Below are 54,451 nucleotides of genomic sequence, written 5' to 3'. Positions count from 1 at the left end.
TCGCGATTGCCGCACTTTCATCCGATCCGTTTCCGAGACTTGACTAAAGGGGCTCCCATGAACCGCCGACTGGATAACGACCGCACCATTCGCGCCCCCCGCGGCAGCGAGATCAGCGCCAAGAGCTGGCTGACGGAAGCGCCGCTGCGCATGCTGATGAACAATCTCGACCCTGATGTTGCGGAACGTCCGAGCGAGCTCGTGGTCTATGGCGGCATCGGCCGTGCCGCGCGCGACTGGGAGAGTTTTGACCGGATCGTCGCGGCCCTGCGCAAGCTCGAAGGCGACGAGACGCTGCTGGTCCAATCCGGCAAGCCGGTCGGCGTCTTCCGCACCCACGCCGATGCGCCGCGCGTGCTGATCGCGAACTCCAACATCGTGCCGCATTGGGCGACGCTCGATCATTTCAACGAGCTCGATCGCAAGGGCCTGATGATGTACGGCCAGATGACGGCCGGATCCTGGATCTATATCGGCAGCCAGGGCATCGTGCAGGGCACTTACGAGACCTTCGTCGAGGTCGGCCGGCGCCATTATGGCGGCAGCCTTGCCGGCAGGTGGATCCTCACTGCCGGTCTTGGCGGCATGGGCGGCGCGCAGCCGCTCGCGGCGACCATGGCCGGCGCCTCGATGCTCGCGGTCGAATGCCAACCGAGCCGCATCGAGATGCGGCTGCGCACCGGCTATCTCGATCGCCAGGCCGCGACGCTCGACGAAGCGCTGGCGATCATGGCGGATGCCGCGAAGACCAAAAAGGCCGTCTCGGTCGGCCTGCTCGGCAATGCCGCGGAGATTTTCCCGGAGCTGGTGCGCCGCGGTGTCAAGCCGGACATCGTCACCGACCAGACCAGCGCGCATGATCCGATCAACGGATACTTGCCGAAGGGCTGGACGCTTGCCGAATGGGAAGCCAAGCGCAGCTCTGATCCGAAAGCAGTCGAGCGCGCCTCCAAGACGTCGATGGTCGAGCACGTCCAGGCGATGCTCGATTTCCATGGCCAGGGCATTCCGACGCTCGACTACGGCAACAATATCCGCCAGATGGCGCAGGACATGGGCCTGAAGAACGCGTTCGATTTCCCCGGCTTCGTGCCCGCCTATATCCGCCCCTTGTTCTGCCGCGGCGTCGGCCCTTTCCGCTGGGCAGCGCTCTCGGGCGATCCCGAGGACATCTTCAATACCGACGCCAAGGTCAAGGAGCTGATGCCCGACGACAAGCATCTGCACAACTGGCTCGATATGGCCAAGGAGCGGATCAAGTTCCAGGGCCTGCCGGCGCGGATCTGCTGGGTCGGCCTCGGCGACCGCCATCGCCTCGGGCTCGCCTTCAACGAGATGGTGGCGCGCGGCGAGCTGAAGGCGCCGATCGTGATCGGGCGCGATCATCTCGACAGCGGCTCAGTGGCGAGCCCCAACCGCGAGACCGAAGCGATGAAGGACGGGTCGGACGCGGTGTCCGACTGGCCCTTGCTGAACGCGCTGCTGAACTGCGCCAGCGGCGCGACCTGGGTGTCGCTGCATCATGGCGGCGGCGTCGGCATCGGTTATTCGCAGCACGCCGGCATGGTGATCGTGGCCGACGGCACGCCGGAGGCGGCCAAGCGCATCGAGCGCGTGCTCTGGAACGATCCGGCCTCTGGCGTCATGCGCCATGCGGATGCGGGCTACGACATCGCGATCGACTGCGCCCACGACAAGGGGCTCGACCTGCCGAGCCTTGCAAAGTAGCTAGCCGCTCGCCAACAGCTTCGGCATCGTCGTCTTGGCGCCGTCCATGAAGGTCTGGACGGCGTCGCGGACGATCGCGTCGAGATCGGATGGGATCGGCGTCTCATAGATGAACTTGCGGATGGCGAGATAGAAGATACGGCCGTGCAGGCCCCAGAACAGCTCGGTCTCGCGCTCGCTCAAGGAATGAGCCTTCGCGTCGGGCAGCTTCAGCTCAAAGCGCAGCTCGGCCGCCGCTGGCTCGATGATCTCGCGGCGGACGATGTCGAGATAGCGGCTGGTGATGCCGAACGACTTCATGCCCGAGAAGACGAAGATCCGCACCCAATTGTACTCGAACACGCGTTCGACATAGTCGAGATAGAAGCGCGTGAGCCGCGCTTCGAGTGAAAGTGAGCGGTCGCGGATCATCGCCCCCCAATCGGGCGACCAGCGGCTGAGATAGACCTCCTGGTAGACCCGCTCGATCAACGCCTCCTTGCTCGGGAAGTGGCGGTAGATCGCCGAATGGGTGATGCCCATGCGCTTGGCGAGCTCGCGGGTCTGGCCCTCGAAGCCGCGCTCGGCGAAGAAGCGGATGGCTTCCTCCACGATCGCGCGCTCGCGGTCAGCCGCGCGCATGTTGCGACGCTTTGGCGCGGACCTGCTGCCTGTTTCGGTCCGCTTCCGGACCGGTCGCTTCGCCGTTTTCTGCGTCTTTCGGGCCATTTCGTCGCTGAATCGCACGTCTCAAAGCCTTCATAGCCCAAGGCGCATTTGTGACCAAATGGTCATTTCCTGTTGACCGCCTCCCGACGCCGTGTCAGGATTTTGAGACCAGATGGTTACAAATCTGGCATCCCGGCTGATGAGCCGATGGATCTCTGAGGAAACGGCAGTGAAGGCGAGGGCTTTCAGCTATTTTCGTGCGGCGACGATCGACCAGGCGCTGGACGCTCACGCGCGCGCCGGCGATGACGCGCGCTTCATTGCCGGCGGCCAGAGCCTGGTGCCGGCGTTGTCGCTGCGGCTGCAGGCGCCGCGGCTCCTCATCGACATCACCCACATCGACGAGCTGCGCGGCGTCAGGCGCGAGGGCAGCCATTTGCGCATCGGCGCGCTGACGCGCCATTGCGAAATGCTGAGCGAGCCGCTGATTGCCGAATTCGCCCCGCTGCTGCATGCGGCGGCGCCGTTCGTCGCCCATCCCGCGATCCGCAACCGCGGCACCTTTGGCGGCAGCGTCGCGCTCGCCGATCCCGCCTCCGAATTCCCGGCGATGACGCTGGCGCTGGATGCCGAAATCGAGATCGCCGCCCCTTCAGGCCGCCGGCGGATCAAGGCCGACGATTTCTTCATCGATCTGTTCGAGACGGCGTTGCAGCCCGGCGAGCTGATCACCGCAATCCACGTTCCGCTGTTCAAGGCCGATCAGCGCTTCGCGTTCGACGAGCTGGCGCGGCGGCGTGGGGATTATGCGCTGGTCGGCTGCGGGATGGTTGCAACCTTCACCGGCGAGCGCATCGACGACATCCGCATCTCGTTCTTCTCGGTCGGCAATACGCCGACGCGGGTGAAGGGGGCCGAAGCGACCTTGATCGGATCGAGTCTCGATACCGAACGCATTGCCGCAGCACAAGGAGCGCTCGAAGGCGATCTCGCTCCGCCTGACAGTGACGAGGTGCCGCCGGCGATGCGGCTGCATCTTGCCCGCGTGCTGCTTGGCCGCCTGCTCGGACGTCTCGGAGAAGGCGCATGAGCGGATTTGACCAAACCCTGCTGGACGAGGCCGACGAGACGGTGCGCGTTCGCCTCATCGTCAACGGCCGCAAGGTGACCTGCGAGGTCGCGCCGCGCGACACGCTGGTCGATTGCCTGCGCGACAAGCTCGAGCTGACGGGCACGCATGCCGGCTGCGAGATGGGCGCCTGCGGTGCCTGCCTGGTGCAGATCGACGGCCGCGCCGTGCATTCCTGCCTGGTCTTTGCGGTGCAGGCCGACGGCGCGACCGTCGACACCATCGAAGGGCTGTCGGAGCGCGGTGTGATCGCGGACCTCCAGGCTGAATTCCATCGCCGCAACGCGCTGCAGTGCGGCTTCTGCACGCCGGGCATGCTGGTCAATGCGGAGGAGCTGCTGTCGCGGGTGGCGCAGCCGAGCCGCGAGGAGATCCGCGACGCGCTGTCGGGGAATTACTGCCGCTGTACCGGCTATGAGGCGATCGTGGACGCCATCGATGCGGTGGCGAAGGCGCGCAGCAAAGGCGGAGGTGCGGCATGAGCGCACCGCTGACCTCGCTCGATCGCCCGAATTCCTATATCGGCCGCTCCGTGCCGCGCCCGAACGCAAAGCGGCTGCTGGCCGGTCGCGGGCGCTATGTCAGCGACCTCAAGCTGCCGCGGATGCTCTATGCCGCTTTCCTGCGCAGCCCGCATCCGCATGCGAAGATCGTCGCGATCAACTCCGAGCGGGTACGCGCGGTCGAAGGCGTGCATCTCGTCGCCACGGGAGCGGATCTTGCAAAAATCTGCACACCGTGGACAGGGACGCTCGACCATTTCAAGGGCATGACCTCCGCGCCGCAATGGCCGTTGCCGCTGGATCGCGTGGTCTGGGCGGGGCAGGCAGTGGTTGCCGTCGTCGCCGAGAGCCGGGCGATCGCCGAGGATGCACTGGAGCTGATCGAGGTCGACTACGAGGACCTTCCCGTCGTCGTCGACATCGACGGCGCGCGCGAGCCCGGCGGGCCGCTGATCAATCCGGGCAGCGCCAGTAACGTTTGCTTTCGCAGCCAGCTCGACAGCGGCGCGGTTGACGACGCCTTCACCCATGCGGCCCATGTGGTGGAGGAGGAATTCTCGTTCGGCCGCCATACCGCGGTGACGCTCGAGCCACGCGCGCTCGTCGCGGACTTCGATCCGTCGGCGGGAATGCTCACCGTGCATCACGGTACGCAGACGCCCTATCAGTTCCAGGATCTCTATTCGCGGCACTACGGCATCCCGGAAGCGCGTGTCCGCGTCATCGCGACCGATATCGGCGGCTCCTTCGGGATGAAGCTGCATGTCTATCACGAGGACATGGCGGTGGTCGGCCTCTCGATCCTGCTCGGTCGCCCCGTGAAATACGTTGCCGACCGCATGGAGTCCTTCGTCTCGGACATCCACGCCCGCGACCACCGCGTCCGTGCCCGCATGGCGCTGGACGCCAAGGGCGGGATTCTGGCGATGGATGTTGAGGACCTAACTGCGATCGGCGCCTTCTCGACCTATCCGCGCACCAGCGTGGTCGAGGGCAACCAGGTGATCCGCCTGATCGGCGCGCCCTATCGCTTCAAGAACTATCGCGCCACGCTCGAGGTGATCTTCCAGAACAAGGTCCAGACCAGCCAGTACCGCGCCGTCGGGCATCCCATCGCCTGCGCCGTCACCGAGCGTCTGGTCGACATGGCCGCAGCGAAGCTGGGTCTCGATCCCTTCGCGATCCGTGCGCAGAACGTGATCGCCGATGACGCCTATCCGCAGACCTCGCCGACCGGCTACCGTTTCGAGGCGCTATCGCACCAGGCCTGCCTGAAGCGCCTGCACGAGATGATGGATTATCCCGCGCTGCGCGCCGAGCAGGCGGATCTGCGCAAGCGCGGCATCCATCGCGGCATCGGCATTGCGACCTTCGTCGAGATCACCAATCCCAGTCCGGCTTTCTACGGCGTCGGGGGCGCGCGCATCTCCTCGCAGGACGGTGCGATACTGAGCCTGACTCCGTCGGGCGAGGTCCGCTGCATGATCTCGGTGACCGAGCAGGGACAGGGCACCGAAGCGATCATCAGCCAGATCGTGGCCGATCGGCTCGGTATCGCGCAGGAGCACGTCAAGGTCGTCACTGGAGATACCGAGGTGACACCGCATGGCGGTGCGACCTGGGCCTGCCGCGGTGCCGGCATCGGTGGCGAGACCGCGCTGCAGGCCACGCGCGCGCTCAAGCGCAACATCCTGGAGATCGCCGCACTCATTCTGCAGGAGCAGCCAGCGGCGCTCGACATCGTCGACGGCGAGGTCGTGGACGCTGCGACGCGCAAGCCCCGTTTGCCGATCGCCGAGATCGCGCGCATCGCCTATTTCCGCTCTGACACCTTGCCGCCCGGCACACAGGCGCAGCTGACCGTGAGCCATCATTTCGCGCCGCAGGGCTATCCCTTTGCCTTCACCAACGGCATCCAGGGCTGCGCGCTGGAGGTCGATGTCGAGACCGGGCTCATCAAGCTCCTGAAGCATTTCATCGTCGAGGATTGCGGCCGCGTCATCAATCCGATGCTGGTCGACGAACAGCTCCGCGGCGGCATCGTGCAAGGGCTGGGCGCGGCGCTGTTCGAGGAGTGCCGCTACAGCGAGACCGGCCAGCTCGTGAACGGCTCGCTCGCCGACTACCTGGTGCCGATGCCGATGGAGATGCCCGACATCGCGATCGCCCATGTCGAGACGCCGACTGCTGACACCGTTCTTGGTGCCAAGGGCGTTGGCGAAGCGGGCACCGCGGCGGCCTCGGCCTGCGTGCTCAATGCCGTCAACGATGCGCTCGCGCCGTTCGGTGCGACGATCAATTCGATCCCGATCACGCCCGCCAAAGTCCTGAAAGCCCTGAAGCGTTTCTAGAAAAAGACAATTGGAGGAAATCATGTCCAAATCCGGCTCAACGTCGAAGATAACCCGCCGCACCGCGCTCGCCGGCCTCTCGGCCGGCGCGGCGCTGCTCGCCATGCCTCGCCTGGGCCGCGCCGCAGACGAGACGATCCGGATCGGCTTCCCGACGCCGCTCACCGGCCCGTTCGCCGCGGAGGCACGCGATCAGGTCAAATGCGCCGAGCTCGCCGTCAAGCTCGTCAACGACAGGGGCGGCATCGGCGGCCGCAAGGTCGAGCTGCTCGTGCGCGACGACAAGCTCAATGCCGGCGAGGCCGCGACCCGTACGCTCGAGCTGATCGAGAAGGACAAGGTTCATGCCGTGGTCGGCGCGCTCTCCAGCGCCGTGCAGCTCGCGGTCAACGAGGTCACCCGCGCCCGCGGCGTGATCTACGTATCCATCAGCCAGTCCGACACCATCAACGAAGCCAAGGACTTCAGCAAATATACCTTCCACGAAGCCCTGAACCCGCACATGACGACGGCGGCGGTGGCGCGGCAGACCCTGAAGAAGGGCATGAAGGTCGCCCATCTCGTCGCCGACTATGCCTATGGCCATGAGATGCTGCGCGGCTTCAAGCGCGCGCAGGCTGCGATCGGCGCGGACAATGTCGGCGAGATCCTGCATCCGTTTGGCGCGGCGGATTACTCCACCTTCATGCCGCGCCTGATGTCGATGCGGCCGGATGTGCTGTGCATCTCCAATTTCGGCCGCGACCAGGCCAATGCGATCAAGCAGGCGGTGGATTTCGGCGTCAAGCAGCAGATGAAGATCGTCGTGCCGGTCATTCTGCACAATCAGCGGCTGGCGGTCGGTCCCGACGTGTTCGAGGGCGTGGTCGGCGGCGCCAATTATTATTGGGGCCTGGAGGCGCAGAGCAAGTCGGCAGGCGCGTTCAACGCGGCGTTCAAGGCCGCCAATGGCGGCGCGATCCCGACCGATTACGGTGCCTACGGCTACTCCGGCGTCGGCTCCCTGCTGGCCGCGATGCAGGCCGCCGGCGGCACCGACACCGACAAGGTCGTCGATGCGCTGGAGAAGCTGCAATATGATCTGACCAAGGGCCCGCAGCACTACCGCAAATGCGACCATCAGTCGGTGCAGTCGGTGCTGGTGCTGGAATCCAAGAAGAAGTCCGCCATGGCCAACGACAACGACCTGTTTGCCATTCTCGCCAACGACACCGGCTCGGACGACATGCTGCGCAGTTGCAGCGAGCTCGGCCACGCCACCTGAAGCCTGGCCGATGGACCTGTCGCTGATCATCATGCAGCTTCTCTCCGGGATCGCCCTTGGGGCGGTTCTCGTGATCACTGCGCTCGGACTGACGATCGTGTTCGGCATGCTCGGGGTGGTGAATTTCGCCCATGGCGCGCTGTTCATGATCGGCGCCTATGCGGGGCTGTATCTGGCATCGCTCACCGGCAGCTTCTGGTGGGGATTGCTGCTGGCGCCGATCCTGATCGGTGCCTTCGGCATGCTGATCGAGTTCGTCCTGATCCGCAGGCTCTATGGACGCTCGATCGACGATCCGTTGCTGCTCACCTTCGGCCTCAGCTACATCCTGGTCGAGGGCGTGCGCATCGTGTTCGGCAGCGACGGCATTCCGTTTCCGACCCCGCCGCAGCTGATCGGCGTGCTCGATCTTGGTATCGGCTTCTTCCCGCGCTACCGCCTGTTCGTCATCGCGCTGGTGGCCGTGGTGTTGCTGGTGCTCTGGCTGACCCTGGAGAAGACCCGCATCGGCCTGATCGTGCGCGCGGGTGCGCGCGATCCCACCATCATGCAGGTGCTCGGTGTCGACATCGGACGGGTCTGGCTTGCGATCTTCGGACTAGGCGTCGGGCTTGCCGCGCTCGGGGGCGTGCTCGCGGGGCCCATGCGCAGCGTCAATCCGGAGATGGGCTCGCTCGTGCTCGCGGAAGCCTTCGTGGTGACCGTGATCGGTGGCCTCGGCTCGATCGTCGGGGCGGTTGTGGCCGGCCTCATGGTTGGCATCTCCATCAGCATGGTGGCGCTCTTCGCCCCTGAAATGGCGACCATCGTCATGTTCGCACTGATGGCGGTGGTGCTTCTGATCCGCCCGCAAGGCCTGTTCGGCGTGAGAGGGAGGACGGCGTGACGTCACCATCGAGCGGCGAGGTCATCGCCAAGCCTGCGCCAAGCGGGCTCGGCCGGATTCTCGACCACCGCGTGCTGCTCTCGATCGTCGTGCTGGCCCTGTTGCCGTGGCTGCTGCCGTCCAAGGCGCTCGCGGTCAACGTCCTGATCTACGGCGTCGTGGTGATGGGCTACAATCTCTTGTTCGGTTACACCGGGCTGCTGTCGTTTGGCCAGGCGGCGTTCTTCGGCGCAGGGGCCTATTTCACCGGCATTGCGATCGGCCGCTATGGCGTGCCGTGGTTCGCGGCGGTGCCGATCGCAGTATTCCTCAGCACCTGCCTCGCCGCCGCGATCGGCATCGTCTCGACGCGGACCCGCGGCATCTATTTCTCCATGGTGACGCTCGCTTTGGCCCAGCTGGTCTATTATGTCGCGCTGCAGGCGGCGTCCTTCACTGGCGGCGAGAACGGCCTGCGCGGCTTCACCGTCGATCGCATCAGCCTGTTCGGCCTCCAGGTCAATTTCCTCGATCCCGTCAACAAATATTACGTGCTGATGGCCCTCGCTGCGCTCGCGATGTGGTTTCAGTCGCGCATCCTGAACTCGCCGTTCGGAGCCGTCATCGAGGCGATCCGCGAGAACGAGCAGCGTGCGCGGGCCTGCGGCTATGACGTCGAGCGGAGCAAGCTGGTCGTGTTCATGCTGTCGGGCGCCATCTCCTCGCTCGGCGGCTGCATGCTGGCGCTGCATCTGTCGATCGTGCCGTTGGACATCCTGCATTACCAGACCTCGGGCATGATCGTGATGATGGTGCTGCTCGGCGGCGCCCGCAGCTTCTTCGGGCCCTTCGTCGGCGCGGCGAGCTTCCTGATCCTGGAGGACGTCATCTCGCTCTGGACGCCGCATTGGCAGATTGTCGTCGGCGCGATCTTCGTGCTGTTCGTGCTGTTCCTGCCCAAGGGCATCTGGGGCACGCTGCTGGATGTCATCGGCGTCGGAAAGGCGCGGCCATGAGCGGCGAACTGCTTCGCGCCGAAGGGATCGGCAAACGCTTCGGCGGCTTCGTCGCGCTCGAAGGCATCACCGTGTCGTTCGCGGCGGGACAGCTCACCTCGATCATCGGGCCGAACGGCGCCGGCAAGAGCACGTTTTTCAACATCCTCTCGGGCGCGCTGACCCCGACCTCGGGCAAGCTGCACTTCAGGGGACGCGAGCTGAACGGCCTGCCGCAGCACCGCTTCGTGCATCAGGGCATCTCGCGCTCCTACCAGATCACCAACATTTTTCCGGACCTGTCGGTGCACGAGAACGTTCGAGTCGCGGCGCAGGCGCTGACCGTGAGCTACGACATCTGGCGTAACCGCACGCGGCTGACCGAGCTGCATGCGCGGGCCGACGCGGCGCTCGAGGCGGTCGGGCTGCTCGCCAGGCGCAGCGAATTGGCGAAATTCCTCTCCCACGGCCAGCAGCGCGCGCTGGAGATCGCGATCGCACTGGTCTCCGAACCGGAACTGCTGCTGCTCGACGAGCCGACCGCCGGCATGGGGCCGGAAGAGACCAAGGACATGGTCGCGCTGCTGGAGCGGCTCGCCGACAAGCGCACCGTGCTCCTGGTGGAGCACAAGATGAAGATGGTTCTGGGCCTGTCCAAGCGCGTCGTGGTGCTGCATCACGGCCGACTCCTGGCGGACGGCGCGCCCGCCGAGATCAGGAGCAATCCGGAGGTCCGCCGGGTCTATCTCGGACAGAGTGAAGGCTATGGCTGAGACTGCATTGCTCGAAATCGAGAATCTCCACGCCTGGTATGGCGCGAGCCACATCCTGCACGGCATCTCGCTGCACGTGAACGAGGGCGAGGTGGTCGCCCTGGTCGGCCGCAATGGCGCCGGCAAGACCACGACCTTGCGGGCGATGATGGGCCTGATGCCGAAGGCCGAGGGGCGGGTGCGCTTTGCGGGCACGGAGCTGCTGCCGCTGCGCGCCCATCAGCGCTACCACCTTGGTCTTGCCTACGTGCCCGAAGAGCGGCGCATCGTTCCCGGCCTGTCGGTGCGCGAGAATCTCCGGCTCGGCCTCGTCGCGGCTGGCAGCGGCATCGAGGAACGGGCGGCGATCGACGAGATCGCCGAAACCTTCCCGCGCCTGAAGGAGCGCCTCGACCAGGAAGGCGTCACGCTCTCGGGCGGCGAGCAGCAGATGCTGGCGATCGCCCGCGCGCTGATCGCCAAGCCCAGGATGATCCTGCTCGACGAGCCCTCGGAAGGCATCATGCCCGTGCTCGTCGAGGAGATGGGTATGCTGTTCCGCCGCCTGCGCGACGAGGGCAGGACGCTGCTGCTGGTGGAGCAGAACGTCGAATGGGCGTTGCGGCTGGCCGACCGCGCGGTGATCATCGATCAGGGCGAAGTCGTGCACCAGAGCAGCGCTGCGGCGCTGCTGGCGGACAAGGACATCCAGGAGCGCTACTGCGCGGTCTGAGGTCAAGCCACCACCTTGGCCTCGGGATCGTCAAGGCGCAGGCGTTCGTTCGCCAGATAGTCGGCGATCGCATCGGCCGGCATGGGCTTTGCGAAATGGTAGCCCTGGATGAATTCGCAGCCGAGCCGGCGCAGGCTGTCGAGCTGGGCGCTGGTCTCGACGCCTTCGACGACGCAGGCGATCTCCATGTCGTCGCAGAGGCCCGCGAGCGATTTGATGATCTTGTGGCTGACCGGGTTCTCGTTGATCTCGGCGACGAAGCTGCGATCGACCTTGATCTTGTCGAGCGGCAGCCGGTGCACGTGGCTCAGCGACGAATAGCCGGTGCCGAAATCGTCGAGCGAAATGCCGCAGCCCATCGCCTTCAGCGTCGCGATCGATTGCTGCGCGCGCGCAAAATCGAAGGTGACGGCCGTCTCGGTGATCTCGAAGTCGATGCGGCGGGGCGACAGGCCGCTTTTCTCGATGATCGAGATCAGCGGCAATATGCCTTCGGCAGCGCAGACGTCGTGGGCGGAGAGGTTGAACGACAGGCGGATATGGTCGGGCCAGGTTCTGGCCGTCGCGAGCGCGCGCGCCAGCAGCGCCTGCGTCAGGGGGCGGATCAGGCCGATGCGCTCTGCGGCGGGAATGAAGTCGGCGGGAGAGACCCAGCCGAGACGAGGGCTATTCCAGCGTGCCAGGGTCTCGAAACCCGCGGTGTGCTCGCTCACGGCATCGACGATCGGCTGAAACACCAGCTCCATCTCGGCGCCAAAATCGGAGGTGCGCAGCAGGTTCTCGATGACGCCGCGGCTGCGGATTTCGGCCTCGAGCTCACTCGAGAAGATCACGGTGTGGCCGCGCTGATGGCGCTTGGCGTGGTAGAGCGCGTAGTCGGCGCATTCATAGAGCGCTTCCGACGTCGTTGCGGAGTCCGGGAACAAGGCGAAGCCGATCGAGCAGGACAGTCCGGTATGGGCGGTGTCGAGCTGGTAGGGCAGCTTGACCTGGCTGCCGATGCGTTCGCCGAGCCGCATCAGGTCCGTGTCCTCGGGGTCGCCGCAGACGACGAGGCCGAACTCGTCACCGCCGAGCCGGGCGAACTCCACGCGCTGCGGACCAAAACCCTCGCAGACCTCGCGGATGCGCTTGCCCGCCTCGATCAGGACGCGGTCGCCGACCGAGTGGCCGTAATTGTCATTGATCGGCTTGAAGCCGTCGAGGTCGATGATGCCGACGGCAACGCGAACGTGCCTGCGCTCGGCATCGGCAAAGGCGCTCGACAATTCGGCGAAGAAGCGGCGGCGGTTCGGCAGCTCGGTGAGGGAATCGAGATTGGCGAGGCGGAAGTTCTCGTCCGAGAGCGCCTGCGTCGCCGCCTGCTGCGCGAGCAGCGACTTGCGGCTGGCGACGAGGTCGGCGAAGTCGCGGTAATAGATGAACAGCACCGTCACCATCGCGCCGGACACCAGCAGGTTGTTGACGGCGATCGCCTTCAGCGTCGGCTCGCCCGTGGCGAAGAAGAACAGCACGTAGGGCACGTCGACGATCAGCGTCACGATCAGCGCCGCGGAGCGCAGATGCATCAGCGAAAAGATGCAGCCGATCACGGTGACCGCCATGTAGAAGGCGACCTGGCTCTTGGCGAAGGGATCGCCATAGGGGTAGAGCGCGAAGGACCAGGCGGTGAAGCCGGCGCCGATCGGCAGGGTCAGCCAGTTGGTGGTGCGCAGATTGCGCAGGATGTCGGCGTCGCTGCGCACGAGGTGACGCTGGCGCAGCCACCAATAGGTTCGCAGGCCTGCGAGCACGGTCAGCACGCTCGGCACGATCATCGTCAGCCAGTCCGGCGCCACGTTCACATAGGTGTAGGCGACGGCGATCGTGTTGCTCATCAGGATGAAGTAGAGCAGCGGGACCTGCTTGGAGAAGGCGTCGAACTGCGCGCGCATCAGATCCGGATTGTCGGCCGGAACGCGAAACAGCCGCATTGCGGCGGCGATATGAGACTTGAAATTGACAACAGGCATTGCAATACGCGCCCCGGATCCCTTCAAAACGGGAGGGATCTTGCACAGCGGGGGTAAAGGGCTCGTTAGACGAGTTCCGTGAGCAAAGACGAGTGCGGGTTGCGCGCTGCCGCATCAGGGTCCGGCCGCGTGCATTGGTGAGGCCGTGTTAACGATATGAGGCTGCGGACGCGAGCAGTATCAGCTGCGAGATGCCGCAGAGCCACCGCTACGCTTTGCTAACCATCTGCGCCGGCGCAACGTCATGCCGCACCTCTCCCCTGTCGGGAAGAGGTGCCAGGCCGTATCCGACGGCGGCTACTTCTTTTCCAGCGCCGCGGTCTGCTTGGCGAGTTGCTTGTCGAATTCCTCCGACAGGCCGGTCGCATAGCTGGCAAGCTCGCCCGGTTTGACGAACGGGTTCGGCGCGCCGTCCTTCATCTGCGCCCGCTTGGCCTGCATGCCATAGACCTCCGGGTGTGGCCCGAGCAGCACGTCGATCTTCATCGCTTTCACCTTGGCATAGGTCGACCGGTAGTCGTCGATGATGCCGGGATAGGTCGGCTGGCCGACCAGTCTGTTCAGCGCCACCGTGCCGCTGCAGAAGAACAGCACCTCGCGGCTCTGGTCGCCGTCCTTGACGGTCATCTCCCAGCTCGTGCAGCCAGGCGAGTGGCCGGGCGTTGCATGCGCGATGAGCGTGGTGTCGCCGAGCGTGACCTTGTCGCCTTCCTTCACGACACGGTCGACCTTCACCGGCGGGAAAGTGAGATCCTCGTTCTTCTCGTCACCGGGATAGTAGCCGCCTTCGAGCAGCGGCTTGTCTCGCTCGCCGGCCACGAGCTGCGCACCGGTCTCCTTCTTGATCTCGGCGAAACCGCCGGTGTGATCGAGATGCGCATGCGAGTTGAGGACGATCTTGATGTCGGCGACCTTGAAGCCGAGCTTGGCGATGTTGTCCTTGATCATGCCGGTCGACTGGGGCATCGCCGTGTCCATCAGGATCAGGCCCTGCGATGTCTTGATGACGTAGACGGCAATGCCTTCGGTCCCGACATAGTAGATGTTGCCGATGAGCTGGAACGGCTCGAACGGCGCCGTCCATTTCTGCATCGCAGCCGCCAGAAAATCCTTGATGGTTTGCGCCTGCGTGCCGGTCGAGAGCAGGGTCAGTGCGCATAGCGCGGCCGTCAGTCTTCTCATAGTTTGCCTCCCACAGTGTTCTTGTCGTTTTCATCGGGCGCGGGCATCGTGGCCCGAGCGGTGTTCAAGTTACGTCGTGGCCGGCGTTCAGGGCAACAACCTTGCATTCGCAAGAAAAATCATTGGCCGCGTGGGAGTATCGGCGCGTTTGGTGTCGGCGGCGCGCGAGTCTAGCGCCCGATCGTCACCCCGGCGGTCGAGCGCATGGCATCCCGCAGACTGGTCGCCTTCATGTCGTCCAGGACCTGCCGCGTCAGCACGGTGGTCTGGCCGGGCGTGTTGAGGATCGACTCTCCGCGCGAGGACGAGAGCCGATCGGTCTTGTAGGGCGTGGCTGCATCGGTCGCGGGAACGGCGGCGACTGCATCACGCGGCCGTTTGCCCGCAGCGATGGCCGGCTGTGAGATGCAGAGGGCGGCGATCACGACCAGAAGCAACGGGTTTGCGCGCATAGGCGATCTCCCATGTCGGGATAACAGCCTAGCACAATGCGGACGGTGGTCGCAGGAGAAAGGATCAGGCGAGAGCGGCCTGGCGTTCGCGCGCCGGCTCGCGGGCGCGCTCGGGTTTCCCAGGCTCGGCGAGCCGCGTGAAACTGCGATGGCTCGCCTGCGCGGGGGCCTCGACGATGACGCCCTCACAGATGATCTGTCCGCCGAGCAGCTTGAATTCCAGCTTGTCGTAGCGCGGCATCGTCTCGCCGGGCGCGGGCGGCAGCAGCCCGACGCTGCCCTGGATGTTCAGCGTGGCTTCACCGGTGCCGTGCAGGCGCGGATTCCACATCCTGATCCCGCTTTCCGCCCAGCGCTGCCGGATCAACGCGGTACGATCGGCAGGCTCAACCGGTCTTGCACGAACCTTCGATGCGCCGCGGACCTCCGGGGACGGCGACACGAGGGCCGGAGCCGGCGCGATGTCGGTGACGACGCTGGCTGCATCCATGGAACCGTGTTGTACGACCACCGCGGCGACGGCAGGGGCAACATCCGCAGCAGCCGGCTCGACGGCCACCGCTTCGCCCGGTGAGGAAGCGCTGTCGAGATGATCCTCAAGGGCGGCCTCTGCCAGAACTTCGGCATCGGCAGACGCGATGCACGGCTCGTCCGCGGTCGGCTCAACGTCCACCGTGACGTCGGTGGAATGACTATCGGCGACCACGAGGGCAGGGACGTCAAGCGGCGCACTCTCGATCTCGACGGGCGAGGGTGATGCCTCCGCCGTGACGACGGGCTCGGCTTCGGCCGGGAATGGATCGCTGCTGATGACGAGGTCGGCGGCGTCGATCGCTTCGCTAACGACATCGACGGGCTCCGCGTCGAGCGACGCGACCTTTGCCGAGATCCCCACAACAGAATCGGTATCGGTGCTGATGACCGGGGCGGGAGCATCTTCCGCCACGGTCTCGATCTCGGCGGCCGCGACCGGAGCCTCCTCCTCGGCGGCCGCAACCGGCTCGGTGCTGGACGGTGCTTCTCGGGAAGACTCGTCGCTGGCATCGGTTGGCGCCGCCGGCGGGCTCTCCGCGATGACGGAGATCGCGGGATCATCCTGGGCGGAGGGAGTGGAGGCCGCGATCTCGGCATCGTCGTGCACTAAAATCGCGCTGATTTCGCGGGTGTCGGTCGAGTCGGATTCCGCAAGGTCTTCGACCTCAGTGCGTTTTGCCGCGCTGGCTTGGGCTGTCGTGTCTCGGGCTGTCGCGTCTTGGGCCGTGGCGTCCGGAGCCGCCACGTCTTGGGCCGCAATGCTCTCAGCCACAATATCTTCGGCGATGACGGGCGAGACGTCTGCGGCGACCGGCGTGGCGTCAAGGCTGCCGTCATGCGGCGCGGGCCGAAGCCGGGTGAATGCCCATTTCACCGCCGGGATACGGCGCAGCAACGATATCAGTCTCGAAAGCACTAGGAGTTGTCCAAGAGGTACTCGGCGTGAGGCAATCGCTGATTCGCCAGCAATGTGAAAAACTGCCCCGCCCGTCGCACCCCTGTCAATGCAGGTGAGACCAATTGCAGAACATCAGCGACGTCTGGTGCGCGTGGTGGTGACCGGGTGACGGGTCAGCCGTCGCCGCGAGGCCGGTGATCGTCGTGGATTCTACGGTATGACCGGTCAATGTGATCGCAACCACAGTACGGCCGTGCCGAAACAGTCACGCTCGCCTTCGAAAGCGAAGGAGAAGGAAACGTGATCCACAAGATCTGTCTGGCTGCGGTCTTTGCCGCGTTCATCAGCGCGCCGGCGCTTGCGGACGAATTGACACCGAAGATTGCCGCTCACCTCATTCCGCCCAATGCGGAGATCCACGTGTCCTGGACCAGCCCGGCGTCCGACCCTGAGGGCCGCGTGGTCGAGGTCGTCTGCGGCGAGGTCACGGTTCGCAATGACAGAGGCTTTTCGACGTCGTCCTTTGCGTATGTCATCGACGACGACAAGCTTTGGCTGGCCTGGAAGGTCGAGTGGATGAAAGAGCCGGAACCGCAGGGCGTCCGCCGCGTGATGAGATATTGTCCCGGCCGTTGACCGACGCCTCTCGGTCCGCGGAAGGGGACGATGATCCCCCCGTGATTTTCGATCGTCCGACTATTTGCCGGAGCCGGGACCGGTGCCCGCGCCGCCTCCGGCCTGGCTGCCCATGTTGTTGATGTTGGTGCCGCCGGCCGATGGTTGCTGCGCTCCCTTGCTGTCGCTCGCCTCGTTCTGCATGTTCGACGCACGGCCGGTGGTCATGCCTTTGGTCGCGGGGCCTCGCGATGAGGGGCCGACGTCGCCCTGACCGGACGCGCCTGGCGCGGGTTGTGTCTGCGCGAAGGCGCCACCGGTCGCCAGCGCCACGATGCATGCCGATGCCAAGATGATCTTCTTCATCTCGTTTCTCCTCTTGGGTTGGTCGTCAAAACAACCTCCGCGCGGAAAGGACGTTCCTGACCAACCACGCTGCAGACCGAGAGGGTTGTGCCGAATGTAGGGTTCCCAGCGTCGTTCGCGCGGGGTAGCTTGGAACACCCGGCATCTTCTGCAAGGACGAGACATGAAACGGATAGTCGCGATCGGAGCGGTTCTGCTCTGGTCCACCATCGCATCGGCGCAGGATCGCACCATCACGGTGGCCTCCACCACGTCGACGGAACAATCGGGCCTGTTCGGCTATCTGCTGCCGCTGTTCGAGAAGGCCGCGGGCGTGAGCGTGAAGGTCGTCGCCGTCGGCACCGGTCAGGCGCTGGACATCGGACGGCGGGGCGATGCCGACGTGGTGTTCGTCCACGACAGGGTCGCAGAGGACAAGTTCATGTCGGAAGGGCAGGGCGTGAAGCGCTTCGACGTCATGTACAACGACTTCGTCATCATCGGCCCGAAGAGCGATCCCGCCAGGATCGCCGGTGGCAAGGACGTCACGGATGCGCTGCGCAAGATCGCAGCGGCCAAGGCGCCGTTCATTTCGCGCGGCGACAAGTCCGGCACGCACGCGGCCGAGTTGAGACTCTGGAAAGAGGCCGGCGTCGATCTCAGTGCCGGCAAGGACGATTGGTACCGGGAGATCGGTCAGGGCATGGGCCCGGCACTGAATATGGCCTCGTCGTCAAACGCGTATCTGCTGTCGGACCGCGGCACCTGGCTGTCATTCAAGAACCGAGGCGAACTCGCCATCCTGACCGAAGGCGACAAGCGGCTGTTCAACCAGTACGGCGTCATGCTGGTCAATCCCGAGAAGCACCCGAACGTGAGAACGAAGGACGGGCAGGCCTTCGTCGACTGGCTCGTCTCCTCGAAGGGGCAGGACGCGATCGCCGGCTACAAGGTCGGCGGCGAGCAGCTATTTTTCCCCAACGCGTCCCACTAGCACGAAGGCCACGGTCGACACCACCACGCTGAGCGCGAGCAGGATCAGTCCGAGGCCGAGGGCCAGTGGCAGGTCGCCCTTGCTGGTCTCCAGTGCGATCGCGGTCGTCATCGTGCGCGTGAAGCCGCGGATGTTGCCGCCGACGATGATGATGGCGCCGACTTCGGCGATGGCGCGCCCGAAGGCCGCGAGAAACGCCGTCAGCAGCGAGGTCCGGCCGAGCGCGAACAGGAGCGCCATGCTGCGGAAGGCCGACAGGCCGTCGATCCGTGCGAGATCGCCGTACTCCGCCCACAAGAGGCTTGCGGGCCGGTGCACAAGCGCCACCACGATCGGTGTGGCGAGCAACGTCTGGGCGATCACCATGGCGGCCGGCGTGAACAACAGTCCGGCCACTCCGAGCGGGCCCGACCGCGACAGCAGAAGATAGAGCGCGAGCCCGACCACGACAGGTGGAAGCCCGAGCAGCGCATTGGTCAGGACGATGATCACCTGTCGCCCGCGGAAACGGGTGATCGCGAGCAAGGCCCCGATGGGTGCGCCGATCATGAGGGCAGTGACGCTCGCGGTCAGGCTCACGCGAACCGACAATGCGACGATGCCGAGCAGCTCGGCGTCGGCTTCGCCGATGAGCGAGAACGCAGCGCCAATGGATTGGGTGAAATCGTTCATCCGAGCCTGGGCGTCGGCGCCGGCCGGAGTGCCGCGGGGGCGTTGGTGTCGGGAATGGGGAGGCGCTTCACGGACGATTTCCTGCGAGGTGCGCAGTGCAATGCGGTGGTGCGATCGCGTTCCGCAGGCACTTGTGCTTGGCCTGCGGCAGGAGGGGCTTTCCTCGCAGCAGGCCGATCACAGAATACTCACGTGGAGCAGTTTGCAAACCCAATTCGGCTGGAATTCAACGCCGCGGGCGGGAGGACGCGGCCTGTTCGGCATCAACGCTTGCCAGTGGCCGATGCCGAAACCGTCGAAGCCGTCGCAATGCTCTCCCGCCAATAGCGCTCGATCTGCTCAATCAAGGCGGGAGGGAGCGGAACGTAGTTGAGCGTCTGGGCCTCGGACTTGCCGTTCTCGAGTGACCAGCGGACGAAGTCGATGACGGCCGCGGAGCGCTCCGGATGTTTTGCTGTCTTCGGCATCAGCACGAAGGTCGTGGCCGTGATCGGGTAGGCGTCTTCGCGGGGCGCGTCGGTGAGGACCAGGTGAAAATCCTGCTCCGCCTTCCAGTTCGCGCTCGATGCTGCGGCCTGGAATGATGCGGCGTCGGGCACCACGTAATTGCCGGCGCTGTTCTGCACGATGCCGAAGGAAATCTTGTCGAGGCGTTGCAGCGCGTGGGTGTATTCGAGATAGCCGATCGCGCCGGGAATGAGACCGACGAGCGAGGCGACGCCGTCATTGCCCCGGCCGCCGAGGCCGAGCGGCCACTCGACCGACGTGCCTTCGCCCACGCTTCTCTGCCATTGCGGACTGACCTTCGAAAGATAGTTCGACCAGTTGAATGTGGTGCCGGAGCCGTCGATGCGATGGACCACCGTGATCGGGACCTTCGGCAAGCTGATCTCGGGATTGATCGCCGCGATCGCCGGATCGTTCCAGGATTTGAGCTTGCCGAGGTAGATGTCAGCGAGCACCTGCCCGGTGAAGCGGATCTGGCCGGGCTTGACGCCGTCGATATTGACCACGGGGACGACGCCTCCGATCACGATCGGGAATTGCATCAGGCCGAGCCTGTCGAGCTCCTTTGGGCCGAGCGGCATGTCGCTGGTCCCGAAATCGACGGCGTCGGTCTTGATCAGGCTGAGGCCGGTGCTCGAGCCGACCGCTTGATAGCTGACGCCGTTCCCGGTCTTCGCCTTGTATGCGTTGGTCCATTTCGTCATCACCGGCGCCACGAAGGTTGAGCCGGCTCCTTTGATCTCGGCTGCCAGGCCTTGGGTTGCGACGAGCAGGACGGCGAGGACGATGGGGAGTGCAATATGTTTCTTCATGTGCGCAATGCTAACGGGGTGGACTTGAGGCCGATGTGGTCGATCTCACAATCGCGCCGCGAGGCATTCGCGCGGGCCATTGCGCCTCAACCTCATCACGCCGGTCGCGGCGCCGCGTCATCCGATTGATGTAAATCGACGACGGCCGAAGCGCGTTGGAGCAGCCGTCCACCCGCCGCGAGGCTTCCGGGCGGGGCGAGGCGGGATTCGGGGCAAATCGCCGCCGGGCGGCCAAATCGGGCCTTTTCGGGCCCGGCGGCGGCTTTATTCCGGCCATGGATGCTTTAAGGAGAGGGCGGATCAGGTCGCCGCCGCCCGCCGGCGGTGCTAGACCCTGACGCAGGAACAATGGGCCGTGCCGTGCCGGCACGCCCGCAAGGATGAGAAGGATATGAGGCAATGATCCAGACCGTTGGCATCATCGGGGCAGGGACCATGGGGAACGGCATCGCGCAGATCTGCGCGGCGGCCGGGCTCTCGGTCGTGATGGTCGACATTTCCGATGCGGCCGTGAACCGCGGGCTCTCGACCGTCGGTGGCAGCCTCGAGCGCCTGGTCAAGAAGGAGAAGATGTCGGCGGCCGATCGCGAGGCGACGCTCAAGCGCATCACCGGCACCACCGACCGGGCCAAGTTGTCGGATTGCGACCTCGTCATCGAGGCCGCCACCGAGAACGAGGAGCTCAAGGTCAAGATCCTGAAGGACCTCTGCGCGACGCTGTCGCCGCGCACGCTGGTTGCGACCAACACCTCGTCGATCTCGATCACCAAGCTTGCTGCCGCGACCGATCGGCCCGACCGCTTCATCGGCATGCACTTCTTCAATCCTGTGCCGGTGATGGCGCTGCTGGAGTTGATCCGCGGCCTGCAGACCTCCGACGACACCCATGCCAAGGCGCTCGATTTTGCCAAGCGCGTCGGCAAGGTGGCGATCACCGCCAAGAACAGCCCGGGCTTCGCCGTCAACCGCATCCTGTGCCCGATGATCAACGAGGCGATCTTCGCGCTCCAGGAGGGAATCGCGACGGCGGAGGAGATCGACGCCGGCATGAAGCTCGGCTGCAACCATCCGATCGGACCGCTGGCCCTGGCCGACCTCGTCGGGCTCGACACCATGCTTTCGGTGATGGAGGTCTTTTACAAGGGCTTCAACGACCCCAAATACCGGCCGGCGCCGCTGCTGAAAGAGATGGTCGATGCCGGCCATCTCGGTCGCAAGACCGGACAGGGCTTCTACAGCTATAGCGCCTGATCAGGGCGGCCGGCGGCGGGCCTGATCGCGCCCGCCGCCGGATCCCGCACTTTGCGCTGTGACAAAGACGACACGCGCAATTGGCCCGACAATGTCGAACGGGCGGCCCCGCGGGAACAACGGAACGGACACTGAGCATATGTCGGATCGACTGAAGGCCGAGCGCGAGGCGGCGGCCGCGCGGCGGAACCTGTTGACCCAGGATGCGATCGAGCGGACCGGGATCAGCGAGGAGATGATCGGGGAACTCGTCACCCGCTTCTACGGACGCGTGCGCGAGGATGCTGAGCTGGGGCCGGTGTTCCGCGTCGTGCAGAACTGGGACGAGCATCTCGCCAAGCTCAAGGATTTCTGGTCCTCGGTCGTGCTGATGAGCGGCCGCTATCACGGCTCGCCGATGCGGGCGCATCTGCCGCTGAGCCTGACGGGCAATCATTTCGATCGCTGGCTCGATCTGTTCGAGCAGACCGCGCGCGAGGTCTGCCCACCGCCGGCGGCTGCGCTGTTCATCGACAAGGCGCGTCGCATCGCCGACAGTTTTGAAATGGCATCGGCGACCGTCGCCGGTTCTATCGCCGCGCCGCGCCACGTGCTCAGGTCCTGACGACACGACCCGCTGCCCGCAAAATATGCAGATGCATCGCGCGGCGTTTGCGCACCGCAATGGGTAGCGCGCTGCACCAATTCCGACATCATCGGTCTGATCTGCAAAATCATCATGCCGATCGCGCGGCGTGATGTTGAATTTGTGAAAACGCGTTTGAATACGTTCATTGTCGCTCAATCAAAGCGAGCAAAGCCATATTGATGCACTGCGGCGCCAATTCTCCGCCTTGTTTTCGGCAGAGTTCCAGCGCCTGCTTGTGGACATGTCCCGCGCATCGTTCACGACCAATTCCTCATCTTCCGAGAGCACCACGGAACCTGAAGCCGACGCGCGCGCCGAGCAGACGCGGCGAACGATCCTGCTTGGCGCAATCGCCACCACCGCCTGCCTTGGTTGTTCCGCGCACGCACGCGCGGACGAAGATCCGCCTGGGTCCGACGAGCGGCCCCAGAAAGGCGATGTGCTCGTCTTCTCCGAAGGCGACAAGGAGGGGAAGCTCATCACCGCGGCCGACCTGCCCGCCGGCGGGCCGCCGGTGCATGCCTGGCCGAAGGATCCCAAGACATCGGTGGTGCGCAGCGCCTCCCGGCTCAACGAGATCCTGATCATCCGGCTTGATCCCGCCGAGCTCGACGACAAGACGCGCGAGCGCGCCGTCGACGGCATCATCGCCTATTCGGCGATTTGCGCTCATGCGGGCTGTCCCGTCACCGCCTGGGTGAAGAGCGATGTCGGTGACAAGGAGGTGTTCAAGTGCATGTGTCACAACTCCGAATACGATCCTCGTGCGAGCGCACAGGTGGTGTTCGGGCCGGCGCCGCGACGGCTCGCCGCGCTGCCGCTGGCGCTCGCTGACGGCTCACTCAGTGTCGCCGGCAACTTCATCGGAAAGGTAGGTGGCGCGCAGCCGGGATGATGGACGGTGCGGGATATGCCCGCGTCACGAGAGGCCGCATCCGCCGATGGGCGGACGGCGGGACGAACGACAAGAATTCAACACAAGAATTCAAACGGATGAAAAAGGGGAACGTCCATGAAAACTTTCATGACCAGGAAGCAATGGTACCTGTCCGGCTTCGTCGCTTTTGCCTGCCTGGCTTCGACCGCCGCCACGGCTGGCCCGATCGAGAGTTATTCGCCGGTCACCGCGCAGCGGCTGGAGAATCCAGAGCCAAGCAACTGGATGCTCTATCGGCGCACCTATGACGGCCACGGCTACAGCCCGCTCGACCAGATCAACACCTCCAATGTGAAGAATCTCACGCCGGTCTGGACCTTCGCCACCGGCGTCGTCGAAGGCCACGAGGCGCCGCCGATCGTCAACAACGGCGTCATGTTCGTGGCGACCCCGATGGGGCAGGTGATCGCGCTAAACGCGAAGACCGGCGACGAATACTGGCGCTACAAGCGGCAGCTTCCCGACGATCTGTTCCAGCTGCACCCGACCAGCCGCGGCGTCGGCCTCTGGGAGGACAAGCTCTATCTCGCCACCACCGACGACCACGTCGTCGCGCTCGATGCCAAGACCGGCAAGGTGGTGTGGGACACCAAGGTGCAGGACTACAAGAAGGGCCAGTACATGACCCTGATGCCGCTGATCGTCGACGGCAAGGTCATCGTCGGCGGCTCCGGCGGCGAGTTCGGCGTGCGCGGCTACGTCGCCGCCTATGACGCCAAGGACGGCAAGGAGCTGTGGCGGACCTTCACCATTCCCGGCGAAGGCGAGCCGGGCCATGAGACCTGGCAGGGCGACGACTGGAAGAACGGCGGCGGCTCGGCCTGGATGACCGGCAATTACGACAAGGACACCAAGACGATCTATTGGGGCGTCGGCAACGCCGCGCCGTGGCCCGGCGAGACCCATCCAGGCGACAATCTCTACACCTCCTCGGTGCTCGCGCTCGATCCAAACACCGGCAAGATCAAGACCCATCACCAGTATCACCAGAACGATTCCTGGGACTGGGACGAGGTCGAGGCGCCGATGCTGATCGACCTGCAGCGCGACGGCCGCAACATCAAGAGCCTGGTCCATCCGGGGCGCGATGCGATCTTCTGGATACTCGAGCGCACGCCAACCAAGATCAACTACGTCGCCGGCTGGCCGTTCGTCTCCACCGACGTCTGGAAGGGCATCGAGCCCGAGAGCGGCAAGCCGATCGTCGATCCCGCGCACAAGCCGGTGATCGGCAAGCGCGTCGAGTTCTGCCCGTCGCTGTGGGGCGGCAAGGACTGGCCGTCGGCGGCGTACAGCCAGAAGACGGGTCTCGTCTACGTGCCCGCCAACGAGAATTTCTGCGGCGGCTTCACTGGCGAGAAGGTCGCCCTCAAGCCCGGCGAGCTCTGGCTCGGCACCAAGCCGGAGGACATCGGCTTGAAGACGAAGCCGGGCGCCGACCATTTCGGCGAGCTGCAGGCCTGGGATCCTGCGACGGGCAAGAAGGTGTGGCAGCACAACTTCCCGAAGTCGCAGCTGTTCGGCTCGGTGACGGCAACCGCAGGCGATCTCATCTTCGTCGGCGGCACCAATGACCGCAACTTCCGCGCCTTCAACGCCAAGACCGGTGAGCTGCTCTGGGAGCAGAAGACCAACTCCGGCATCATGGGCATGCCGGTTTCCTATGAGATCGACGGCACCCAATACATCGCGATCCAGTCGGGATGGGGCGTGGACGCCCAGCGCATCCAGGATGCACTGGTGACCAACAACATCGGCATCGAGGCCAATGTGCCGCAAGGCGGCGTGGTCTGGGTGTTCGCGCTCAAGAAGTAGCTCCGCGGGCGGATCGAGAGAAGGCGGAGCAGCAGGGGGGTGGCGAATGCGGCGGACGGCAACGTCCGCCGCATTCTTGTTCCTACTTCCCCGTCCGCTCCACCTTGTCCTTTTCCTTCTGGTTCATCTCCTGAACCTTGGGATCGGGATTGTGCTGGCCCGTGGTCTGCGTGGTCGAGGCGGGCGGGGCGTTGGCGTTCGGCAGCGAGTTCTGGTCGGGCGTGGCGGGGCGCGTGGCCGTGGTCGGCGGCGTCGTGTTGCCCTGGGCGAACGCGCCTGCGGCCGTCAAAAGAAAGGCGCCCGACAGCGACACTGCGAGCGCCTTTGAGATGTTGGTCATCGATCTGCTCCTGTCAGATCGATGGAAACGGCGCGAGACGGCTTGTGTTCCGTCTCGCGCCGCTGTTCCGTCTCACGCCTCCAATTGCTTACCGATCGGCAGCGAGCGGATGCGTTTTCCCGTCGCCGCGAAGATCGCATTGATCAGCGCCGGCGCAAATGGTGGGACACCGGGCTCGCCGACACCGCTCGGTGGCGTGTCTGAATTGGGCGGCACGATGTAGACGTTCGTCACGACAGGAGATTCGTCGATCCTGACGACCTGGAAGTCGTCAAAATTCTTCTGCTGCACCTTGCCGTCCTTGAAGCTGATCTCGCCGTATTTGGCGAGGCTCAGCCCCATGATCGCGGCGCCCTCGATCTGCGACGCGATACGCTCGGGGTTGACATAGGTGCCGCAATCGATCGCGGTATCGACCCTTGGCACCGACAGCTTGCCCTTGTCGTCGACGGCGACCTCGACGATGGTCGCGATATAGCTGACAAAGCTGCGGTGCACGGCAATGCCGAGACCGTGGCCCTTCGGCACCTTGCGGCCCCATTCGCCCTTTTCGGCGACCAGTTCGACCACCTGGCGCAGGCGCGCGGTGTCGATCGGGTAGCTGTCCTGGGGCTCACCGTAGTTCCAGAGGTCCTTCACGTTCGGCTTGACGATGCGGGGCGAGCCGATCAGCTCGAGCAGCATGTCTTTCTGGTCGCGCCCTGTCGCTTGCGCGATCTCGCCGACCATCGACTGCACGGCGAAGGCGCGCGGAATGTTCGAGACCGAACGGAACCAGCCGATGCGGGTATGCGCGGCTGCTTCCGGATTCTCGCAGGAGATGTTGGCGATCTCGAACGGCATGTCGGCGAGACCCATGCCGATCTCGAACGGCGCCTGGTGCACCGTGCCGGCGGCAAAGGTCGAGGCGATGCTGGGCGCCACGCTGCGGTGGCGCCAGGCGATCACCTTGCCGCTCTTGTCGAGGCCGGCCTCGATCCGCTCGGCCGAGACGGTGTGCAGGAAGCCGTTCTGGATGTCGTCCTCCCGCGTCCACTGCACCTTCACCGGCGCGCCGAGCTCCTTCGACAGCAGGGCGGCCTCGAGCGCATAGTCGCATTTCGACTTACGGCCGAACCCGCCGCCGAGCAGGGTCACGTTGACGGTGACGTTGCCTTCGGGAATGCCGAGCGTCTTGGCGACGTCGTCACGGGTTCCGCCCGGGCTCTGCACCGGCGCCCAGATCTCCGCCTTGTCACCCTTGACGTCGGCGACCGCCACCGGCGGTTCCATGCTGACATGAGCAAGATGCGGGATGTAGTACTCGCCGACGATGACCTTGTCGGCGCCCTTCAAGGCCGCATCCGCATCGCCCTCCTGGCGCACGACGAGGCCCGGCTTGCGCGAGGCCTCCTCGAGCTCCTTGCGGAAGGCGACCGAGTCGTACTTGCCGTTGGCGCCGTCGTCCCAGACCAGCTTCAATGCGTTGCGACCCTTGATCGCCGCGCCGGTGTTGCGGGCGATCACCGCGACGCCGCCGAGCGGCTGGAACTTCGACGGCCACGGCCATCCCTGGACCTTCATCACCTTCTCGACGCCCGGGACCTTCAACGCCGCGTCTGGATCGAACGAGACCAGCTTGCCGCCGGTCACCGGAGGGCGTGCGATCACAGCATATTTCATGCCGGGAAGCCGCACATCGGCGCCGTAACGCGCCTTGCCGGTGGTGATGTCGTGGAGATCGACGATGCCGATCTGGCCCTTGGTCAAATAGCGGAAGTCCTTGGCGTCCTTGAGCTTGAGACCTTCGATCGCGGGCACCGCTTCCTTGGCGGCATCAGCGGCAAGCTCGCCGAAGCCGAGCTTGCGGCCGCTGGCGCTGTGGACGACCTCGTGATTGACGGCCTTGACCTCGGTCGCCGGCACGCCCCAGCGCTTCGCCGCGGCCTGCTCCAGCATGGTGCGGGCCGAAGCGCCGATCTGGCGCATCGGAAGCAGATAATGCCGCGTGCTGCGCGAGCCGTCGGTATCCTGGTTGCCGAACTTCACCTCGTCGCCATGGGCCTGCTGCACCTTGACCCTGGACCAGTCGGCTTCCATCTCCTCGGCCACGATCAACGGCAGGCTGGTGCGCACGCCGGTGCCCATTTCGGAACGGTGTCCGACGATGGTGACGATGCCATCAGGTGCGACCGAAACGAAGACGCGCGGATCGACCACGACGCCGTGCGGCATCTTTCCGGCGCCGGTCTCATATGCAAATGCCTGGCGCGTCATCACGGGGGCGGCGAGCACGAAGCCGCCAGTGATGCCGAGCCCCTTCAGGATGCTGCGGCGTGAGACCTTCTCGACCTTGACTTGCTTTTCGAACCCACGGAGCTTGCCGGGATTGTCGATGAAATTCATGTCACACTCCCGTCGATGCGAGATGGACCGCGTTCTCGATGCGCTGGTAGCAACCGCAGCGGCAGATGTTGCCGGACATCGCCTCGCGGATCTGGTCATGCGAGGGCTTCGGGTTGTCCATCAGAAGCGCGGCGGCCTGCATGATCTGGCCGGCCTGGCAGAAGCCGCATTGCGGCACGTTGACCTGACGCCAGGCCTTTTGCACCGGATGATCGCCATTCGGATGCAGTCCCTCGATGGTCGTGACCTCGCGTCCGGCAACGTCGTTGATCGACGTGATGCAGGAGCGCACCGCTTCCTTGTCGACGATGACGGTGCAGCTGCCGCACAGGGCCTGGCCGCAGCCGAATTTGGTGCCGGTCAGCCCGGCCTCGTCACGCAGGAACCAGAGTAGCGGGAGATCCGGGTCGCCGTCCCAGCTCTGTTCCTGGCCGTTGATCTTCACCTTGATCATGATCATCCCTCGCTCTTCATAAGCATGCCAAATTCAAAACGCGCCGATGGGCGCGCAGCGCAGTGCCAGTTGTGTCGTGTCGTCGCATCCCGGCCCGCGATCCCGCGCGGGCAGATCCCGGCAGGAGGCAGGAACGCGAATCTCGATGTCCGGATGTGTTCGATACCTCCCGTGCTTGTTCTTGGTTGATTGTATTTCGCGCGGCATCGTGACGGCCGACCCTAGCAGAGGTCGCACCGGCCCGGCGTTCACAGCCGGGTGTTCTCACCGGGAAAAGATTGCATCGATGGTTTGTCAAAAGCAGGGCGCGGCATCACGCCGCGTGATCCGCGCGTTCGCTGACGGCAGGTGCAACGAAAAAGGCTTCGTCCGCCAGAAAGACTGCGCGGACGAAGCAGGATGCCTCAGTCGAGGGAGGGAGAAACGCAGCGGGCCGGGGACTTCAAGTCGGAAGTTGGCGGCACTGCGCAGTCATTCAGAGACCAGGACTGAGGAGCTGATGCCCTCACAGACGCGTGGTACGAAGCGGCGGCATCGCCGCCAGAGTCTTAAAGTGCGGAGCGGTCCGGCTCGCTGGCGGAGGTCGTCGCCAGCGAGCCGGGGAGGTCTGGCCGAAGCTCGGGCCCGGCCAGCTCAGAGGCTTTCCTAAGCAGCCTTGGCTTTCGCCACGTGGGTCGCGATCGCGTCCATCAGTGCCGGTGACAGGCAATCATAGGGCTCGAGCCCGATTTCCTTCAGCCGCGAACGGATGCCCGCCATCTGCTCCGGCTTCACGCCGGATTCGATCACGGAGGAGACGAAGGCGGCGAATTGCGGCGCCTGCGAGCCCTGCTCCTGGAACAGCTCGGGATGGATGAAGTCGAGACCGTAGAACGGGTGGTTCTTGTTCTCGATGCGACCGTACATATGCGTGCCGCAGGCCTTGCAGGCGTGGCGCTGGATCACCGCGGAGGGATCGACGATCTGAAGCTTGTCGCCGTTCTCGAGCACGGTGACGTTCTGGCGCGGCACCACGGCGACGACGGAGAACGTCGCGCCCTGGGGCTTCCAGCATTTGGTGCAGCCGCAGGCGTGGTTGTGGGCGACGTCGCCCTTGATGCCGACTTTGACCTGATGGTCCTTGCATTTGCAGACCAGGGTGCCGCCGGCGAAGCTGCCGCTGCCCTGTTTGAGGCCGTTGTCGATCGATGGATGGAGTGCAACAGTCATGGGTCGATCCTCCTTGGGGGTGACGTCTTCCGGTTCAGTACACGACGACGGAACGAATGGATTTGCCCTCATGCATGAGGTCAAAGCCCTTGTTGATCTCTTCGAGCTTGAGCACGTGGGTGATCATCGGATCGATCTGGATCTTTCCGTTCATGTACCAGTCCACGATCTTCGGCACGTCGGTACGGCCGCGCGCGCCACCGAAGGCGGTGCCGCGCCAGTTGCGCCCGGTGACGAGCTGGAACGGACGGGTGGCGATCTCCTTGCCGGACTCGGCAACACCGATGATGATCGAGGTGCCCCAGCCGCGATGGCAGGCCTCCAGCGCTTGGCGCATCACGGTGGTGTTGCCGGTGCAGTCGAAGGTGTAGTCGGCGCCGCCATCGGTGAGGCCGACGAGATGCTGGACGATGTCGCCGGTGATCTTCTTGGGGTTGACGAACTCCGTCATGCCGAACCTGCGGCCCCAATCCTCCTTGGCATCGTTGATGTCGACACCGATGATCTTGTCGGCGCCGGCCATCTTGGCGCCCTGGATGACGTTGAGGCCGATGCCGCCGAGGCCGAACACGACCACGTTGGAGCCCGGCGTGACCTTCGCGGTGTTGACGACGGCGCCGACGCCGGTGGTGACGCCGCAGCCGATGTAGCAGCTCTTGTCGAAGGGGGCGTCCTCGCGGATTTTGGCGACCGCGATCTCCGGCAGCACGGTGAAGTTCGAGAAGGTCGAGCAGCCCATGTAGTGGTAGACCGGCTTGCCCTTGTAGGAGAAGCGGCTGGTGCCGTCGGGCATCACGCCCTTGCCCTGCGTCGCGCGGATCGCGGTGCACAGATTGGTCTTCTGGCTGAGGCAGCTTTTGCACTGCCGGCATTCCGGCGTGTAGAGCGGGATGACGTGGTCGCCCGGCTTCACCGATGTCACGCCCGGGCCGATCTCGCGGATGATGCCGGCGCCCTCATGGCCGAGGATCGACGGGAAGATTCCCTCGCTGTCGAAGCCGTCGAGCGTATAGGCGTCGGTGTGGCAGATGCCCGTCGCCTTGATCTCCACCAGGACCTCGCCGACCTTCGGGCCTTCCAGATCGAGCTCGACGATCTCGAGCGGCTTCTTGGCTTCGAAAGCGACGGCGGCACGTGTCTTCATTGGTAACTCCTCAGATTCTCGAAAGGACGCCGAGAAGTAGTCCCGGCAGTCCCGGCAACGTTCATTTATGGCCCATGCAGGCGTCTTCCGCCTTGGTGTAGACCTCGTTCTTCTCGTCCTTTTTGGCGGGACGCTGCCGGCCCCACGCTTCGGTGGAGCGGGCGCGCAGATAGACGTAGAGATCGTCCATGTAGCAGGCAACGTTCGGATTGTCGCCGAACGCCGGCATGACATTCTCCTGCGCGGTCGAGATGTTCTTGCGACCGGAGGCAACCACGCCGAGGAAGTCGCCATAGCTCATGGTCTTGACGGAATCCTTGAGCGCCGGCGCATAGGTGGAGCCCATGCCGTCGGGCCCGTGACAGACGTGGCAGTCGGAGTGATAGCGGCGGTAGCCGGAATAGGTGAACCAGTCCACGGTGCCATCCGCCGAAATCTTGTAGGTCGGGTTTCCTTCTTTATCGAGCCACTTTCCGTCGTCTTCCTTCTTCACGGCAGTCGGGTCGCCCGGACCTTCCGCGACCGCAATTCCTCCGGACGCAACCAAGATCATCGCAGCAATGGCAGAGCAGATTTTACGCAAGAGATTCATCCTCGAAGGAGCCCGGGGGAGACGAGCCGGCGCGTGGAGTCGATCCACGCGCCGGAGCGATGCTGATGGGCCTAGTTCGGCAGCGAGAACACGGTCAGCGTACCGCCGAGAGCGGTGTAGTTGCTGAGGGCCGCGTAGCCACCCACCGCGCCGAGACCTGCGGTCGGATCGGTCAGGCCTGCGGCCAGACCAATGCCGGCCCAGCCGCCGACGCCGGAGAGCACTGCGACATACTGCTTGCCGCCGTTCTCATAGGTGGTGACGTTGCCGATGATGCCGGAGGGAGTCTTGAACTTGTAGAGCTCTTTGCCGGTCTTGGCATCGACCGCCTTCAGGTAGCCTTCGAGCGTGCCGTAGAACACCACGCCGCCGGCGGTTGCGAGCGCACCCGACCAGACCGAGAACTGCTCCTTGTTCGACCAGACGATCTTGCCGGTCTTGCCGTCCCAGGCGATGAAGTTACCCATGTGGGTTTCACCGGCCGGCGGATACATCGAGAGCGTCGCACCCACATAGGGCTGGCCCGCGGTGTAGCTCACCTTGAACGGCTCGTAGTCCATGCAGACGTGGTTGGTCGGAACGTAGAACAGCTGCGTGTCCGGCGAGTAGGCTGCCGGCTGCTCGTCCTTGGTGCCGAGCGCGGCCGGGCAGATGCCCTTCACATTGTGGTCCTCGCCCGCCTTGTCGGTCGAAGCTGCATCGAGCACCTTCGGACGGCCGTAGGTCGGCGAGTTCTTGTCCATGTCGACGCCGGAGGTCCAGTTCACCTTCGGATCGTACTTTTCGGCGACCAGCAGCTCACCGGTGGCGCGATCGAGCGTGTAGCCGAGGCCGTTACGATCGAAGTGCGTCAGCAGCTTGCGCGGCTGGCCGTTGATCGACTGATCCGAGAGGATCATCTCGTTGACGCCGTCATAATCCCACTCGTCGTGGGGCGTCATCTGATAGACCCACTTGGCAACGCCGGTATCCGGGTTGCGCGCCCAGATCGTCATCGACCATTTGTTGTCGCCGGGGCGCTGCTTCGGATTCCAGGTCGAGGGATTGCCCGAACCGTAATAGACGAGGTTCAGCTCGGGATCGTAGGAGATCCAGCCCCAGGTCGCGCCGCCGCCGATCTTCCACTGATCGCCTTGCCAGGTCTTGAGGCTCGAGTCCTTGCCGACCGGCTTGCCGAGCGCGGTGGTCTTCTCGGCGTCGACCAGGATCTGGTTGTCCGGTCCTTCCGAATATCCGCGCCATGCCAGCTTGCCGGTCTTGATGTCGTAGGCCGACATATGGGCCTGCACGCCGAACTCGCCGCCGGAGATGCCGATCAGCACCTTGTCCTTGATGACCATGGGCGCCGACGTGCCGGTCTCGCCCTTGCTCGGATCGCCGTTCTTGCTGGACCAGGCCACCTGGCCGGTCTTGGCATCGAGCGCGACGAGAGTGGTGTCGGCCTGATGCAGGAAGATCTTGCCATCGCCGTAGGCCAGACCACGGTTAACCGTGTCGCAGCACATCACGGGAATGACGTTCGGATCCTGCTTGGGCTCGTACTTCCAGATGATCTTGTTCTCGTTGGAAAGGTCAATGGCGTAGACCTTGTTCGGGAACGGCGTGTGGACGTACATGACGTTGCCGATGATCAGCGGGCCGCCTTCATGGCCGCGCAGCACGCCGGTCGAGAAGGTCCAGGCGACCTGGAGCTTGCCTACGTTTTGTGCGTTGATCTGGTTGAGCTTGGAATAGCGGGTATTGGCGTAATCGCCGGTCGGCATCACCCAGTCTTTCGGGTTCTGCGACATCTTGATCAGCTCGTCATTGGCTGAGGCGCTCCCGACGGCGAGAGCCGCCGCTGAGCCAAGAAAGGTCGCCAGTAGCACCTTGCGCATAGTCATTCCTCCGTTGGTCTCGTTTATTTTTCCCGAAGCATTGGTAACTCACCGGGCTTCTCGTCCGGCGTCTGCTCGTGCAGGGCGGTCACGTTTCGGACCAGAAACGATGCTGTGCTGTTTCCTCCTCCTGATGAGAGCCACGGGTCCGCCTGCAGGAGCGGCCCGTTCTTGTTGTTCCTGCCGCAATCCCTAACGACTTCGTCATCGGGAAACTTGCCCAAGAGGGAAGCCGGTTTGCTTGATAGCGCACGGAGGAAAAGAATTTGATTTTGCAGTAGCGAATTCAGCGGCTTCCGCACCGCTTGGCAGCACTCTCAACGCTCAGGTTCCCCTTGACGGCGCTGCAACTAAGGCGGAGGATTAACCCTCAAGGGTGGCAATGGAACGATGGCGCTCGTACCAAAAGACCACTCAAATTCGAGGTAAACGTCACGCAATCACGGCTGAGGGCTCGCGCAGGCGCTGGTCGCGATTCGCGTCGAATCTCCGGATCAAACCAGTGGCTGGATTAATGTCCGACACCATTCACACGCTCTCGACGACCGGCATGACGCCGAAGCGCCAGATCCAAAGCTGGATCGACGGGCTGACGAGCCTGTGTGGGCATTTCGACGTCGATCCGCTGGAAGCGTCCTCGCTCGAAGGCCGCATTGACTACACGAGTGTCTCGCGCCTGAAGCTGTGCCAGATCGAGGTGAGCCAGCATCGCATCGCGCACACGCTGGCGCGCGCCAAGGCCAATGAGCACCCCTATATCAAGATTCACTTCCAGACCTACGGCGTGTCTTATTTTGAACAAGAAGGCCGCCACATCGAAATCAATCCCGGCGACATCATCGCCTATGACGTCTCCTGTCCGCATTCGATCATCAGCCCCGCCTTCACCCGTCACGACGTGGTGATCGTGCCGAAGGCGCTGCTGCGCGACCGCGGCTTCCCCTCGCAGCGGATGCCCGCCTGCAAGCTGTCGGCGAAGACGGGCACGGGGCGGATCGCCCACGATTTCGTCCATGCGACCTTCGACGAGGCGGCGAAGCTGTCGGCGAACAGCGCGGTCGGCGTTGCCGATTCGCTGATCGATTTGCTGCTGCTGCCGCTGCGCGAAGCCGACACGATGTTCGACCGTGTCGGGCCCGAGGCGATGTACGTGCGCGCGCAGTTCTTCATACGCGAGCACTTGCGCGATCCGGATCTGTGCATCGACCAGATCTCGGCCGAGCTCGGCTGCTCCAAGCGCTATCTGCACATGCTGTTCTCGGAGCGCGGCACCACGGTGAGCGACTACATCTGGCAGGCGCGTTTGCAGAACTGCCGCCAGGAGCTCGAGGCCCACGCCGGCAAGACCATCACCGACGTCGCGTTCTCCTGGGGCTTCTCCAGCTCGTCGCATTTCAGCCGGGTGTTCCGCAAATATTTCGGCGTGGTGCCGTCCTCGATCCACAAGGCGCAGCAGGGCGCGGCCAGCTCGGGCGAGCATTAGCAGGAAGGGCGCATCGCCCTTCCTTGCTTGCCGGACATCTTGACTTGATTGATCGAAGGCGTTCGTGAGGTAGCCGCCGCACTGCGCGTCGTGCGCTGCTGATGGTTACTGCAGTCCCAGGCCGCTGCAATACCAGGCCATGTCCTCGTGCCGCCAACCGCGCTTGACGCCGGATTCCTTGCACTCGTTGTAGGTCTTGAAGTTGGCTGCGTTGCGGCAGCCCGATGGATAGGACCCGAAGCCGCCACCCGAGGTGGAGCATGCGACCGAGCTGACCTTCGTTGCCGAGATCGAGGCGTCGGTGCTCTTGGGCGCAGCATTGGCTGCGCTGATCGACAGAATGGTCAGGCCGGCAAGAAGAAAAACTGGAGCTTTCATCGCCTTCTTCTCCTGAATGGAGGATAGCGTTACGCTATCCCAGGTGCATTATATCGAAAAATGCAACCTGAGACAACGTGCCGGCTCACACTCGGTGAAAGGCTCTTGCGGAGAGCTTCAGGTGTGACCTCGTGGAGGGAGGGATCGCGGCGCAGGAGCTGCGTTTCCGCCGATGCGGTTCGTCACGCTGACGTCGCGATATAGGGAATGCCCGCCAGGAGCGCGACGAGCAGCACCGCATTGGCGAGCATTCCGCTCCAATGCAGCCGCCGCAGCCGGCGCGGCGCATCGGTGTCGCCGGCCTCCCTCGCGCCGAGCTGTTCGTCGACCCTTTGCATGAACCAGCGGCGTCCCCAGATCGCCAGCGCTGCGATCATGCCGACACCCAATGCAGCGAGCAGGCGGCCGTCGAGGAGGAGGGCCACGGTCCCGATGAGGGCGGCGACCCGCATCACCAGGAAATGGGCGTTGAACATGCCGCGGAGCAATTGGGCGACGGGCTGAATGTCCAGCCTCACCAGCAGGAAGGCGGGCGAGGCCAGCGTGAAATAGCCCATCGGAAACAGCAGGATGACCATAACGGCGACGGCGACTGCATCCGGTGTCATGCGATCGGCCCTTCTTGTCCGCGTGCGCGGGCAATCATAGCGGGAAAATGCACGTCCGACACTAGGCTTTGGTCGGATTCCGGGGCGGGAAAGGGGCGGTCGGCGCGCCGGCCGGCAGCTCGACGCCTAGGCCGGCTCGAGGCCGAGCGACTTCGCGCTCTCGATCCAGATCGGCAGTTCGCGCTGATACAGCGCATTGGTCTCCTTGAAGCCGATCGCCGGCTCGAGCACGAAGGTCGCGAGTACCTCCTTCACCTTGGGATCGCTGTTGGCGGCAACGCACAGCTCCGCCAGGCGGTCGACGACCGCCTGCGGCGTCGCCTTCGGCACCGCCCATCCCGAGAAGCCGCTCACGGTGAAGAATTTCGACGTCGCGCCTTGCTCGGGAAGGGTCTTGATCGCGGGGATCGCGTCGACCTTCTTCGAATGCACCGCGAATACGGTGCCGCGGTCGCTCTGCAGGACCGATTGTGCGGCCGTGTAGCTTCCCATCGCGGCATCGAGGGTGCCTTCGAGCATCCCGGTCCACATCGGAGCCTCGCCGCGATAATGGACCGGCTCGATGCTCAGCCCGTACTGCTTGTTGAGCTCGTTGATCGTCATGTGCGGGGCCGAGCCTGCGCTGTAGGTGCCGAAGTTCACCTTGCCGCTCTTGCGCGCGAAGGCGACGAAATCCTCCAGCGTCTTGACCCCGGTCTTCGGGTTCGCAACCAGCAGCAGGCCGGCGCCCGGAATGACGCTGACGAGCGTCAAATCCTTGTCCATGTCGTAGCCGGGATTCTTCATCACCACGCGGTTCATGATGTAGGTGGTCGAGATCGAGCACAGGATGGTGTGGCCGTCGGGCTCGGCGCGGGCGACCTCCGCCGTGCCGATCGCGCCGGAGGCGCCGGGCTTGTTTTCGACGACCACGGTCTTGCCGACTTGCTTGGAGATGAATTCGCCATAGGCGCGCGCGAGCAGGTCGGTCTGCCCGCCGGCGGGATAGCTGCAGATCATGCGGATCTGCCGCGACGGCCAGCTGCCTTGTGCTGAAGCGCTGCGCGAGACAAAGGGCATCGCGAACGCGCCGGCTCCGGCGGCGATGAAGTGGCGGCGATCGATTTTCTTGGACATGATTCTCTCCCGGTTCCCTGGAGGGTACTGCACCAGGCAGGCGCTGCCACGGGCGTCAGGCGAGACAGATTGGCGCATTGCGTCGGACGGAGTGGGGCATGGTGGGCGCGGCCTCCGTACGCCGGACGCAGTGCAGCGCTTCTCCAGCGGCTCTGCGCCGCAAGGTTAAGAGGCGTTGCAGCGCGTCCGGGCACCAGAGCCCTTTCCAATCACCGCTGAATGATCTTCGTCCACACGTCGCCCAGAATAGCGGGCTCGCGTGGCGGCAGATAGGTGAGGCCGGCCTGCTTGCCGAATTCGGCGATCTTGCCTTCCGTCGCAAGGGCGCTCAGCGCCTTGTTGACGGCCTCGATCAGCGCGGGATCGCTGCCGAGGCCGACATAGCCGCGATTGGCGCCGATCGGATAATAATACCCGGACGCTGAGAGTGCGGTGTCGGGGTGCGCGGCGCGATGGGCGTCGAAGCGGCCGAGGTCGATCAGCGTTGCGTCATAGTCGCCGCGCTGGAGCGCGCCCAGGAGATCGTCGCGGCCAGGGACGAGATGGGTGATGTTGTCGATCAGCCGTCCCTTGTCGAAGGTCATCAGGACGGCGTCGCCGAGCGAGCCGCTTTCGATGACCAGACGAAGGCCGGCGAGATCGCCGATGTCGCCGATCTTGCGGCCGTTTGCCTTCGGCCCGAGCACCACTGTCATCGGCGAATAGACGTAAGGCTGGCTCGGCGCGAGCACGCCGAGCGCGACGCGGCGCCGCCGATCGTCGCGCGTGGCCCCGGCGAAGTCCGGCAGGCGCGCCGTTTTCATCCCGGGGACGACCAGCGAATCCTGCGTCAGCGCGTAACCGCCGACCAGCGAGCAGCGCCCATCCGAGAGCAATGCGTTGGCCTCCAGCTGCGGGCTGGAATCCTCGTCCAGCTTGCTCTCGAACCACTGGATCGCCAGCGACCGTCCGAGCCGTTCCGCGACCGCCTGCGCCAGCAGCACGTCGAAGCCGGCATCCGGCTTGCCGCGGTGGTGCATCGAGAGCGGCGGCCGGTCCTCGTCGAGACAGATCCGCAAGGGATCGTCGGCCGCCACGGCGACCGACGCCATCGTCGACAGAAGCGCGGCAAGGCTCCACGCAACGGACCGGCCCTTCATGGCTTCCTCCGGCTGGAGATGAAGGCCCAGAGATCCCCGATCTGGTCGTCGCTGAGGATGTCGCCCCAGGGCGGCATCCTGTTGTTCTTGCCATTCTTGACGGTGGTGACGAAGCGCGCCTTGTCGTCGGGGAAGACGCGCAGGTCCGGCGTGATGGTGCCGGAGTTCATCAGGTTCGGGCCGTGGCAGTGCGAGCATTTCTCGGCATAGGTCGATTTGCCGTGGTCGATCTGCGCCTGCATGGGATTGCCGGTCGGCTCGTCGGCGGCGCGAACGGTCGCCGCAAGCGCGACCGTCAGCACCAGGGCGGCGGCGAAGATCGCCGCCGTCCTGTGGGACATTTCTCTCAGCATCATGCCGTGGATTACTGCTTCACCGCAAAGACCCACAGCGAGCCGCCGGGCGGCACCTTGGCAAGCCGCTCGTCGCCGGAGAACAGCGAGTAGACGCCGCCATAGCCTGATGTCACCGCGACATATTGCACGCCATCCTGCTGCCAGGTCACCGGCTGGCCCTCGATGCCGGACCCGGTCTGGAATTGCCAGAGCTTCTTGCCGGTGTCGGCGTCGAAGGCTTCGAATTCGCCGGTGAGGGCGCCCGAGAACACGACGCCGCCTGCGGTCGACAGCACGCCCGAGAAGCGCGGAATGTCGCTCGGCGCTTCCCATTTCGACTTGCCGGTCATGGGATCGATCGCCTTGAGGTGACCGCGCGGGCCGTCCCCGAACTCCCAGGGATCGGTCAGGTCCATGCCGAGATACCATTCACCCTGCTTGAAGGTGACGGGCTCGGCCTTGTACTTGCCGCCGAAGTTGAGCGTGTTGGCGTAGGCGAGGCCGGTCTGCGGATTGAACGACATCGGCTCCCAGTTCTTGCCGCCGAGGATCGACGGATAGACCGTCACCTTCTTGCCCTCGCGCGCATCCTTGGCGACGTCGGTCTCGATCGGACGCCCGGTCTTCATGTCGACGCCGGTCGCCCAATTGACCTTCACGTAAGGATTGGCCGCCAGCAGCTTTCCGTTGGTGCGGTCGAGCACGTAGAAGAAGCCGTTGCGGTTGGCATCCATCAGCACCTTGGTCGGCTTGCCCTCGACATTCATGTCGGCGAGGACCATCTCGGCGACGCTGTCATAGTCGAACGGATTGTTGGGCGAGAACTGGTAGTGCCACTTGATCTTGCCGGTCTTGGGATCCATCGCCAGCACGGAGCAGGTGTAGAGGTTGTCGCCGGGACGCACCGCCGAATTGAACGGTCCGGGATTGCCGATGCCCCAATACACGGTGTTCAGCTCCGGATCGTAGGAGCCCGTGATCCAGGTCGAGCCGCCGCCGAGCTTCCAGGTGTCGCCCTTCCAGGTGTCGCCGCCGGGCTCGTCCGGCGAGGGGATCGAATGGGTGCGCCACAGGTGCTTGCCCGTTGCGGGATCCCAGCCGTCGATGAAGCCGCGCGTGCCGAACTCGGCGCCGGAGATGCCGGTGATGACGACGCCGTCGGCGACCAGCGGGGCCACCGTCATCGAATAGCCTTCCTTGATGTCCGCCGCCTTCTGCCGCCACAGCTCCTTGCCGGTCTTGGCGTCGAGCGCGATCACGTTGGCGTCGAGCGTGGTGCGGAACACCTTGCCGTCGAACAGCGCGGCGCCGCGGTTGATGATGCCGCAGCAGACGATGCGCGGCGTCTCGGCGGGATATTCGACCTTGGTCTTCCAGATCTGCTTGCCGGTCTTGGCGTCGACCGCCATGGTCGCATTGTGCGAGGTCACGTAGATCACGCCCTGGTACACCAGCGGCTGCGATTCCTCGCTGCGATCGTCGTTGAAAGAGTAATTCCAGACCGGGACGAGGTTCTTGACGCTGTCCTTGTTGATCTGGTTCAGCGTCGAGAAGCGCTGCAGATTGTAGCCCATCCCATAGTTGAGAACGTTCGATGTATCGGTCGCGCCTTTGACCAGTTGCTCGGTGGTCTGTGCACTTGCACACGTCGATGCAAGCATGACGAGGCTCGCGGCCATCGCAAAGCGTTTCATCCGTTCCTCCCAATATGCGCGCCTTTTGACGCTGCGGGAGCAACACTCCGTCGGAAACCAAAACGCGTCAATACGAAAGTCGTAAGTGTCGTGCCGATATCGTTGGACGCAGCTGGCGGTCACCTTACGGAAACCTGACGGCAGCGGACTCACTTGCGTGGAGACGCTGAAAAAATTCCGCGACGCGAAGCAGCTCCGGGCGGCGGCCCTGCCAGGGTTCCGCGGTTGGCGCGCGCGCAAGTTGCAATTCCGGACTTGAACCGGGGGGCGCTTGTGGGATTTATGTCGTTATGTCCCGCCCGAACCTGGGCTCTTCATCTGGGAGGTCTCGATGATTTCGCGTCGCTCGGTTGCGCTTGCGCTCACCATTGCATTGTTGTCCGGTCCGGCGTGGTCCGCCTCCGGCAACGCAGTCAAGTTGTTCGACACCGACAATGACGGCACGCTCGATCTTGCCGAGGTGAAGAAGGCGGCCGTCGCCACGTTCGCAAAGCTCGATCCCGATCATGACGGCACGCTCGATGCGCGCGAATTGCGCGGCCGGCTGTCGGCGAAAGAGCTCGCCGCCGCAGATCCCGATCGCGACGGGACCCTGACGCTCGACGAATATCTGTCCGTGGTCGAGCAGCGCTTCAACGCAGCCAATCCCGACAAGGACGGAACGCTGGATGCGAAGGAACTGAACTCGCGCGCTGGCCGCGCACTCCTGCGATTGTTGCGGTGATGCCCGTCGATTCGACGCGCGGTGCGCTGCACAAGCCTGCGTCTCATAGCTCGTGTTTGACCAAGAGAGAACTGGCTTTGTCCGAGAGAGAAATGCGGCCGTGAAGAATCGACACTGATGCGCTCGGCAGTCGAATCGAGGCTTGAACTGCACCTGACGCAGCCCTAGGTTTTGCGCCGCGCGATGTCGCGCTCAATACCTTGGGAGACCCCGAATGGCCTGGAAAGCTCCGAAGATCGTGGAAGTGTCGGTGGGCATGGAAATCAACATGTACGCCTGCGCTTCGCGCAAGTAAGACTGACGACCTGCCGCGGCTTCGGCGGTGAACACCGTCGAAGCCGTGGCAGTGTCGGATACGCTTGCGGTCGGATACACCTGCCGTCGGATACGTCCTTGCCCTCGGACACGCTTTGCCCGCTGTGCTTCGCGCTTCGTCACTGATATACTTCTTCATTGATGCGGTGCCACGCCGCGAAGGCTGCAATCCGTTCTCATCAAAATCTCGACTTTGATCGGCGGCAGTGTGTTACGCTGATGCCTGGTCAGCGCAGCTGCCGCATCGATGCGGCGCGCGCGTTCGGGGCACGGGATGCGCGGCGGAGCTTGTCGATTTCGGATGGTCGTTGCGTGTGCGCTCGCGCTGATGCCGGCATGCGCCGGTGCCGAGGAAGGCTTCGATACCGAGCATATCTTCGGCTTCATGATCGGCACCGATGTCGGCAATCCCGGCGAGCGCGAATTCCAGAGCCAGACGACCGGGCGCTTCGGCAAGGGCGGCGGGACCTATCGCGCGCTGGAGAAGGAGGTCGAGATCGAAATCGTGCCGTTGCCGAATTTTCGCATCGAGATCGGCGGCATCGCCAGCCTGCACGACATCACCGGCGTTCCCGATATCGACGACCGCCGCCAGTTCAATTTTCAGGGCGCCTCGCTCGATTTGCGTTATCGCCTGCTCGACCGCGAGCGTGCGCCGTTCGGGCTCACCATCGCCGCCGATCTCCATGGCGACCGGATCGACGAGACCAGCGGAGCGAAAGGGCGGATGTACGGCACCGAGTTCACGCTGGCCTTCGACCGCGAGCTCATCCCGAATTTCGCCATCGGCGCCCTCAACCTGATCTATCAACCGGAATGGGCGCGCTTCGAGGTGGCGGGGGTGTCCGAGAAGAGCTCGACGATCGGAGCGGCGTTCGCCGGCCTGGTGCGGGTGCGGCCCAACATGCTGCTCGGCGGCGAGCTGCGCTATTTCCGGCAATATGAAGGCATCGGCCTCGGCGAGTTCTCCGGCCAGGCCCTGTTCGTCGGCCCGACCGCCTATTTCCAGCTGTCCGAGCGCTCGCGGCTGACCTTGAGCTGGAGCATGCAGGCCTGGGGCCGCCCGGTCGGATCGGGCGGCAATCTCGACCTCGTCAATTTCGAGCGCCACCAGGCCCGCATGGTGTTTGGCATCAATTTCTAGAGTTGGCTCGATTCCTCCTGCCGGATTGAAACTTCCCCCTCCATGGGACGTAGTTTCTTGTGCTAACCTCCATTGTTCCCGTGAGAGGATCCCGGCATGAACCCGATTGACCTGGTGGTGACCGTGTGTGCGGTGCTCTCGCCTGCGACTTGCGAGGAGCAGCACCTGATCTTCAATTATGCAGGGTCGCCCCGCCAATGCGTGATGGCCGCGCCCCCCTATATCGCGCAATGGGTCGGCGATCATCCGAAGTGGCAGGCGGTGCGGTGGCGCTGCGAATATCCGCACCCTAACGACAAGGCGTAACGAAGCTCTCTATTTGGTGCAGTCCTTCAGGTCCTTGTCGGCGATCGAGAACACTGCATCCGCCCTGATCTCGATGTCGCGGACGACGCATTGGCGTCCGTTGGGGTAGCCGACCCTGGCATCGTAGCGGCCCGGCTCCACGCCCGTGATGCGCAGCCGCTCGTCGTGATCAACCTCCTTGTCCTTGTCGTTCAAGCACTGGTTCGGGCCCCAATCGGTCTTGCCGGCCGGTGAGAGCTGGAAGCCGGAGATCGTCTCCGTCGTCAGGTTCCAGAGCCGAATGCCCTTGCCTTTGGTCTGCGCCAGCGCGGCGCCCGGCACCGCCACCAAGAGGAGGCCGATCGCAATCAGCGTACGTCGCATTGGTGAATCTCCATCGACAAGTCGCTCCAGTTGACCACGAGTGTTCATTTCGATTCAAGCTGCAGCGCCGCGAGCTCGGCCCGGATCCTGCCGAGATCGGCTTCGCTGCGCATCGCGCGCGGAATGGCGATCGGCACGTCCTGCACGATACGTGCGGGGCGCGGCGACAGGAAGAACAGGCGGTCGCCGAGCCTGATCGCATCGTCGAGACTGTGGGTGACGAGCAGTGTCATCACCGGACGGCTCGCCACCAGTGTCGCAAGCTCATCGCGCAGGCGGCCGGCGAGCGCGTCGTCGAGCGAGGCGAGGGGCTCGTCGAGCACCAGGAGATCGGGCTCGACCGCGAAGGCGCGGGCGAGCGCGACGCGCCGGGCGAGGCCCAGTGACAGCTCGCCGGGGAAGTGGTCGCGATGGGCCTGAAGCTCCAGGATCCTGAACAGCTCCGACAGCTTGGCGTCAGTCACGTCGGGCGCCACCAATCGCACATTCTGCTCGACCGAACGCCACGGCAACAGCCGCGGCTCCTGGAACACCATGCCGATCCGCGCCTGCGGTGGCCGCGCGATACGGCCTTGAAATTCATGGTCGAGCCCGAGGATGATGCGCAGCATCGTGCTCTTGCCGCAGCCGGACGGGCCGATCAGCACGCCGACCTCGCCCGATGAAAGAGCGAACTTGACCGGCGCCAGCACCTCGTGGGTTTCGCCCGCGGCACTCCTGAACGTCTTGCCTGTGATCTCGACCTCAAGCCGCACGGGGCCGCCACCGTGTTGCACGGGCTTCGAACGGCTGCACCAGCAAGGTTTCGATCACGAACACGACCGCGGCGAAGGTCAGTGAATAGGCCAGCAGCCGCGGCGTGTCGAACAGCTGGAAGGCGACGCCGATCTCGAAGCCGACGCCGTTCGGCCGTCCCAGCAGCTCGGCGACCAGCACGATCTTCCACACCAGCGACAGTCCGGAGCGGGCGGAGGCTGCGATATAGGGCGCAAGCTGCGGCAGCACGACATGGCGGAACGCACGCCAACGCGGCATCGCGAACACGCTCGCCATCTCGTCCAGCGAGCGGTCGAGCGCGCGGGTGCCCTCGCGCAAGGTGACGACCGCGGTCGGCAGCTTGTTGATGGCGATTGCCGCGATCGCCGCGGCCTCGGTCAGACCGGCCCAGATATAGGCCAGCACGATCACGACCAGCGCCGGCAAATTGAGCAGCAGGATCAGCCAGGGATCGCCGAGCTTGTCGGCGAGCCTGACCCGTCCCATCAAATAGCCGATGGCGCTGCCGAGCGACATGGCGAGCACAAAGGCGAGGATCACGCGCGCCAGCGTCGCGCCGAGATGCAGGAACAGCGCGCCGGATGAGGCTTCCGCGATCATGACCTCAAGCACGGCCGGCGGGGAGGGCAGCTTCGCGCCGCCGACGAACAGCGCGGCAATCCACCAGATCACGAGGAACAGGGCGAACGACAGAAGACGCAGCACCTCAATCTCCGGGGACTGCGTGATAGAACGTGCCGGGGTCGAGCTCGGTCGCGGGGCCGACGAGGTCGCGGCCGCCGATCTCGGCCAGCACGCGGTAGAGCACGCGCGCGTCCTGTTCCTCCTCGGCGATGCTTCGGCGCGGAATACCGTCGCGATAGCGCTCGCGATAGGTCTTGAGCAGGGTGGCGTCGCTCGTGCCGGTCAGCGGTGCGATCTTGTCCCAGGCCGTATCCGAGGTTACCAGCAGCTGCTTGGCCTTGCGGGTCATCGCGATGAAGCGCGCCACGGCGTCCTTGTGGCTTGCCGCCCAGCCTTCGTCGAAGACGTAGCCGACCGCGGAGACGGCACCCTTGGCGCCAAGCTTCGGCAAGATCTCCTCGATGCCGGCGAGGCGCCGAAAACCCTTCGCTTCGAGCTGGGCGCAGAAATTCCAGAAATTCAGGCTCGCCTCCATCTCGCCGTCGAGCGCCTTGGCGGCGATCAGAGGCGGGGCGCCATAGGCGATGGTCGCCTCCGACTTCAGGTCGATGCCGTCCTGCTTCATGCGCGCCTGGAGCAGCAGCCAGCTCTTGTCGATCGCCCCGCCGGCGACGGCGAGCTTGCGGCCCTTGAGGTCGGCGAGCGTCTTGATCGGCGAAGCGGCGGGCACCATCACCGCGCCGAGCGCACTGGAATAGGGATAGAAGGTAAGCTTGGCGCCGAGCGCCCGTTCGCGCGACACCCACAGCCAGTCCGACAGGATGATGTCGGCGCTGCCTGCGCGCATCGCGATCTTGCCGGCCTCGGTGCTCGCGAGCTCGGCGACCTCGAGCGTGAGGTCCGCCTCCTTGTCGAGCCCGCTCGCGCGGATCGCGGCCAGCTCCCAGGAGAATGTTCCAGTTTTCTGCACCGCAAGGCGGATCGTATCCGCGGCGCGGCCTGGTGCGGCCCATGTCAGCGCCAGCATCGTCGCGAGCGCCAATGTTCGACCAAGTGCCCTTATCACACCGCGTGCTCTCATCACCTTGTGAGCCGTTTCCCCTGACAGAGTGCTTTTCAGGACAATACGCATAGCATAGCTTCGGCCGCAACCCGCGGGAGGATGCGCATGAAACTGGGCGGACAGCTACGACCGATTGTCGCCGCATTGACTGTGTTGGCGGCGACCGCGTGCGTGGCGCGGGCCGAGGAGGCCAACGACTATCCGACGTCCGCGCGCGCGGAGTACGTCTATGGCTGCATGAAGGCGAATGGTGAGAGCCGGCAGTCGATCGAGCAATGCTCCTGCTCGATCGACGTGGTGGCCTCGATCGTCCCCTATGAGCGCTATGTTACCGCGGAGACCGCGCTGAGCATGTCCCAGGTCCGCGGCAATCTCGGCGTCCAGTTCCGCACCTCCGAGCAGGCGAACACGGCAGTGAATGATTTGCGCCGCGCCCAGGCGGAAGCTGAGGTGAGGTGTTTTTGATTCAGCGCTGCGGCGTGTCACCCTCCCCTGGAGGGGGAGGGTCGATCGCGCGCAGCGCGAGCGGGGTGGGGTGATCTCTCCACTCGGGCACTGTTGGCTGCGGAGAGACCGTCACCCCACCCCGTCTCACATTTCGCTACGTTCCATGTGAGCCGACCCTCCCCCTCCAGGGGAGGGTGTTCTGGCCTCACGTCCCCGGCTTCTCGACATCCCACTCGTTGCGGAACACGTGCCCCTCCGTGTCCTTCGCTTCCGCGCGGAAACGCCTGGCGCCGTTCGACACATAGGTGAAGCGCAGATTGGGATCTTCCGAGATCGAGATGCCGCCTTCCATCGACAGCACGGGGCTGTCGTCCTGAGTGAGCTTCAGCTGGTTGACGAAGAAGGCGGGAATATAGAGCTGGGTGACCTGGTCCATCTGCAGGCCGGAATTGTTGGGATGACCGATCATGATCTGCGCTTCGCGGATGCGGCTCGCGGGCGCTTCCTCGCGCGCGAACTGCCGGTAGCGCATCTGGCCGAGCCGGTTGTTGGCCTCCTCGGCGTTCTTGCCTGCCGGCGCGGAGCAGCCGCCCGAGGCCTTCACATAGACTTTCGAGACATAGAGCTGACCGTCGCTGAGCTCGGCCACCGCATGCACGTCGGTGTAATTGTTGACGCGGACGCGCGTCGAGATCTCGGTGACATTGGCGTCCGGACCGAGCTCGAACTTCGCCGCCATCGGAGCCGGGTTGCGGTCGATCACCAGCGTGATCGAACGGATCCGGCGGCTGTCTGCGGGTGACAGCTTGCTGCGCAGGGTGACCGGCACGATCGCCGCGTCCTCTGCGCGATATGGCATCTCGATGCCGATGACGGCGCTGCCATCATTCATCGGACGATTATTGAAGATGTCCTGCACCAGGCCCGGCCAGGGATCGTAAGCCTCTTCAGCCCGCGCGGGCACGGCGAAGGCGATGCCGAGCAGGGCGACGATCAAGGGCAGGCGGCGTGTCCATCCCGTCATGGCTATGGTTCCCGGCGTCAGCGAAGCTGATCTCATGCAGATGATAGCGCGCCCGCTACTCCCATTCAATTTCCGAGAATGCTGCAGTTGCGTTCCGGGCGTTGTAATCGCCGAACAGCTCCCAGCGTGGCTTTTCCTCAGCGGCCGCCTTGTCGGCGGCAGCCCGGATCGGCTCGCCGCGCTTGTTCAGGGCGCGCACGTCGGACAGCAGCGTTGACAGGTAGCGCCGTTCATCGCTCAAGGCGGCAGGCCAGTCGCTCACGGGCCCGTGACCGGGAACGACGCGCTGCGCCGGGATGGTTTCCAACTCCTTCAATGTGCTGAGCCAGCCGCGGATGCTGCCGTCCATGACTGGAATGTGGCGCAGAAAGACGAGGTCGCCCGCGAACAGGGTCTTGGTCGTCTCGTCGTACACGGTCACATCGTTGTCGCTGTGTCCGGCGCGCCAGGCGCGCAAGACGAGGCGGCGCGAGCCGAGATCAAGCGTCATCGTGTCGGAAATCAGCAGGGTCGGAGGTATGATCTTCACCGGGTCGATCAACGCGCTGCCCATGATGCGGCGAAAATTGTCCAGATAGTAGGGGCCGCGGGTCGCGAGTGCCTGCGGCAGCTTGCTGTGGCCGACAAAGGTGGTGTCCGGGGCGGCGAAGGCCGCATTGCCGAACACATGGTCGGGGTGGCCGTGAGTGTTGATGACATAGCGGATCGGCTTCGTGGTGTGGGCTCGCACGGCCGCCAGCAGGGCCTTGCCTTCGCGCAAGCTGCCGCCGGTGTCGATGACGGCGACGGCTTCCTCGCCCACGATGAAGCTGACATTGGCAATGTCGCCCTCGTTCTCGCGGCTCATCAGCGCAATGGTCCCGGAGTGTACGAAGATTCCCGGTGCGACTTCGCTCACAGGCAATTCGGCCGCCCCGGCCCGTGCTAGCGTTGCTGTCCCCAGCAGGGACAAGGCTGCGATCACTCGAGCGATGCGAGACACTTTTCCGCCTCAGTTCAAAGGATTGGCCGCATTGCACTGCAACAACGCGAAATCAGCCAAAGTCGGGCAAGGCAATGCCTGCAAGACCAGACATGCAAGACATGGCACCTCATGTGTTGCATGGATAGCATTCAAACAAAACGAGGAGGAAGCGCGATGACGGAGGCCGGACGACATCGTCGCTGGTTGTGTTCCCTGTGGGTCCTGGTTGCGTCCTGTGCGCTCGGGGACGTCGCCATGGCGCAGACCAAGGACAGCGGCGACCTCTCGTTCGAGCTGGTCGACCCGAACGTGCTGCGTGTCTGTGCCGATCCGCGCAATCTTCCGTTCTCGAACGAGAAGGGCGAGGGCTTCGAGAACAAGCTCGCCGAGTTCTTTGCCGACAAGCTCAAGAAGAAGCTCGACTACGTCTTCTTCCCGCAGGCCACCGGCTTCGTGCGCATGACGCTCGGCGCGCATCGCTGCGACGTCATCATGGGTTTCCCGCAGGGCGACGATCTCGTGCAGGGCACCAATCCCTATTACCGCACGAGCTATGCGCTGGTGGCGAAAGCCGGCAGCGGGCTCGAGGAGGTCGACACGCTCGAAGATCCGAAGTTGAAGGGCAAGCATGTCGGCATCGTCGCCGGCACGCCGCCGGCGACCAACATGGCGTTGGCCGGCCTGATGGGCGACGCAAAGCCCTATCCGCTGATGATCGACACCCGCTACGACAATTCGGCGCAGGCCATGATCGACGATCTCACAGCCGGCAAGATCGATGCCGGCGTGCTGTGGGGGCCGATGGCCGGGTTCTATGCCAAGAAGGCCGGCTCGCTGCATGTCACGCCGCTGGTGAAGGAAACCTCAGGGCCCAAACTGGTCTATCGCATCGGCATGGGCGTACGTCCCGCCGACCAGAACTGGAAGAGGCAGCTCAACAAGCTGATCCAGGAGAACCAGGGCGAGATCAACAAGATCCTGCTCGACTTCGGCGTCCCGCTGCTCGACGAGAGCGACAAGCCGCTCGGCGCGGAGACGGCCAAGAAGTCGCAATGAGGCGGCGCCTTGCCGCTGTGCTCGTCGCTGCCGCGTTCGCGGTGCCGGCATTCGCGCAGCAGCAGGAGCCGTTCGAGCCCGAAGGTTATCGCACCGACAATTACCGCGCGCCGGTGCCGGCGACGCTCGCTGGCGCGCGCGTCCTCTCCACCGCCGAAGCCGAAGCGATCTGGCGCGCGAAGAGCGGCGCCTTCGTCGATGTGCTGCCGCGCCCCCCGAAGCCGAAGAACCTGCCCGCAGGCACGGTGTGGCGCGATGCGCCGCGCAGGAACATCCCGGGCAGCATCTGGCTGCCGGATACCGGCTACGCCACTCTGCCGCCGGCCATGGAGGATTATTTCCAGCGCGGGCTCGCCCGTGTCTCGGGCGGCGATAAGGCCGCGCTGCTGGTGATCTATTGCCTCGCCGACTGCTGGATGTCCTGGAACGCCGCCAAGCGCGCGTTGGCCTATGGCTATTCCAACATCGCCTGGTACCCCGACGGCACCGACGGCTGGGAGCGCGCCAAGCTGCCGACGGAAGAGGTGCAGCCGGAAACGCGGCCGGGGCAGTAAGCGCCTCGATGGGCTGCGCAGCTACGGTCTCGGACGGAGGCGCAGCTCTCTCCGCGTCATTGCGAGCGCAGTCTCGCGTAAGTCAACTGGATGCACGCGCGGCGAGATACCTCTCCCCCATAAAGCGGGGAGAGGTGACATCCGGCCTACTGCTTCTGCAACTTCGTCAGCGTGCCCGTGCCGTTATTGTCGGTCGCAGAATAGTTCACCCTGTCGCCGGCATGAACGGCGTCCAGCATCGCGGCGTCCTTGGTCTTGTACTCCTGGAGGGCGCCGGCGCCACCGGCACTGCCGCCGACCGTACCCTTCTGCGTCTGCTGGATCGAGATGGTGCCGTTGAGCCGGTCGATCCGCATGACCATACCAGTCAGGTCGTCAGCAAAAGCGCTGGTTGCGAGCATGCCGAGGGCTGCAGCGCCCGCAAAGATAGATCTGGTGGTTCCCATCGAGGCCTCCCGACGTCTTGGAGTTCACTTCGACAAGCCATCCTAGAACGATTTGGTTCCGGCCGATAGCGTCGCAAAAGGTTAACCGGGCCGATCCGGGAACCTGACGGGAGCCGTCGGCGAGACCAACGCTATTCCATCTCCTGCTGGATCACGCGGCCGAGCGCGAACAGGCGTTGGTCGATCGTGGTGGGAACCTCGCAGACGAACCGCACCACCTTGTTGCGATCCTCGAATATGCGGGTCTTCCAGATCAGCTCGTTGCCGAGCGCCTCGACCCTGGCCTCGTCACGCGGCGTCGCACCCTGAAGCGCCTGGAGCTGAATTGTCTCCTCGCGGATCTTGTCGGCGGCTTCGCGCTGCTTGCGGCTGACCCGTTCGAGCCCGTTCATGACCTGGGAACGCTGGGCGTTGAGCGTGTCGAACAGGCCGGCGAACAGCAATTTTGCGTTGGTGGTCTTGTCGGTGGAGGAGGCCAGGAAATCCTTCACCGACTTTTCGGCCTCGTCTATCGACGTCTTGCGTGCCGACAATTTTGCCACCAGCGCGGTGATCTTCGCATCGTTCTTCCATTGGGTCTCGGCGTCGTCGAGCGCAGGACCGGCCCACACCGCGGCGAGCGAAATCTCCGGCACCTTGGCTTGCGTGCAGGGCCAGTTGGGATAGCGCGGATCGGCCGCGCGGGCGGCCGTGCCCGACAGCGCGAGCGCCACAACGGCCATCACCAGAACCTTCATCCTTCGCCTCCTGCCGGCCCCCGTCGCGCCAGCCCGCGCGAGGGATCATAGGCCCAAATCGCGCCGATCATGAAGACGATTGTGCAGCTTGCGACCACCGCCAGCGAGATCCAGTTGATCTGCCCGTAGAGTGCAAAACGGATCAGCTCGACCGCGTGGGTGAACGGATTGGCCTCGCAGAGATAGTAGAGATAAGGGCTGCCCTCCTGTACCCGCCAGAGCGGATAGAGTGCGGACGAGGCGAAGAACATCGGGAAGATGACGAAGTTCATGACGCCGGCGAAGTTTTCCAGCTGCTTGATGCCGGAGGAGATCAGCATGCCGAGCGAGCCCAGCATCAGCCCGGACAGGATCAGCGCCGGTAGCACGGTGAGATAGCCCGACGGCGGCGGGGTGATGTCCCAGAACCAGGCGATCAGCAGGAACGCATAGACCTGGAGCAGGGACACCGCGGTGCCCGCCAGCAGCTTGCAGAACAGCAGGAAGCCGCGCGGCAGCGGGCTCACCAAGAGCGTACGCATGTTGCCCATCTCGCGGTCGTAGACCATCGAGAGCGAGGACTGCATGCCGTTGAACAGCTGGATCATCGCCATCAGTCCGGGCGCGATATAGACCTCGTAGAGGATGTAGGTCTCGTAGGGCGGGATGATCGAGATGCCGAGCACCTGACGGAAGCCGGCGGCGAAGATGAACAGCCACACCAGCGGCCGCACCAGCGCCGAGACGAACCGCTCACGCTGATGCAGGAAGCGCAGGCCCTCGCGCCAGACGATGCCGGTGAGGCAGGTCATGTACTCAGTGAATGAGAAGCCGCGCGGCACCTCGCGCGTGGTGATGCTGCTCATGCGCCGCCTCCCGGCATGGTTTGCGCGCCGGTGAGGCGCATGAAGGCGGTGTTGACGTCCTGCGCGCCTGCTTCGGTGACGACCCGGCTCATCGGCCCCTGCGCCAGCACCTGGCCCTGATGCAGCACCACGAGGTCGTCACTGGGCGTGATCTCGTCGAACAGATGCGTCGCCCAGAGCACGCCGATGCCTTGCTCGGTCACGAGCTGGCGGACCTGGCTGATGATGTCGGCGCGCGCCTTGACGTCGAGCCCGACGGTCGGCTCGTCGAGCAGCAGCAGTCGCGGCCGGTGCAGCAGTGCGCGGGCGATCTCCAGCCGCCGCATCTGGCCGCCCGAGAGATCGCGCACCTTGCTGCCGGCGCGGTCGGAAAGCCCGATGCGGCCGAGCAGCTCGGCGCTGCGCGTAGCGGCCTCACGGCGGCTGATGCCGTGCAGGGCGGCGTGATAGAGCAGGTTCTGCGTCAGCGACAGGTCGAGATCGAGCGTGCGCGGCTGGAACACGACTCCGAGCAGCCGCAGCGCCTCGCCGGGCCTCTTGCTGACGTCATGGCCGAAAATGCCGACCCGGCCGGTCTGGATGCCGAACAGGCGCGTGATGAGCGAGAACAGCGTGCTCTTGCCGGCGCCGTTGAGGCCGAGCAGGGCGGTGAAGCTTGCCGGCTGCACATTGAAAGAGACGTCGATCAACGCCCGGCGCGATCCGTAAGAATGACTGACGCCGTCGATCGATAGCGCCGGCACTGCGGCCGGATCGGGTCTCGGCACCTCGCGCGGGTCGGGGATCGGAGCAGGACTGGTCATGGCGCGATCGCGATGCCCCAGGGCAATTCGCCAACCTGGATGGTCTTGATCACCTTTTGCGCGGCGACATCGATCACCGAGACGTCGTTCGAGACCCCGTTGGTGGTCAGCAGATATTTTTCATCCGGCGTGAACGCCATGTGCCAGACCCGCTGCCCGACCAGCAGATATTTCGTCACCTTGCGCGAGGCGACATCGACGACGGCAATGCGGTTGGCCGGCCCGAGCGCGACGAAGGCGGTCTTGTCGTCCTTGGTCATGCCGATGCCGACAGGCTGGATCGCCTCTTTCCGCAGGCCCGGGATCTCGAAATTGACCTTGCCGATGACCTCGTGCTTTCCGGGATCGATGATCGAGACGGTGCCTCCGATCTCGGAGGAGACCCACACTTCGGAAGCATCGTGCTTGAACTCGGCAAAGCGCGGCCGGGCGTCGACCAGCACGTTGGCGACGATCTGGCGCGACGACGTGTCGATGAAATGCGCCATGTTGGTCGTTTCCGACGTGTTGATCAGCGTCTTGCCGTCGGGGCTGATGGTCATGCCCTCGGGCTCGACGCCGACCTGGATGTCGCCGAGCCGGGCGCGCTTCTCAAGGTCGATCACGGTGACCGTATTGTCGTTCTCGTTGGCGACATAGAGAATTTTTCCCGCCGCATCCTGGGCGAACAGCTCGGGGTCGGGGCCGGAGGGCAGGCTGTCCACCACTCCTTGCGTCTTCGCGTCGATCATCTGGATGGTGTCGTCGTCGCCGACCGCGACCATCACGAACTTGCCGTCGCGCGTGAAGTCGATGCCGCGCGGGCGCTGGCCGACCTTGATGGTCTTGGTCACCGTCCAGCTGTCGGTGTCGATCACCGACACCGTATTGCTCTTCTCGTTCGAGACATAGGCGATGAACGCGTGCGCGGGCGCAGCCGCGAGCGCCAGCCCGGAGAGAAGCCCCACACGCCACATGCGCAACATCTGCGTCCTCACTTCAGCTTGCATTTGCTCTCCGGACGATCATAGCCGAGCGTGTCGAGCTCGGAGACCTGGTGCAGAAATCCCTCCTGCGGCGACACCGACACCACCATGCGGCCGTCGACCAGGAGGATCGGCTGGCGCAGCTGGAGATTCCAGTCGCGCAGGGTCAGCCGCGTGCCCTTGAAGGCGGCGACCGAGAAGTCCGGGCCCTTGATGAAGTCCGTCACCTTCTTGACGTCGCCGGAATTGGTGCGCGACGTGGCCTCGCCGATCATGCGTGCGGCGGTCCATGCCTGCATGTCGAGCGCGGTCATGCGCCGTGAATTGAGCTTCATGAAGCGGTTCTGCATCTGGATCGCGCCCCATTGGTCCTGCGCCGCATCCCAGCTCCGCGGCACGAGCCCGGCCGAGCCGGCCACGGGCCGGGGGTCCCAGGTGCGATAGGGCAAATAGCCGCCGAACACCTCGCTCTCGTCGGCGGCAACCAGCACGTCGTAAGCCGGCGCGCCTTGCGTGAACACCGGCATCTGGCGCTGGATCAGCGTCACGCCGCTATCGGTACGGCGGGCGCCGCCCTTGTCCTCGAAAGTCTTCTCCTGCACGATCTTGGCGCCGAACCGCGCGGCGGTGCGCCGGAGTGCGTCCGCAAACAGTCTGTCCTCGTCGTGCGAGCCGACCACCAGCAGCCAGCGCGACCACTTTTTCCACACCAGATACTGGCCGAGCGCATCGGCCAGCATCGCGCGCGTCGGCGCGGTGTGGATGACGTTGGCGCGGCAATCGGCCTCGCGCAGCCGCTCGTCGATCGCTCCCGCATTGAACAGCAGCGTGCCGCGCTCGCGCAAGGCGTCCGAGACTTTCAGCAGCGCATCGGCGGGCAGGTCGGTGATGATGAAGCTGTTCTTCTCCGCGAGCGCGGTCGCGGCCTGGACGACGTCCTCACCCTCCCTGATGCGGCGCTCTTCCAGCACGAAGCGCTGGCCCAGGAATCTTCCGGTGGTGTTGTTGTCCTCGATGGCGAGCCGCGCGCCGGCGACGCCGTCATTCTCGGCCGGTTGCTCGACCAGCGACAGCGTCGATCGGGTGCCGGCGACGCCGAGATAGCCGACGCCGATCAGGGCTGGCTCCGCCGCGAGCGCGCTCGTCGCAGCAAGACCGAAGCCGATCAGACCGGCCAACCATCGGATCATGTTTCCTCCGAGCGATCCCCCCGGCTTGACCGCAGGTGGAGAATTGTCTCTGCTTCAAGCATGACCAATTTGTCAGGGCATGCAACCCCGCATTTCGTCCCCGCGAGCGACAGAGGCGGAATCACGATCATGCGAGCATTGATGGTGATCGCCGCTTTGCTGTTGACGCCGTCGCTCGCGCGCGCCGATCCGCCGAAGCTCGCCGTGTTCGATTTCGAGCTGATCGATACCAGCCTGCCGGGCGAGTTCTACGGCTCCCGGCCCGAAGAGGCGCGGCTCGTGCTCATCAGCGAGCAGCTGCGCAAGGAACTGATGGAGTCCGGCAAGTTCCAGGTGCTCGACATCGCGCCGGTCAGGGACGCGGCCCGCCGCGCCAACCTGCAGGCCTGCGGCGGCTGCGATCTCAAGCTCGCCGAACAGCTCGGCGCCGAGCTCGAGATCACCGGCATGGTGCAGAAGGTCTCGAACCTGATCATCAACCTCAACATCTATCTGCGCGATGTGAAGACCGGCGCCATGATCATGGCCGCGAGCGCCGACATGCGCGGCAACACGGATGAAGCCTGGACCCGCACGATGAGCTATCTGATCCGCAACCGCTTGCTGGCGCCGAATTACGGCAGGCGGGAGTAGGGCACTCTGCCCTCCCCTGGAGGGGCAGGGGAATCGCATGTGGTTTTGAGGGTGGTATTGCGCGGTCCAGCGATATGGATTCTGAAGAGGACTCC

General features: G+C 64.6%; 57 protein-coding genes, 1 tRNA gene and 1 pseudogene (1 of these 59 cut by a window edge). 26 read left to right on the top strand and 33 right to left on the bottom strand.

All coding sequences use genetic code 11. The annotated features are described in order from the left end of the window. Together hutH and hutU are read left to right on the top strand one after the other, a co-directional pair. Nucleotides 1–47: the end of a histidine ammonia-lyase gene (hutH, locus tag UNPF46_RS27055; RefSeq protein WP_502705503.1), read on the top strand. The gene continues 1,510 nt to the left of window position 1, outside the view; 47 of the gene's 1,557 nt are visible here — the last part of the coding sequence; the start codon falls outside the window, past its left edge; it ends in the stop codon at nt 45–47. Between the two features lie 10 nt (nt 48–57). Continuing rightward, a complete protein-coding gene (gene hutU / locus UNPF46_RS27050; protein ID WP_142252029.1) occupies nt 58–1,728 on the top strand; it encodes a urocanate hydratase in 1,671 nt (556 codons plus the stop codon). Here the strand turns inward: hutU and UNPF46_RS27045 are convergent, their stop codons facing one another. Next, complete coding sequence (locus tag UNPF46_RS27045; RefSeq protein ID WP_174718778.1) at nt 1,729–2,349, bottom strand: TetR/AcrR family transcriptional regulator; 621 nt, start codon at nt 2,347–2,349, stop codon at nt 1,729–1,731. Nucleotides 2,350–2,605: 256 nt separating this feature from the next. Here UNPF46_RS27045 and UNPF46_RS27040 point away from each other — a divergent pair, with 256 nt between their 5' ends. The 9 genes and pseudogenes from UNPF46_RS27040 to UNPF46_RS27005 all read left to right on the top strand — a co-directional run bounded on the left by UNPF46_RS27040 (nt 2,606) and on the right by UNPF46_RS27005 (nt 10,968). Beyond that, nucleotides 2,606–3,466, top strand: coding sequence for an FAD binding domain-containing protein (locus UNPF46_RS27040; RefSeq protein WP_142252027.1), 861 nt, complete (start codon nt 2,606–2,608; stop codon nt 3,464–3,466). Further along, a complete protein-coding gene (locus UNPF46_RS27035; protein ID WP_142252026.1) occupies nt 3,463–3,987 on the top strand; it encodes a (2Fe-2S)-binding protein in 525 nt (174 codons plus the stop codon). The genes UNPF46_RS27040 and UNPF46_RS27035 overlap by 4 nt, the downstream gene beginning before the upstream one ends. Continuing rightward, nucleotides 3,984–6,101: pseudogene (locus UNPF46_RS38760) on the top strand (xanthine dehydrogenase family protein molybdopterin-binding subunit); the annotation flags it as partial. The gene UNPF46_RS27035 and the pseudogene UNPF46_RS38760, both read left to right, overlap by 4 nt. 116 nt (nt 6,102–6,217) lie before the next feature. After that, a tRNA-OTHER gene (locus UNPF46_RS37690) sits at nt 6,218–6,330 on the top strand. A gap of 51 nt (nt 6,331–6,381) precedes the next feature. Then, nucleotides 6,382–7,623, top strand: coding sequence for an ABC transporter substrate-binding protein (locus tag UNPF46_RS27025; RefSeq protein ID WP_142252024.1), 1,242 nt, complete (start codon nt 6,382–6,384; stop codon nt 7,621–7,623). Nucleotides 7,624–7,633: 10 nt separating this feature from the next. Next, nucleotides 7,634–8,509: a branched-chain amino acid ABC transporter permease gene (locus tag UNPF46_RS27020; RefSeq protein WP_142252023.1), complete on the top strand. Its 876-nt coding sequence runs from the start codon at nt 7,634–7,636 to the stop codon at nt 8,507–8,509. After that, nucleotides 8,506–9,504 carry a branched-chain amino acid ABC transporter permease gene (locus UNPF46_RS27015; protein ID WP_142252022.1) on the top strand — a complete coding sequence of 333 codons (999 nt, stop codon included), beginning with the start codon at nt 8,506–8,508 and terminating at the stop codon, nt 9,502–9,504. The genes UNPF46_RS27020 and UNPF46_RS27015 overlap by 4 nt, the downstream gene beginning before the upstream one ends. Further along, nucleotides 9,501–10,256, top strand: coding sequence for an ABC transporter ATP-binding protein (locus UNPF46_RS27010; RefSeq protein ID WP_142252021.1), 756 nt, complete (start codon nt 9,501–9,503; stop codon nt 10,254–10,256). Before UNPF46_RS27015 ends, UNPF46_RS27010 begins: the two co-directional genes overlap by 4 nt. Further along, nucleotides 10,249–10,968, top strand: coding sequence for an ABC transporter ATP-binding protein (locus UNPF46_RS27005; RefSeq protein ID WP_142252020.1), 720 nt, complete (start codon nt 10,249–10,251; stop codon nt 10,966–10,968). The genes UNPF46_RS27010 and UNPF46_RS27005 overlap by 8 nt, the downstream gene beginning before the upstream one ends. Nucleotides 10,969–10,970: 2 nt before the next feature. Here UNPF46_RS27005 and UNPF46_RS27000 read toward each other — a convergent pair whose 3' ends face one another. From UNPF46_RS27000 to UNPF46_RS26985, 4 genes are all read right to left on the bottom strand, one after another. Further along, nucleotides 10,971–12,980 carry a putative bifunctional diguanylate cyclase/phosphodiesterase gene (locus tag UNPF46_RS27000; RefSeq protein ID WP_181770130.1) on the bottom strand — a complete coding sequence of 670 codons (2,010 nt, stop codon included), beginning with the start codon at nt 12,978–12,980 and terminating at the stop codon, nt 10,971–10,973. 297 nt (nt 12,981–13,277) lie between these two features. Then, nucleotides 13,278–14,162, bottom strand: coding sequence for a BJP family subclass B3 metallo-beta-lactamase (gene blaBJP / locus UNPF46_RS26995; RefSeq protein WP_142252018.1), 885 nt, complete (start codon nt 14,160–14,162; stop codon nt 13,278–13,280). Nucleotides 14,163–14,332: 170 nt separating this feature from the next. Next, on the bottom strand, nt 14,333–14,614 hold the full coding sequence (locus tag UNPF46_RS26990) for a TonB-dependent receptor plug domain-containing protein (protein WP_142252017.1): 282 nt from the start codon (nt 14,612–14,614) through the stop codon (nt 14,333–14,335). 64 nt (nt 14,615–14,678) lie between these two features. Next, nucleotides 14,679–16,043, bottom strand: a complete 1,365-nt coding sequence (locus UNPF46_RS26985; protein ID WP_142252016.1) for a hypothetical protein — start codon at nt 16,041–16,043, stop codon at nt 14,679–14,681. A gap of 303 nt (nt 16,044–16,346) precedes the next feature. Here UNPF46_RS26985 and UNPF46_RS26980 point away from each other — a divergent pair, with 303 nt between their 5' ends. Further along, complete coding sequence (locus UNPF46_RS26980; RefSeq protein ID WP_100175480.1) at nt 16,347–16,682, top strand: hypothetical protein; 336 nt, start codon at nt 16,347–16,349, stop codon at nt 16,680–16,682. Nucleotides 16,683–16,742: 60 nt separating this feature from the next. On the opposite strand, the gene UNPF46_RS26975 is transcribed toward UNPF46_RS26980, so the two are convergent. Continuing rightward, entirely contained in the window at nt 16,743–17,027 is a 285-nt protein-coding gene (locus UNPF46_RS26975; protein WP_142252015.1) for a hypothetical protein, read from the bottom strand. A 163-nt stretch (nt 17,028–17,190) separates the two neighbouring features. Between UNPF46_RS26975 and UNPF46_RS26970 the strand changes: the two genes are divergently transcribed. Further along, complete coding sequence (locus tag UNPF46_RS26970; RefSeq protein WP_100175478.1) at nt 17,191–18,000, top strand: ABC transporter substrate-binding protein; 810 nt, start codon at nt 17,191–17,193, stop codon at nt 17,998–18,000. On the opposite strand, the gene UNPF46_RS26965 is transcribed toward UNPF46_RS26970, so the two are convergent. After that, nucleotides 17,974–18,672 (bottom strand): ABC transporter permease, encoded by a 699-nt coding sequence (locus tag UNPF46_RS26965; protein WP_142252014.1) that lies wholly within the window; start codon nt 18,670–18,672, stop codon nt 17,974–17,976. The two genes, UNPF46_RS26970 and UNPF46_RS26965, sit on opposite strands and share 27 nt — an antisense overlap. Nucleotides 18,673–18,935: 263 nt before the next feature. After that, nucleotides 18,936–19,991 (bottom strand): phosphate ABC transporter substrate-binding protein PstS, encoded by a 1,056-nt coding sequence (pstS, locus tag UNPF46_RS26960; protein WP_142252013.1) that lies wholly within the window; start codon nt 19,989–19,991, stop codon nt 18,936–18,938. 399 nt (nt 19,992–20,390) lie between these two features. On the opposite strand from pstS, the gene UNPF46_RS26955 reads away from it, so the two are divergent. The 4 genes from UNPF46_RS26955 to UNPF46_RS26940 all read left to right on the top strand — a co-directional run bounded on the left by UNPF46_RS26955 (nt 20,391) and on the right by UNPF46_RS26940 (nt 24,622). Then, nucleotides 20,391–21,242 (top strand): 3-hydroxybutyryl-CoA dehydrogenase, encoded by an 852-nt coding sequence (locus tag UNPF46_RS26955; RefSeq protein WP_100175475.1) that lies wholly within the window; start codon nt 20,391–20,393, stop codon nt 21,240–21,242. A gap of 139 nt (nt 21,243–21,381) precedes the next feature. Next, on the top strand, nt 21,382–21,846 hold the full coding sequence (locus UNPF46_RS26950) for a group III truncated hemoglobin (RefSeq protein WP_142252012.1): 465 nt from the start codon (nt 21,382–21,384) through the stop codon (nt 21,844–21,846). Nucleotides 21,847–22,111: 265 nt separating this feature from the next. Continuing rightward, nucleotides 22,112–22,765, top strand: coding sequence for a QcrA and Rieske domain-containing protein (locus UNPF46_RS26945; protein WP_100180991.1), 654 nt, complete (start codon nt 22,112–22,114; stop codon nt 22,763–22,765). A gap of 129 nt (nt 22,766–22,894) precedes the next feature. After that, nucleotides 22,895–24,622 carry a methanol/ethanol family PQQ-dependent dehydrogenase gene (locus tag UNPF46_RS26940; RefSeq protein ID WP_142252043.1) on the top strand — a complete coding sequence of 576 codons (1,728 nt, stop codon included), beginning with the start codon at nt 22,895–22,897 and terminating at the stop codon, nt 24,620–24,622. Nucleotides 24,623–24,704: 82 nt separating this feature from the next. Here UNPF46_RS26940 and UNPF46_RS26935 read toward each other — a convergent pair whose 3' ends face one another. From UNPF46_RS26935 to xoxF5, 7 genes are all read right to left on the bottom strand, one after another. Beyond that, entirely contained in the window at nt 24,705–24,962 is a 258-nt protein-coding gene (locus UNPF46_RS26935; protein WP_100175473.1) for a hypothetical protein, read from the bottom strand. Between the two features lie 72 nt (nt 24,963–25,034). Beyond that, nucleotides 25,035–27,347: a xanthine dehydrogenase family protein molybdopterin-binding subunit gene (locus tag UNPF46_RS26930; RefSeq protein ID WP_142252011.1), complete on the bottom strand. Its 2,313-nt coding sequence runs from the start codon at nt 27,345–27,347 to the stop codon at nt 25,035–25,037. Between the two features lies 1 nt (nt 27,348). Further along, nucleotides 27,349–27,801: a (2Fe-2S)-binding protein gene (locus UNPF46_RS26925; protein ID WP_094891237.1), complete on the bottom strand. Its 453-nt coding sequence runs from the start codon at nt 27,799–27,801 to the stop codon at nt 27,349–27,351. A gap of 645 nt (nt 27,802–28,446) precedes the next feature. Further along, the gene (gene gfa, locus UNPF46_RS26920; protein ID WP_142252010.1) at nt 28,447–29,010 is read right to left on the bottom strand and encodes an S-(hydroxymethyl)glutathione synthase; all 564 of its coding nucleotides are present in this window, start codon (nt 29,008–29,010) and stop codon (nt 28,447–28,449) included. 34 nt (nt 29,011–29,044) lie between these two features. Next, nucleotides 29,045–30,154, bottom strand: a complete 1,110-nt coding sequence (locus UNPF46_RS26915; RefSeq protein WP_142252009.1) for an S-(hydroxymethyl)glutathione dehydrogenase/class III alcohol dehydrogenase — start codon at nt 30,152–30,154, stop codon at nt 29,045–29,047. Between the two features lie 61 nt (nt 30,155–30,215). Beyond that, a complete protein-coding gene (locus UNPF46_RS26910; RefSeq protein WP_100175469.1) occupies nt 30,216–30,707 on the bottom strand; it encodes a c-type cytochrome, methanol metabolism-related in 492 nt (163 codons plus the stop codon). Between the two features lie 110 nt (nt 30,708–30,817). Next, the gene (gene xoxF5, locus UNPF46_RS26905; RefSeq protein WP_100175468.1) at nt 30,818–32,623 is read right to left on the bottom strand and encodes a lanthanide-dependent methanol dehydrogenase XoxF5; all 1,806 of its coding nucleotides are present in this window, start codon (nt 32,621–32,623) and stop codon (nt 30,818–30,820) included. 514 nt (nt 32,624–33,137) lie between these two features. Here xoxF5 and UNPF46_RS26900 point away from each other — a divergent pair. Next, nucleotides 33,138–34,106: a helix-turn-helix domain-containing protein gene (locus UNPF46_RS26900; protein ID WP_174718776.1), complete on the top strand. Its 969-nt coding sequence runs from the start codon at nt 33,138–33,140 to the stop codon at nt 34,104–34,106. Nucleotides 34,107–34,211: 105 nt separating this feature from the next. Here the strand turns inward: UNPF46_RS26900 and UNPF46_RS26895 are convergent, their stop codons facing one another. The 6 genes from UNPF46_RS26895 to UNPF46_RS26870 all read right to left on the bottom strand — a co-directional run bounded on the left by UNPF46_RS26895 (nt 34,212) and on the right by UNPF46_RS26870 (nt 39,376). Then, nucleotides 34,212–34,484 carry a hypothetical protein gene (locus UNPF46_RS26895; RefSeq protein ID WP_100175466.1) on the bottom strand — a complete coding sequence of 91 codons (273 nt, stop codon included), beginning with the start codon at nt 34,482–34,484 and terminating at the stop codon, nt 34,212–34,214. Nucleotides 34,485–34,666: 182 nt separating this feature from the next. Continuing rightward, a complete protein-coding gene (locus UNPF46_RS26890; RefSeq protein WP_100175465.1) occupies nt 34,667–35,092 on the bottom strand; it encodes a hypothetical protein in 426 nt (141 codons plus the stop codon). A 126-nt stretch (nt 35,093–35,218) separates the two neighbouring features. Continuing rightward, a complete protein-coding gene (locus UNPF46_RS26885) occupies nt 35,219–36,208 on the bottom strand; it encodes a Bug family tripartite tricarboxylate transporter substrate binding protein (protein WP_142252008.1) in 990 nt (329 codons plus the stop codon). A gap of 209 nt (nt 36,209–36,417) precedes the next feature. After that, nucleotides 36,418–37,347 carry a substrate-binding periplasmic protein gene (locus UNPF46_RS26880; protein ID WP_142252007.1) on the bottom strand — a complete coding sequence of 310 codons (930 nt, stop codon included), beginning with the start codon at nt 37,345–37,347 and terminating at the stop codon, nt 36,418–36,420. Beyond that, the gene (locus UNPF46_RS26875) at nt 37,344–37,700 is read right to left on the bottom strand and encodes a c-type cytochrome (protein ID WP_142252042.1); all 357 of its coding nucleotides are present in this window, start codon (nt 37,698–37,700) and stop codon (nt 37,344–37,346) included. Before UNPF46_RS26875 ends, UNPF46_RS26880 begins: the two co-directional genes overlap by 4 nt. 11 nt (nt 37,701–37,711) lie before the next feature. Beyond that, entirely contained in the window at nt 37,712–39,376 is a 1,665-nt protein-coding gene (locus UNPF46_RS26870; protein WP_142252006.1) for a methanol/ethanol family PQQ-dependent dehydrogenase, read from the bottom strand. Between the two features lie 331 nt (nt 39,377–39,707). Between UNPF46_RS26870 and lanM the strand changes: the two genes are divergently transcribed. The 4 genes from lanM to UNPF46_RS26850 all read left to right on the top strand — a co-directional run bounded on the left by lanM (nt 39,708) and on the right by UNPF46_RS26850 (nt 41,865). Further along, the gene (gene lanM / locus UNPF46_RS26865; RefSeq protein ID WP_181770129.1) at nt 39,708–40,100 is read left to right on the top strand and encodes a lanmodulin LanM; all 393 of its coding nucleotides are present in this window, start codon (nt 39,708–39,710) and stop codon (nt 40,098–40,100) included. Nucleotides 40,101–40,314: 214 nt separating this feature from the next. Further along, entirely contained in the window at nt 40,315–40,395 is an 81-nt protein-coding gene (gene pqqA, locus UNPF46_RS26860; protein WP_035663753.1) for a pyrroloquinoline quinone precursor peptide PqqA, read from the top strand. A gap of 321 nt (nt 40,396–40,716) precedes the next feature. Continuing rightward, nucleotides 40,717–41,559, top strand: coding sequence for a DUF6662 family protein (locus UNPF46_RS26855; protein WP_245448116.1), 843 nt, complete (start codon nt 40,717–40,719; stop codon nt 41,557–41,559). 96 nt (nt 41,560–41,655) lie between these two features. Next, the gene (locus UNPF46_RS26850; protein ID WP_094891247.1) at nt 41,656–41,865 is read left to right on the top strand and encodes a hypothetical protein; all 210 of its coding nucleotides are present in this window, start codon (nt 41,656–41,658) and stop codon (nt 41,863–41,865) included. 9 nt (nt 41,866–41,874) lie between these two features. On the opposite strand, the gene UNPF46_RS26845 is transcribed toward UNPF46_RS26850, so the two are convergent. The 4 genes from UNPF46_RS26845 to UNPF46_RS26830 are packed head-to-tail and all read right to left on the bottom strand — an operon-like array spanning nt 41,875 to nt 44,656. Next, a complete protein-coding gene (locus UNPF46_RS26845; protein WP_100175459.1) occupies nt 41,875–42,228 on the bottom strand; it encodes a hypothetical protein in 354 nt (117 codons plus the stop codon). 44 nt (nt 42,229–42,272) lie between these two features. After that, complete coding sequence (locus tag UNPF46_RS26840; protein ID WP_181770128.1) at nt 42,273–42,983, bottom strand: ABC transporter ATP-binding protein; 711 nt, start codon at nt 42,981–42,983, stop codon at nt 42,273–42,275. Next, complete coding sequence (locus tag UNPF46_RS26835) at nt 42,973–43,710, bottom strand: ABC transporter permease (RefSeq protein WP_094971816.1); 738 nt, start codon at nt 43,708–43,710, stop codon at nt 42,973–42,975. The genes UNPF46_RS26840 and UNPF46_RS26835 overlap by 11 nt, the downstream gene beginning before the upstream one ends. A 1-nt stretch (nt 43,711) precedes the next feature. Continuing rightward, complete coding sequence (locus UNPF46_RS26830) at nt 43,712–44,656, bottom strand: ABC transporter substrate-binding protein (protein WP_246668741.1); 945 nt, start codon at nt 44,654–44,656, stop codon at nt 43,712–43,714. A gap of 141 nt (nt 44,657–44,797) precedes the next feature. Between UNPF46_RS26830 and UNPF46_RS26825 the strand changes: the two genes are divergently transcribed. Then, entirely contained in the window at nt 44,798–45,157 is a 360-nt protein-coding gene (locus tag UNPF46_RS26825; protein WP_100180988.1) for a hypothetical protein, read from the top strand. Between the two features lie 187 nt (nt 45,158–45,344). Here the strand turns inward: UNPF46_RS26825 and UNPF46_RS26820 are convergent, their stop codons facing one another. Continuing rightward, complete coding sequence (locus UNPF46_RS26820) at nt 45,345–46,163, bottom strand: quinoprotein dehydrogenase-associated SoxYZ-like carrier (protein WP_181770126.1); 819 nt, start codon at nt 46,161–46,163, stop codon at nt 45,345–45,347. 55 nt (nt 46,164–46,218) lie between these two features. Next, entirely contained in the window at nt 46,219–47,145 is a 927-nt protein-coding gene (locus tag UNPF46_RS26815) for a quinoprotein relay system zinc metallohydrolase 2 (RefSeq protein WP_100175455.1), read from the bottom strand. A gap of 156 nt (nt 47,146–47,301) precedes the next feature. On the opposite strand from UNPF46_RS26815, the gene UNPF46_RS26810 reads away from it, so the two are divergent. Together UNPF46_RS26810 and UNPF46_RS26805 are read left to right on the top strand one after the other, a co-directional pair. Then, nucleotides 47,302–48,183: a substrate-binding domain-containing protein gene (locus UNPF46_RS26810; protein WP_174718771.1), complete on the top strand. Its 882-nt coding sequence runs from the start codon at nt 47,302–47,304 to the stop codon at nt 48,181–48,183. Continuing rightward, a complete protein-coding gene (locus UNPF46_RS26805; RefSeq protein WP_142252003.1) occupies nt 48,180–48,737 on the top strand; it encodes a PQQ-dependent catabolism-associated CXXCW motif protein in 558 nt (185 codons plus the stop codon). The genes UNPF46_RS26810 and UNPF46_RS26805 overlap by 4 nt, the downstream gene beginning before the upstream one ends. A 146-nt stretch (nt 48,738–48,883) precedes the next feature. On the opposite strand, the gene UNPF46_RS26800 is transcribed toward UNPF46_RS26805, so the two are convergent. From UNPF46_RS26800 to UNPF46_RS26775, 6 genes are all read right to left on the bottom strand, one after another. Further along, nucleotides 48,884–49,183: a copper-binding protein gene (locus UNPF46_RS26800; protein ID WP_142252002.1), complete on the bottom strand. Its 300-nt coding sequence runs from the start codon at nt 49,181–49,183 to the stop codon at nt 48,884–48,886. Nucleotides 49,184–49,314: 131 nt separating this feature from the next. After that, the gene (locus tag UNPF46_RS26795; protein WP_142252001.1) at nt 49,315–49,920 is read right to left on the bottom strand and encodes a hypothetical protein; all 606 of its coding nucleotides are present in this window, start codon (nt 49,918–49,920) and stop codon (nt 49,315–49,317) included. Beyond that, nucleotides 49,917–50,765 (bottom strand): lanthanide ABC transporter permease protein PedC, encoded by an 849-nt coding sequence (locus UNPF46_RS26790; RefSeq protein WP_142252000.1) that lies wholly within the window; start codon nt 50,763–50,765, stop codon nt 49,917–49,919. Before UNPF46_RS26790 ends, UNPF46_RS26795 begins: the two co-directional genes overlap by 4 nt. Then, the gene (locus UNPF46_RS26785; RefSeq protein WP_142251999.1) at nt 50,762–51,568 is read right to left on the bottom strand and encodes a lanthanide ABC transporter ATP-binding protein PedB/LutE; all 807 of its coding nucleotides are present in this window, start codon (nt 51,566–51,568) and stop codon (nt 50,762–50,764) included. The genes UNPF46_RS26790 and UNPF46_RS26785 overlap by 4 nt, the downstream gene beginning before the upstream one ends. Next, nucleotides 51,565–52,533 carry a YVTN family beta-propeller repeat protein gene (locus UNPF46_RS26780; protein ID WP_174719278.1) on the bottom strand — a complete coding sequence of 323 codons (969 nt, stop codon included), beginning with the start codon at nt 52,531–52,533 and terminating at the stop codon, nt 51,565–51,567. Before UNPF46_RS26780 ends, UNPF46_RS26785 begins: the two co-directional genes overlap by 4 nt. Before the next feature lie 8 nt (nt 52,534–52,541). After that, the gene (locus tag UNPF46_RS26775; protein ID WP_142251998.1) at nt 52,542–53,723 is read right to left on the bottom strand and encodes a lanthanide ABC transporter ABC transporter substrate-binding protein PedA1; all 1,182 of its coding nucleotides are present in this window, start codon (nt 53,721–53,723) and stop codon (nt 52,542–52,544) included. Between the two features lie 60 nt (nt 53,724–53,783). On the opposite strand from UNPF46_RS26775, the gene UNPF46_RS26770 reads away from it, so the two are divergent. Further along, complete coding sequence (locus UNPF46_RS26770; RefSeq protein WP_142251997.1) at nt 53,784–54,356, top strand: DUF3280 domain-containing protein; 573 nt, start codon at nt 53,784–53,786, stop codon at nt 54,354–54,356. The last annotated feature ends 95 nt before the right edge of the window (nt 54,357–54,451 follow it).

It is taken from the genome of Bradyrhizobium sp. UNPF46, assembly GCF_006658625.1.
In the GTDB taxonomy this organism is placed as follows: Bacteria; Pseudomonadota; Alphaproteobacteria; order Rhizobiales; family Xanthobacteraceae; genus Bradyrhizobium; species Bradyrhizobium nitroreducens.
The sequence above is the reverse complement of the archived record's forward strand: the minus strand, read 5'-3'. Positions and strand labels throughout refer to the sequence as shown.

Excerpts from the sequence above, each read along its gene's own strand:
- UNPF46_RS26855 (WP_245448116.1), top strand. The coding sequence starts at position 40,717 with ATGGTCGTTGCGTGTGCGCTCGCGCTGATGCCGGCATGCGCCGGTGCC.
- UNPF46_RS26930 (WP_142252011.1), bottom strand. The coding sequence starts at position 27,347 with ATGAATTTCATCGACAATCCCGGCAAGCTCCGTGGGTTCGAAAAGCAA.
- UNPF46_RS26810 (WP_174718771.1), top strand. The coding sequence starts at position 47,302 with ATGACGGAGGCCGGACGACATCGTCGCTGGTTGTGTTCCCTGTGGGTC.
- UNPF46_RS26875 (WP_142252042.1), bottom strand. The coding sequence starts at position 37,700 with ATGCTGAGAGAAATGTCCCACAGGACGGCGGCGATCTTCGCCGCCGCC.
- UNPF46_RS26800 (WP_142252002.1), bottom strand. The coding sequence starts at position 49,183 with ATGGGAACCACCAGATCTATCTTTGCGGGCGCTGCAGCCCTCGGCATG.
- UNPF46_RS26895 (WP_100175466.1), bottom strand. The coding sequence starts at position 34,484 with ATGAAAGCTCCAGTTTTTCTTCTTGCCGGCCTGACCATTCTGTCGATC.
- UNPF46_RS26990 (WP_142252017.1), bottom strand. The coding sequence starts at position 14,614 with ATGCGCGCAAACCCGTTGCTTCTGGTCGTGATCGCCGCCCTCTGCATC.
- UNPF46_RS26915 (WP_142252009.1), bottom strand. The coding sequence starts at position 30,154 with ATGAAGACACGTGCCGCCGTCGCTTTCGAAGCCAAGAAGCCGCTCGAG.
- UNPF46_RS26795 (WP_142252001.1), bottom strand. The coding sequence starts at position 49,920 with ATGAAGGTTCTGGTGATGGCCGTTGTGGCGCTCGCGCTGTCGGGCACG.
- UNPF46_RS26950 (WP_142252012.1), top strand. The coding sequence starts at position 21,382 with ATGTCGGATCGACTGAAGGCCGAGCGCGAGGCGGCGGCCGCGCGGCGG.
- UNPF46_RS26900 (WP_174718776.1), top strand. The coding sequence starts at position 33,138 with ATGTCCGACACCATTCACACGCTCTCGACGACCGGCATGACGCCGAAG.
- lanM (WP_181770129.1), top strand. The coding sequence starts at position 39,708 with ATGATTTCGCGTCGCTCGGTTGCGCTTGCGCTCACCATTGCATTGTTG.
- UNPF46_RS26945 (WP_100180991.1), top strand. The coding sequence starts at position 22,112 with ATGTCCCGCGCATCGTTCACGACCAATTCCTCATCTTCCGAGAGCACC.
- UNPF46_RS26770 (WP_142251997.1), top strand. The coding sequence starts at position 53,784 with ATGACCAATTTGTCAGGGCATGCAACCCCGCATTTCGTCCCCGCGAGC.
- UNPF46_RS26970 (WP_100175478.1), top strand. The coding sequence starts at position 17,191 with ATGAAACGGATAGTCGCGATCGGAGCGGTTCTGCTCTGGTCCACCATC.
- UNPF46_RS26885 (WP_142252008.1), bottom strand. The coding sequence starts at position 36,208 with ATGTCCAAGAAAATCGATCGCCGCCACTTCATCGCCGCCGGAGCCGGC.
- UNPF46_RS26890 (WP_100175465.1), bottom strand. The coding sequence starts at position 35,092 with ATGACACCGGATGCAGTCGCCGTCGCCGTTATGGTCATCCTGCTGTTT.
- UNPF46_RS26780 (WP_174719278.1), bottom strand. The coding sequence starts at position 52,533 with ATGTTGCGCATGTGGCGTGTGGGGCTTCTCTCCGGGCTGGCGCTCGCG.
- UNPF46_RS26825 (WP_100180988.1), top strand. The coding sequence starts at position 44,798 with ATGAAACTGGGCGGACAGCTACGACCGATTGTCGCCGCATTGACTGTG.
- UNPF46_RS26925 (WP_094891237.1), bottom strand. The coding sequence starts at position 27,801 with ATGATCAAGGTGAAGATCAACGGCCAGGAACAGAGCTGGGACGGCGAC.
- UNPF46_RS27035 (WP_142252026.1), top strand. The coding sequence starts at position 3,463 with ATGAGCGGATTTGACCAAACCCTGCTGGACGAGGCCGACGAGACGGTG.
- UNPF46_RS26955 (WP_100175475.1), top strand. The coding sequence starts at position 20,391 with ATGATCCAGACCGTTGGCATCATCGGGGCAGGGACCATGGGGAACGGC.
- UNPF46_RS26820 (WP_181770126.1), bottom strand. The coding sequence starts at position 46,163 with ATGACGGGATGGACACGCCGCCTGCCCTTGATCGTCGCCCTGCTCGGC.
- UNPF46_RS27045 (WP_174718778.1), bottom strand. The coding sequence starts at position 2,349 with ATGCGCGCGGCTGACCGCGAGCGCGCGATCGTGGAGGAAGCCATCCGC.
- pqqA (WP_035663753.1), top strand. The coding sequence starts at position 40,315 with ATGGCCTGGAAAGCTCCGAAGATCGTGGAAGTGTCGGTGGGCATGGAA.
- UNPF46_RS26830 (WP_246668741.1), bottom strand. The coding sequence starts at position 44,656 with ATGCTGGCGCTGACATGGGCCGCACCAGGCCGCGCCGCGGATACGATC.
- UNPF46_RS26775 (WP_142251998.1), bottom strand. The coding sequence starts at position 53,723 with ATGATCCGATGGTTGGCCGGTCTGATCGGCTTCGGTCTTGCTGCGACG.
- blaBJP (WP_142252018.1), bottom strand. The coding sequence starts at position 14,162 with ATGAGAAGACTGACGGCCGCGCTATGCGCACTGACCCTGCTCTCGACC.
- gfa (WP_142252010.1), bottom strand. The coding sequence starts at position 29,010 with ATGACTGTTGCACTCCATCCATCGATCGACAACGGCCTCAAACAGGGC.
- xoxF5 (WP_100175468.1), bottom strand. The coding sequence starts at position 32,623 with ATGCGCAAGGTGCTACTGGCGACCTTTCTTGGCTCAGCGGCGGCTCTC.
- UNPF46_RS26870 (WP_142252006.1), bottom strand. The coding sequence starts at position 39,376 with ATGAAACGCTTTGCGATGGCCGCGAGCCTCGTCATGCTTGCATCGACG.
- hutU (WP_142252029.1), top strand. The coding sequence starts at position 58 with ATGAACCGCCGACTGGATAACGACCGCACCATTCGCGCCCCCCGCGGC.
- UNPF46_RS27010 (WP_142252021.1), top strand. The coding sequence starts at position 9,501 with ATGAGCGGCGAACTGCTTCGCGCCGAAGGGATCGGCAAACGCTTCGGC.
- UNPF46_RS26910 (WP_100175469.1), bottom strand. The coding sequence starts at position 30,707 with ATGATCTTGGTTGCGTCCGGAGGAATTGCGGTCGCGGAAGGTCCGGGC.
- UNPF46_RS26845 (WP_100175459.1), bottom strand. The coding sequence starts at position 42,228 with ATGCGACGTACGCTGATTGCGATCGGCCTCCTCTTGGTGGCGGTGCCG.
- UNPF46_RS26940 (WP_142252043.1), top strand. The coding sequence starts at position 22,895 with ATGACCAGGAAGCAATGGTACCTGTCCGGCTTCGTCGCTTTTGCCTGC.
- UNPF46_RS27025 (WP_142252024.1), top strand. The coding sequence starts at position 6,382 with ATGTCCAAATCCGGCTCAACGTCGAAGATAACCCGCCGCACCGCGCTC.
- UNPF46_RS26880 (WP_142252007.1), bottom strand. The coding sequence starts at position 37,347 with ATGAAGGGCCGGTCCGTTGCGTGGAGCCTTGCCGCGCTTCTGTCGACG.
- UNPF46_RS26850 (WP_094891247.1), top strand. The coding sequence starts at position 41,656 with ATGAACCCGATTGACCTGGTGGTGACCGTGTGTGCGGTGCTCTCGCCT.
- UNPF46_RS26935 (WP_100175473.1), bottom strand. The coding sequence starts at position 24,962 with ATGACCAACATCTCAAAGGCGCTCGCAGTGTCGCTGTCGGGCGCCTTT.
- UNPF46_RS27020 (WP_142252023.1), top strand. The coding sequence starts at position 7,634 with ATGGACCTGTCGCTGATCATCATGCAGCTTCTCTCCGGGATCGCCCTT.
- pstS (WP_142252013.1), bottom strand. The coding sequence starts at position 19,991 with ATGAAGAAACATATTGCACTCCCCATCGTCCTCGCCGTCCTGCTCGTC.
- UNPF46_RS27005 (WP_142252020.1), top strand. The coding sequence starts at position 10,249 with ATGGCTGAGACTGCATTGCTCGAAATCGAGAATCTCCACGCCTGGTAT.
- UNPF46_RS26975 (WP_142252015.1), bottom strand. The coding sequence starts at position 17,027 with ATGAAGAAGATCATCTTGGCATCGGCATGCATCGTGGCGCTGGCGACC.
- UNPF46_RS26785 (WP_142251999.1), bottom strand. The coding sequence starts at position 51,568 with ATGACCAGTCCTGCTCCGATCCCCGACCCGCGCGAGGTGCCGAGACCC.
- UNPF46_RS27000 (WP_181770130.1), bottom strand. The coding sequence starts at position 12,980 with ATGCCTGTTGTCAATTTCAAGTCTCATATCGCCGCCGCAATGCGGCTG.
- UNPF46_RS26805 (WP_142252003.1), top strand. The coding sequence starts at position 48,180 with ATGAGGCGGCGCCTTGCCGCTGTGCTCGTCGCTGCCGCGTTCGCGGTG.
- UNPF46_RS26965 (WP_142252014.1), bottom strand. The coding sequence starts at position 18,672 with ATGAACGATTTCACCCAATCCATTGGCGCTGCGTTCTCGCTCATCGGC.
- UNPF46_RS26790 (WP_142252000.1), bottom strand. The coding sequence starts at position 50,765 with ATGAGCAGCATCACCACGCGCGAGGTGCCGCGCGGCTTCTCATTCACT.